General features: G+C 72.5%; 45 protein-coding genes and 3 pseudogenes (1 of these 48 running past the window's edge). 26 read left to right on the top strand and 22 right to left on the bottom strand.

What is annotated here, in order from left to right; all coding sequences use genetic code 11:
• The 3 genes and pseudogenes from C3492_RS32145 to C3492_RS32135 form a co-directional block, all read right to left on the bottom strand.
• Nucleotides 1–486, bottom strand: partial view of a DUF4865 family protein gene (locus C3492_RS32145; protein ID WP_103816160.1) — the 5' portion only. Its footprint begins 93 nt before the window's first position; 486 of the gene's 579 nt are visible here — the first part of the coding sequence; its start codon is at nucleotides 484–486; its stop codon lies beyond the left edge, outside the window.
• A 15-nt stretch (nucleotides 487–501) separates the two neighbouring features.
• A pseudogene (locus C3492_RS32140) lies at nucleotides 502–902 on the bottom strand (cupin domain-containing protein).
• A gap of 5 nt (nucleotides 903–907) precedes the next feature.
• Entirely contained in the window at nucleotides 908–1498 is a 591-nt protein-coding gene (locus C3492_RS32135) for a TetR/AcrR family transcriptional regulator (RefSeq protein ID WP_181140664.1), read from the bottom strand.
• A 166-nt stretch (nucleotides 1499–1664) separates the two neighbouring features.
• On the opposite strand from C3492_RS32135, the gene C3492_RS32130 reads away from it, so the two are divergent.
• Nucleotides 1665–1958, top strand: a complete 294-nt coding sequence (locus C3492_RS32130; RefSeq protein ID WP_103816158.1) for an SHOCT domain-containing protein — start codon at nucleotides 1665–1667, stop codon at nucleotides 1956–1958.
• An 879-nt stretch (nucleotides 1959–2837) separates the two neighbouring features.
• On the opposite strand, the pseudogene C3492_RS46180 reads toward C3492_RS32130, so the two are convergent.
• Both C3492_RS46180 and C3492_RS32120 read right to left on the bottom strand, forming a co-directional pair.
• A pseudogene (locus C3492_RS46180) lies at nucleotides 2838–3269 on the bottom strand (ATP-binding protein); the annotation flags it as partial.
• A 325-nt stretch (nucleotides 3270–3594) separates the two neighbouring features.
• Nucleotides 3595–3918 carry a hypothetical protein gene (locus C3492_RS32120; protein WP_103816157.1) on the bottom strand — a complete coding sequence of 108 codons (324 nt, stop codon included), beginning with the start codon at nucleotides 3916–3918 and terminating at the stop codon, nucleotides 3595–3597.
• A 305-nt stretch (nucleotides 3919–4223) separates the two neighbouring features.
• Here C3492_RS32120 and C3492_RS32115 point away from each other — a divergent pair, with 305 nt between their 5' ends.
• The 8 genes from C3492_RS32115 (at nucleotide 4224) to C3492_RS32080 (ending at nucleotide 11943) form a co-directional block, all read left to right on the top strand.
• Nucleotides 4224–5348 (top strand): PLP-dependent cysteine synthase family protein, encoded by a 1125-nt coding sequence (locus C3492_RS32115; protein WP_103816156.1) that lies wholly within the window; start codon nucleotides 4224–4226, stop codon nucleotides 5346–5348.
• A 232-nt stretch (nucleotides 5349–5580) separates the two neighbouring features.
• On the top strand, nucleotides 5581–6786 hold the full coding sequence (locus C3492_RS32110) for an ATP-binding protein (RefSeq protein ID WP_181140663.1): 1206 nt from the start codon (nucleotides 5581–5583) through the stop codon (nucleotides 6784–6786).
• The gene (locus tag C3492_RS32105) at nucleotides 6783–7184 is read left to right on the top strand and encodes a roadblock/LC7 domain-containing protein (RefSeq protein ID WP_014671109.1); all 402 of its coding nucleotides are present in this window, start codon (nucleotides 6783–6785) and stop codon (nucleotides 7182–7184) included. The genes C3492_RS32110 and C3492_RS32105 overlap by 4 nt, the downstream gene beginning before the upstream one ends.
• The gene (locus C3492_RS32100) at nucleotides 7181–7555 is read left to right on the top strand and encodes a DUF742 domain-containing protein (protein ID WP_030651941.1); all 375 of its coding nucleotides are present in this window, start codon (nucleotides 7181–7183) and stop codon (nucleotides 7553–7555) included. Before C3492_RS32105 ends, C3492_RS32100 begins: the two co-directional genes overlap by 4 nt.
• Nucleotides 7530–8132, top strand: a complete 603-nt coding sequence (locus tag C3492_RS32095; protein WP_103816155.1) for an ATP/GTP-binding protein — start codon at nucleotides 7530–7532, stop codon at nucleotides 8130–8132. The genes C3492_RS32100 and C3492_RS32095 overlap by 26 nt, the downstream gene beginning before the upstream one ends.
• 194 nt (nucleotides 8133–8326) lie before the next feature.
• Complete coding sequence (locus C3492_RS32090) at nucleotides 8327–9685, top strand: cytochrome P450 (RefSeq protein ID WP_374938399.1); 1359 nt, start codon at nucleotides 8327–8329, stop codon at nucleotides 9683–9685.
• A gap of 104 nt (nucleotides 9686–9789) precedes the next feature.
• Nucleotides 9790–11052 carry a cytochrome P450 gene (locus C3492_RS32085; protein ID WP_181140662.1) on the top strand — a complete coding sequence of 421 codons (1263 nt, stop codon included), beginning with the start codon at nucleotides 9790–9792 and terminating at the stop codon, nucleotides 11050–11052.
• 102 nt (nucleotides 11053–11154) lie between these two features.
• On the top strand, nucleotides 11155–11943 hold the full coding sequence (locus tag C3492_RS32080; protein WP_103816154.1) for an enoyl-CoA hydratase/isomerase family protein: 789 nt from the start codon (nucleotides 11155–11157) through the stop codon (nucleotides 11941–11943).
• Here the strand turns inward: C3492_RS32080 and C3492_RS32075 are convergent, their stop codons facing one another.
• Both C3492_RS32075 and C3492_RS32070 read right to left on the bottom strand, forming a co-directional pair.
• Nucleotides 11944–12417: an SRPBCC family protein gene (locus C3492_RS32075; protein ID WP_103816153.1), complete on the bottom strand. Its 474-nt coding sequence runs from the start codon at nucleotides 12415–12417 to the stop codon at nucleotides 11944–11946.
• A gap of 81 nt (nucleotides 12418–12498) precedes the next feature.
• The gene (locus C3492_RS32070; protein ID WP_103816152.1) at nucleotides 12499–13332 is read right to left on the bottom strand and encodes a DeoR/GlpR family DNA-binding transcription regulator; all 834 of its coding nucleotides are present in this window, start codon (nucleotides 13330–13332) and stop codon (nucleotides 12499–12501) included.
• Nucleotides 13333–13592: 260 nt separating this feature from the next.
• Here C3492_RS32070 and C3492_RS32065 point away from each other — a divergent pair, with 260 nt between their 5' ends.
• Nucleotides 13593–16307 carry a hypothetical protein gene (locus C3492_RS32065; protein ID WP_374938398.1) on the top strand — a complete coding sequence of 905 codons (2715 nt, stop codon included), beginning with the start codon at nucleotides 13593–13595 and terminating at the stop codon, nucleotides 16305–16307.
• A 40-nt stretch (nucleotides 16308–16347) separates the two neighbouring features.
• On the opposite strand, the gene C3492_RS32060 is transcribed toward C3492_RS32065, so the two are convergent.
• From C3492_RS32060 to C3492_RS32045, 4 genes are all read right to left on the bottom strand, one after another.
• Entirely contained in the window at nucleotides 16348–18786 is a 2439-nt protein-coding gene (locus tag C3492_RS32060; RefSeq protein WP_181140661.1) for a right-handed parallel beta-helix repeat-containing protein, read from the bottom strand.
• A 229-nt stretch (nucleotides 18787–19015) separates the two neighbouring features.
• Nucleotides 19016–19621 (bottom strand): hypothetical protein, encoded by a 606-nt coding sequence (locus C3492_RS32055; protein WP_103816151.1) that lies wholly within the window; start codon nucleotides 19619–19621, stop codon nucleotides 19016–19018.
• Nucleotides 19622–19821: 200 nt separating this feature from the next.
• The gene (locus C3492_RS32050) at nucleotides 19822–20646 is read right to left on the bottom strand and encodes an MOSC domain-containing protein (protein WP_103816150.1); all 825 of its coding nucleotides are present in this window, start codon (nucleotides 20644–20646) and stop codon (nucleotides 19822–19824) included.
• A 45-nt stretch (nucleotides 20647–20691) separates the two neighbouring features.
• A complete protein-coding gene (locus tag C3492_RS32045; protein ID WP_103816149.1) occupies nucleotides 20692–21132 on the bottom strand; it encodes a DUF6643 family protein in 441 nt (146 codons plus the stop codon).
• A gap of 276 nt (nucleotides 21133–21408) precedes the next feature.
• Here C3492_RS32045 and C3492_RS32040 point away from each other — a divergent pair, with 276 nt between their 5' ends.
• Entirely contained in the window at nucleotides 21409–22659 is a 1251-nt protein-coding gene (locus tag C3492_RS32040) for a TerD family protein (RefSeq protein ID WP_103816148.1), read from the top strand.
• Nucleotides 22660–22665: 6 nt separating this feature from the next.
• Here C3492_RS32040 and C3492_RS32035 read toward each other — a convergent pair whose 3' ends face one another.
• Nucleotides 22666–23859 carry a glycosyltransferase gene (locus C3492_RS32035; RefSeq protein ID WP_103816147.1) on the bottom strand — a complete coding sequence of 398 codons (1194 nt, stop codon included), beginning with the start codon at nucleotides 23857–23859 and terminating at the stop codon, nucleotides 22666–22668.
• A gap of 39 nt (nucleotides 23860–23898) precedes the next feature.
• On the opposite strand from C3492_RS32035, the gene C3492_RS32030 reads away from it, so the two are divergent.
• Together C3492_RS32030 and C3492_RS32025 are read left to right on the top strand one after the other, a co-directional pair.
• A complete protein-coding gene (locus C3492_RS32030) occupies nucleotides 23899–24684 on the top strand; it encodes a glutamate racemase (protein WP_103816146.1) in 786 nt (261 codons plus the stop codon).
• A gap of 105 nt (nucleotides 24685–24789) precedes the next feature.
• A complete protein-coding gene (locus C3492_RS32025) occupies nucleotides 24790–25335 on the top strand; it encodes a hypothetical protein (protein WP_103816145.1) in 546 nt (181 codons plus the stop codon).
• Nucleotides 25336–25395: 60 nt separating this feature from the next.
• On the opposite strand, the gene C3492_RS32020 is transcribed toward C3492_RS32025, so the two are convergent.
• Nucleotides 25396–26367 carry an O-antigen ligase gene (locus C3492_RS32020; RefSeq protein ID WP_103816144.1) on the bottom strand — a complete coding sequence of 324 codons (972 nt, stop codon included), beginning with the start codon at nucleotides 26365–26367 and terminating at the stop codon, nucleotides 25396–25398.
• Nucleotides 26368–26715: 348 nt separating this feature from the next.
• Here C3492_RS32020 and lnt point away from each other — a divergent pair, with 348 nt between their 5' ends.
• From lnt to C3492_RS32000, 4 genes are all read left to right on the top strand, one after another.
• Nucleotides 26716–28326, top strand: coding sequence for an apolipoprotein N-acyltransferase (gene lnt / locus C3492_RS32015; RefSeq protein ID WP_103816224.1), 1611 nt, complete (start codon nucleotides 26716–26718; stop codon nucleotides 28324–28326).
• 101 nt (nucleotides 28327–28427) lie between these two features.
• Nucleotides 28428–28907, top strand: coding sequence for an NUDIX domain-containing protein (locus tag C3492_RS32010; RefSeq protein ID WP_103816223.1), 480 nt, complete (start codon nucleotides 28428–28430; stop codon nucleotides 28905–28907).
• A 54-nt stretch (nucleotides 28908–28961) separates the two neighbouring features.
• Nucleotides 28962–29783: a 3-hydroxybutyrate dehydrogenase gene (locus C3492_RS32005; RefSeq protein ID WP_103816143.1), complete on the top strand. Its 822-nt coding sequence runs from the start codon at nucleotides 28962–28964 to the stop codon at nucleotides 29781–29783.
• Nucleotides 29784–29859: 76 nt separating this feature from the next.
• Nucleotides 29860–31779 carry a GAF domain-containing protein gene (locus C3492_RS32000; RefSeq protein WP_103816142.1) on the top strand — a complete coding sequence of 640 codons (1920 nt, stop codon included), beginning with the start codon at nucleotides 29860–29862 and terminating at the stop codon, nucleotides 31777–31779.
• Nucleotides 31780–31860: 81 nt separating this feature from the next.
• Here the strand turns inward: C3492_RS32000 and C3492_RS31995 are convergent, their stop codons facing one another.
• The gene (locus C3492_RS31995) at nucleotides 31861–33237 is read right to left on the bottom strand and encodes an MFS transporter (protein WP_103816141.1); all 1377 of its coding nucleotides are present in this window, start codon (nucleotides 33235–33237) and stop codon (nucleotides 31861–31863) included.
• A 435-nt stretch (nucleotides 33238–33672) separates the two neighbouring features.
• On the opposite strand from C3492_RS31995, the gene C3492_RS31990 reads away from it, so the two are divergent.
• From C3492_RS31990 to pqqE, 8 genes are all read left to right on the top strand, one after another.
• Nucleotides 33673–35067, top strand: a complete 1395-nt coding sequence (locus tag C3492_RS31990; protein WP_103816140.1) for a DNA-binding protein — start codon at nucleotides 33673–33675, stop codon at nucleotides 35065–35067.
• A 137-nt stretch (nucleotides 35068–35204) separates the two neighbouring features.
• Nucleotides 35205–37349 carry a catalase/peroxidase HPI gene (gene katG, locus C3492_RS31985; protein WP_103816139.1) on the top strand — a complete coding sequence of 715 codons (2145 nt, stop codon included), beginning with the start codon at nucleotides 35205–35207 and terminating at the stop codon, nucleotides 37347–37349.
• 275 nt (nucleotides 37350–37624) lie between these two features.
• The gene (locus C3492_RS31980) at nucleotides 37625–38089 is read left to right on the top strand and encodes an MSMEG_3727 family PQQ-associated protein (protein ID WP_103816138.1); all 465 of its coding nucleotides are present in this window, start codon (nucleotides 37625–37627) and stop codon (nucleotides 38087–38089) included.
• Between the two features lie 22 nt (nucleotides 38090–38111).
• Nucleotides 38112–39821, top strand: a complete 1710-nt coding sequence (locus C3492_RS31975; RefSeq protein WP_103816137.1) for a PQQ-dependent dehydrogenase, methanol/ethanol family — start codon at nucleotides 38112–38114, stop codon at nucleotides 39819–39821.
• A gap of 47 nt (nucleotides 39822–39868) precedes the next feature.
• Entirely contained in the window at nucleotides 39869–39964 is a 96-nt protein-coding gene (pqqA, locus tag C3492_RS31970; RefSeq protein WP_103816136.1) for a pyrroloquinoline quinone precursor peptide PqqA, read from the top strand.
• Between the two features lie 91 nt (nucleotides 39965–40055).
• Nucleotides 40056–40754: a pyrroloquinoline-quinone synthase PqqC gene (gene pqqC, locus C3492_RS31965; protein ID WP_103816135.1), complete on the top strand. Its 699-nt coding sequence runs from the start codon at nucleotides 40056–40058 to the stop codon at nucleotides 40752–40754.
• A 5-nt stretch (nucleotides 40755–40759) separates the two neighbouring features.
• Entirely contained in the window at nucleotides 40760–41089 is a 330-nt protein-coding gene (pqqD, locus tag C3492_RS31960; RefSeq protein ID WP_103816222.1) for a pyrroloquinoline quinone biosynthesis peptide chaperone PqqD, read from the top strand.
• The gene (gene pqqE, locus C3492_RS31955; protein WP_103816134.1) at nucleotides 41082–42185 is read left to right on the top strand and encodes a pyrroloquinoline quinone biosynthesis protein PqqE; all 1104 of its coding nucleotides are present in this window, start codon (nucleotides 41082–41084) and stop codon (nucleotides 42183–42185) included. The genes pqqD and pqqE overlap by 8 nt, the downstream gene beginning before the upstream one ends.
• Nucleotides 42186–42288: 103 nt before the next feature.
• Here the strand turns inward: pqqE and C3492_RS31950 are convergent, their stop codons facing one another.
• From C3492_RS31950 to C3492_RS31935, 4 genes and pseudogenes are all read right to left on the bottom strand, one after another.
• A complete protein-coding gene (locus C3492_RS31950) occupies nucleotides 42289–42828 on the bottom strand; it encodes a manganese efflux pump (RefSeq protein WP_103816133.1) in 540 nt (179 codons plus the stop codon).
• Between the two features lie 190 nt (nucleotides 42829–43018).
• Nucleotides 43019–44269, bottom strand: coding sequence for an Ig-like domain-containing protein (locus tag C3492_RS31945; protein WP_181140660.1), 1251 nt, complete (start codon nucleotides 44267–44269; stop codon nucleotides 43019–43021).
• A 169-nt stretch (nucleotides 44270–44438) separates the two neighbouring features.
• On the bottom strand, nucleotides 44439–44771 hold the full coding sequence (locus tag C3492_RS31940) for a putative quinol monooxygenase (protein WP_103816132.1): 333 nt from the start codon (nucleotides 44769–44771) through the stop codon (nucleotides 44439–44441).
• A gap of 126 nt (nucleotides 44772–44897) precedes the next feature.
• A pseudogene (locus tag C3492_RS31935) lies at nucleotides 44898–47713 on the bottom strand (SpoIIE family protein phosphatase).
• A gap of 155 nt (nucleotides 47714–47868) precedes the next feature.
• Between C3492_RS31935 and C3492_RS31930 the strand changes: the two are divergent.
• Complete coding sequence (locus tag C3492_RS31930) at nucleotides 47869–48915, top strand: PP2C family protein-serine/threonine phosphatase (protein ID WP_258056022.1); 1047 nt, start codon at nucleotides 47869–47871, stop codon at nucleotides 48913–48915.
• Here C3492_RS31930 and C3492_RS31925 read toward each other — a convergent pair.
• From C3492_RS31925 to C3492_RS31910, 4 genes are all read right to left on the bottom strand, one after another.
• The gene (locus tag C3492_RS31925; protein ID WP_103816130.1) at nucleotides 48912–51293 is read right to left on the bottom strand and encodes a SpoIIE family protein phosphatase; all 2382 of its coding nucleotides are present in this window, start codon (nucleotides 51291–51293) and stop codon (nucleotides 48912–48914) included. The two genes, C3492_RS31930 and C3492_RS31925, sit on opposite strands and share 4 nt — an antisense overlap.
• Nucleotides 51294–51450: 157 nt before the next feature.
• On the bottom strand, nucleotides 51451–54264 hold the full coding sequence (locus C3492_RS31920) for a M48 family metalloprotease (RefSeq protein WP_308461170.1): 2814 nt from the start codon (nucleotides 54262–54264) through the stop codon (nucleotides 51451–51453).
• Nucleotides 54261–54782, bottom strand: coding sequence for a hypothetical protein (locus C3492_RS31915; RefSeq protein WP_103816129.1), 522 nt, complete (start codon nucleotides 54780–54782; stop codon nucleotides 54261–54263). The genes C3492_RS31920 and C3492_RS31915 overlap by 4 nt, the downstream gene beginning before the upstream one ends.
• A gap of 168 nt (nucleotides 54783–54950) precedes the next feature.
• A complete protein-coding gene (locus tag C3492_RS31910) occupies nucleotides 54951–56984 on the bottom strand; it encodes a SpoIIE family protein phosphatase (protein WP_103816128.1) in 2034 nt (677 codons plus the stop codon).
• Nucleotides 56985–57671: the final 687 nt, after the last annotated feature.

Here is a 57671-nt window from a genome sequence, read left to right as displayed (position 1 = left end):
CTCCCAGAGGGAGAAGTGCACCAGCTCCCAGGCGTGGGTGTCCACGGCCGCCGCCGCGAGCACCGCGCCGTCCCGCGTCGCCAGCCGCTCGGTCTCGGCCGCCGCGTCCGCCATGAAGGGCGCCAAGCGCACACCGTCCGGCACCGGTTGGCGCCGGCGCACGGCGAACGCCGGCGCGGCGGCGGTGCCCTCCTCGAAGGCCAGACCGGTCCACTGCCGCACCGCGGGCCGTCCGAAGTCGTCGACGGGCCCCTGGAAGGCGCCGCCCCACAGGAAGCTGTTCATGCCCTCCAGGGTGTTCCAGAGGTAGAACGGACCGTACTGGTTCACCGGCGAGCCGTTCACACCGCGTTCGCGCATCACGTACGTCTTGACGCCGAGGCCGTCCCAGTCGTCCAGCAGATGGCCGACGCGGGCGACCCGGGAGCGGATGATGCCCATGTCGTAGTCGGCGGGCAGGGTGAACTCGTACTGCATGGCGTGCATCTCGGAATTCCCTTCTCAGGCGGGGGAGTCGGCCACTGCTCGGGCGGGGTGGTCGGTCACGTGCGCGTGCCCGGTCGTCGTGCCGTCCGCGGCGGCCACCACCGCCAGGTGGGTCATGAAGGTGCGGGGCCCGGCACCGTGCCAGTGCCGTTCGTCCGGCTCGATCCCCACCGTGTCGCCCGGTTCCTGCACCTCGCCGCCCCTGTGCCGCGCCGGCCCCTCGACCTCCAGGACGGCAGCACCTGTCCGTGCGGATGCCGGTGCCAGGCCGGTTGCGCGCCGGGCGGGAAGCGGACGTGGTGCACGCGCAGCCGGGACGGGGCCGGCGGGGCGGCCGTCTCGGCCGGCCAGACCGTGCCGGTGACGTTCTCCGCCGGGCCCCGCCGGGTGTCGGGACGTCGTCCGGTGATGTGCACGTGACTCAGTTCCCCGGTCCGGGAGTCGGAGGTGCCAGCAGGGAGAGCAGACCGCGCACGCCCGCGTCGAAGGCGGCCGGCGAGCCGGACGCGCGGGCGAGGACGTAGCCGCCCTGCACGGTCGCCAGGACGGCCGCGGCGATCTCCCCGCCGTCCAGGCCGGGCGCGAACTGCCCCTGCTGTTTGCCCTCTTCGACGATCCCGGCGATCCGCTCCCGGATGGCGGCGATCGTCGCGTCGACCGGCGCGCGCAGCTCCTCGCTCGCGATCACGTCCGGGTCCATGGTCAGCCGGCCGACCGGACAGCCCCGCAGCACATCACGCTCGCGCAGCAGATACGCCTCGATGCGCTCGTACGGCGTGCCCGGCCCGCCCAGCACGGCCTCGGCGGTGGCCCGCAGTTCGTCGGCGGTGCGGCGGATGGCCGCCAGGGCGAGGTCCGGCTTGCCCTTGAAGTGGTGGTACATGCTGCCCTGGCCGGCCCCGGCGCGCTCCAGGATCGCCTTGGGGCTGGTGCCCACGTACCCGCGCTCCCACAGCAGCTCGCGGGTGGACTCGATCAGTCGTTCCGAGGTGTTCACACGCTCACTGTACATACTAGTAGTTACAGTCCGCCACCCGCTCCGGGAGCAGCGCGGCGCCACGGCCGTACTCCCCGCGAGGTACGCGCACTGCCGTCGGCCGCACGACGACCCCGGCCCCCTGCCGGAGGGAGCCTTCGGACATCACCGAAGACCCGGACCGACGAGGGAGAGACCCGAGATGCAGACCTTGGCGCACTGGGACGGCGGCGGACCCGGCCCGTGGATCCTGTTCGTCCCGCTGATCTGGGCGGCCGTCGTGACCGGCGCCGTCACCGTGCTGCGCCGCACCGCCCGGCGCGGGCGCGGCGGCCCCTGGCGGCCGGTGGACGCGGGACGCCCGGCGGGCGACTCACCGCTCGCGGTCCTCGGCCGCCGCTTCGCCTCCGGCGAGATCGACGAGGACGAGTACTGGCGCCGTCTGTCCGTCCTGGAGGAGCAGTTCGGCGGCACAGGAAAGGGCGGCGCGGTCTGAGCACGGCCACCGCGGCACGGGCCGTGGCCGAGACTGGGTGCCTGGAGGGACCGCGTTCCTCGGCCGGACCCGGCTTTGAGCGGGGTCGCGCTCTTCGGTCGGGCCTGGTTTCCCCGGCGGGCCCGCGTTCGTCGGCCGGGCCCGGTTCCCCCCGGGGGCCGACAGGGCCGGGCTCCTCGACCACGGGCGCGGCGGAGGACGGCGAGGAGGCCCTGGGCTCCCCGTTCCTTGTCGAGGGGCTCTCTGCCAGGGCCGAGGCGCCGCGTTGTCCTCGGGTGCCGGCTCGGCCTGTCCGGCCATGGCGCGGGGGAGGGCATCGCGGTCGCGGGGGCACCGAAGCGGGCCGCCTCTTCAGGGGCGGCCCGCACTGGTGCCGTGTCCCCCGAGGGGTGGGGTGGCGGACTCCTGACGGTCCGGTGCTCCCGGCCGCGGCCGGAGGTGTGGTGGGCCGGGAGGCTACCCGTGGGCTGGGCGACGCAGTGGCCGGAAGGGAACCTCAGCGGGTCAGGAAGGCACGGCTGACCGGGCGGGTGGGGCCGTTTCGGTCGGGGTGGGGGCGGACCCGGCGGCGGGTGGGGGCGCCCCGACCGGCGCCGTGGCCGTGGCGGCGACGGGCGCCGCGCTTCCGGCGGGTGCGGTACGGCGGAGGGGCGGGGGCGCGGGACTTGTCAGGGGCGTGGCGCTCGCCGGTACCGGGGCTGCCGGAGCCACGCACGGCCCCGAGCCGGTCGGCCCCGCCGGGAGAACCGCCCCCGCCGGGACAGGCGCCTCGGTCGGGAGAACCGCCTCCCCCGGGACAGCCGCCTGTGTCGGTGCGACCGCCCTCGTGGGGACAGCCGGTGTCGGCGCGGCCCATACCGCCCTCCGCGGCGACCCCGACGGATGGCTGCGGGCCGTTGCCGGGGCCGGGAGGGTGAACCAGACGACCTTGCCGTCCTCGCCGTCCGGCCGGGCGCCCCAGCTCTCGCTGACCGCGGCCACCATGGCCAGGCCTCGCCCACAGGTGGCCAGCGGAGTGGTGCCCGTCGCCTCCGTGGCGTCGGCCGGCACCGGAAGACGCGGATCGTGGTCGCGCACCGAGACCGTGAGCCGGTCCGGCAGCAGTTCCAGCTCGACGGTGCACGACTTGTCGGGCCGGGCGTGCCGGTGGACGTTGCTCAGCAACTCCGTCACACCGAGTGCGGCCCGGTCTATCAACGGGTCCATATGCCAGTAGCGCAACTGCGCAGATACGATTCTGCGGACCTGGCCGATCCGCGACGGCAGGGCTTGGAGCTCCACCGTGCAGTGCCTGCTTGGGTGACTGATCACGGCTGCGACTCCCCGATGTGAGGTCCGGAGGAACCGGAAGAACACGGAGAACAACGGATCCAGCAGGGTGCTTGCGTCCAAACGTCCGCCTGCTGTCGTGGCCGGCGGGCTGGTTCGCAGCGTTATCGCCGGTAAACCCAGAGTGACGTGAGACCAGCGTGGCGCAGCGGATGCGCTCCCGCAACTCGCCGCGACCGACCGCCGCTCGGCGTGTGTGACCGACCGCCGTTCAGCATGGATGACCGACCGCCGGTCAGCGTGTGCGGCCGACCGCTGCTCAGGGCGCGCCACCGACCGCCGGCCGGCGTCCGCGGCCGGCGCCTCCTCAGCCGCCGCGCCCCGCCGCCCGGCGGACCGCCTCGACGAACCGCCGTGCCGCGGGCGGCCCCGGCCGGCCCGGCGCGGGATCGCGCGCGCCCATCGTCAGCAGGTACCGCGTGCCGTTGACGTCGGCGAGCGCCCGGTCGTCCGGTACGAACCACGGCTTGGACGCGCGCACCGCCTGCACCGGCGCGCTGTCTATCTCGCTGCCGTAACTGGTGAGCAACTGCAGCCTGCCGTCGCTGATCCGGACCTGGCCGGCCCGGGTGAGCGAACGCAGGCGTTTGCCGATGCGCACGCCTGTGGCCGTGAACTCCGGTTCCGCCATGTCTGGCCGCCCCCTCGCGGTGTTCCCGTGGTTCCCTGGTGCGCTTCCGTCCGGGACGGTCGTCCCGTCGCGTGCAGTCTGCCCCGGCTCGGCGTGGAGCACCAGTGCGCGCGGGGCGCGTGCGACAGTCGCCCGAAGCACTGGCGTCCGTGCGCCCCCCATCGGCTCGCACGTCCGTGCCCCAGCGCGCCTTTGGGTGGCTCAAAGATGCGTTTATGCAGGTGGGAAGCGGTGGGAAAGGTGCCTATGCTCGATCTGCCGGCCCGCGCGAGGCGCCGTCGGCGAGCAGCGTAAGGAGCCCCGCCGTGAGCACCCCTCCCCAGATCAGCACCGGCGCCACCCTCGACGTCGACCGCAGTGATCCCGCCTACCGCGGCTGGCTGAAAGAGGCCGTCCGCAAGGTTCAGGCCGACGCGAACCGATCGGCGGACACGCACCTGCTGCGCTTCCCGCTGCCCGAGCGGTGGGGTATCGACCTCTACCTCAAGGACGAATCCACCCATCCCACCGGCAGTCTCAAGCACCGGCTCGCCCGTTCCCTGTTCCTCTACGGCCTCTGCAACGGCTGGATCCGCCCGGACCGCCCGGTGATCGAGGCGTCGAGCGGCTCGACCGCGGTCTCCGAGGCCTACTTCGCGAAGCTGATCGGCGTGCCCTTCATCGCGGTCATGCCGCGCACGACGAGCGCGGAGAAGATCCGCCTGATCGAGTTCCACGGCGGACGGTGCCACTTCGTGGACGACTCCCGGAAGATGTACGAGGAGTCGGCCCGCCTCGCGGTGGAGACCGGCGGCCACTACATGGACCAGTTCACCTACGCCGAACGCGCGACGGACTGGCGCGGCAACAACAACATCGCCGAGTCGATCTTCCGGCAGTTGCAGTGGGAGCGGTTCCCGGAGCCCGCCTGGATCGTCGCCACGGCGGGCACCGGCGGCACCTCCGCGACCCTCGCGCGCTACGTCCACTACATGCAGTACGACACCCGTATCTGCGTCGCCGACCCGGACAACTCCTGCTTCTTCGAGGGCTGGACGGCCGGCGACCCGGACGTCACCTGCGACTGCGGCTCCCGGATCGAGGGCATCGGCCGGCCGCGCATGGAGCCGAGCTTCGTGCCCGGCGCGATCGACCGGATGATGAAGGTCCCGGACGCGGCCAGTGTCGCCGCCGTACGGGCCCTGGAAGCGGCCATCGGCCGGAAGGCGGGCGGCTCCACGGGCACCGGTCTGTGGAGTGCGCTGAAGATCGTCGCCGAGATGGTGGCCGAGGGGCGTACGGGCAGCGTCGTCACGCTGCTGTGCGACCCGGGCGACCGGTACCTGGACAAGTACTACTCGGACGCGTGGCTCGCACAGCAGGGGCTGGACATCACGCCGTACACCGCCGCGGTCGACACGTTCCTGGCCACCGGCGTGTGGCCGGACTGAGCCCGTCCCCCTGCTCGGGCAGCTCCCGCGCGACAGGCGGGTTGCGGGGTTGTGTGGGTTTGGTGACGTCTCAATTGAGGCCCTCAGCAAGCCGGTTGCGCCTAAGCGGCTGATAAGATCATCCCACTTTTCAGTGGACTGACGGCGTGTCATGAACGCGTCTGGGGGACAGTCTCGAAGGCACCGTCGCGCTGTTCACGCTCCCGGCGCGATGCGACTTGAAGAGAGTCTCATGACGTCATTGACTCAGGATCCACTGTTGTGGATCTTGCTGGTGGTGCTCATCGCTGCGGTCGTCGCAGTGATGCGGGCCCGGAGAACCAACATGGCGCTCCGAAGAACGAAGAAGGAACTGGAAGCGGGACTCGGCGAGGCCCGCGGCGATGTCGGAGAGCTCCACGCGCACATCGCCACGCTGACCGCCCAGCACCAGCGCGACCTCGCGGACGTCCGGGCGGACGCGGAGGCGGGGACCAAGGCGGTGCTCAAGTCCGCGATGGGAACGCTCCAGTCGCTCGCCGAGGAGCAGCAGGTACTCCTCGACGGCCTGCTCAAGAAGTACGGCGACACCACCGAGGTCCTGGCCGACCTGATGACGGTCGACCACACCGGCAGCCAGTTCGGCCGCCGCGCCAAGGGCATCTCCGTGCTGTGCGGCGGCTGGCTGGGCCGGCGGGAGGGCGCCGCCACGGTCTACGACGTCGCGCGCAGCGCCCAGGGCCGGATCAAGGACTTCAACCGGGTCAGCGTCCACTCGCAGGTGAACGTCTCCCTCGTCGGCAAGGCGGTCGAGCCGGTGGCCGTCGTGCTGGCCGAGCTGCTGGACAATGCGACGAACTACAGCGCGCCCGGCACTCCGGTCGAGGTCAACATCCAGACCGTGCCGACCGGTGTGTGCTTCATCGTCGACGACGCCGGACTCGGCATGGACCAGGAGACCAAGGACCGGGCGGCGGCCCTGCTGTCGGTCGACGGTCCGGTCGACATCACCGGTCTCGGCGATCCGCCGCGGTTCGGCTTCGCCGTGTGCGGCATGCTCGCCGCCCGCTACGGCTTCGCCGTCTCCGTCGGTTCCGTGTCCCCCTACGGCGGAGTGCGTGCAGTGATTCGTGTGCCCGAAAGTCTCCTCGCGGCCGACGCGCCCGCCCCCGCGGCCGACGCCCAGGACGCCACGGGCCCGGAGGCGGCCCCCCAGCGGCTGGCGCCGGTCCCGGTCGTGGGCCCCACCCACGTGGTGGGGACGACCTCGGGAGGTCTGCCCAAACGCCGGCGACGCGGCGGCCCCGTCACGGTGGTCCCGGCACTCGACGCCACCACCGGTCAGGAGGGCGCGCCCGAACCCGCCAGCGAGGTGACGGCGTCACGGCTCGGGGCGTTCGCGCGCGGAACACAGCTCGGGCGCACCACGAACACCACGGAAGGACCTGACAACAAGTGAACATCGACCTGTCCTGGGTGCTGAACGACGTGCTTGAGGTACGCGGAGCCCGGCACGCGATCCTCGTCTCGGGCGACGGCCTGCTGCTGCAGCGCTCGGACGACATCGGGCGGGACGACGCCGAGACGAACGCCGCCGCGATGAGCTCCATGCAGTCGCTGAGCCGGGCCGTCGCGGGGTTCGTGGGAGCGGGACACGGGATCTGGAAGCAGACGCTGCTGGAGTACGACGGCGGCTGGATCTTCCTGATCGCCGCCGGCCAGGGCTCCTACCTCGCCGTCTCCGCCGCGCTGGACGTCGACATGGAGGCCATGTCGTTCCGCATGCAGAAGACCGTCACGGGCCTGAGCAAGGCGATGAGTGTGGCGCCCCGCTCGGACAACGGTGCCGGCGCATGACGACCCCCGACGAGGAAGCCTCCGTCACCAGCGACTTCGTCCGCTCCTACGTCATCACCGGCGGCCGGACGCTGCCGGACTCGGACGACCTGGCGCTGCACACCCTGGTCACCCTGGCTCCCGACCGGACACCCCCGCTGGGAGCCGGTCCCGAGGTGATGGCGATCTGGAAGCTGTGCGCGGGCGGCTACCTGTCGGTCGCCGAAGTGGCCGGCCACCTGGGACTGCCGGTGGGGGTGGCCCGGCTGCTGCTGACCGATTTATTCGAGCAGGGACACCTCCTGCGCCGCGCCGAGCCGCCCCGGGCTCAGAACGTTGACAGAGCGACCCTGGAAAAGGTTCTGAATGGACTCCAATCCCTCATCGGCTGAGACGGCCCCCGGCTCCATCTATGTCTCCAGCGCGGTGACCAACGCTGCCAAGATCCTGGTCGTCGGGCATTTCGCCGTGGGCAAGACGACCTTCATCGGCTCCCTGTCGGAGATCACCCCGCTGCGCACCGAGGAGAAGATGACGCAGGCGTCGCTGCACGTGGACGACCTCAGGGGCGTGGCCGACAAGACCACCACCACCGTGGCCCTGGACTTCGGCCGGCTCACGCTCAGCGACGACCTCGTGCTGTACCTGTTCGGCACCCCCGGACAGCAGCGCTTCATGCAGCTGTGGGAGGACATGGCCCGCGGCGCGCTGGGGGCGCTGCTCCTGGTCGACCCGGCCCGGCTGGAGGAGACGTTCCCCGTCATCGACCTCGTCGAGCGGTACGGCCTGGAGTACGCCATCGCGGTCAACAGCTTCGAGACGGGCACGGTGTACGAGGAGGCGGAGGTGCGCGAGGCCCTGGATCTGTTGCCCGACACCCCCGTCGTCTACTGCGACGCGCGCGACCGGCAGTCCTCCGCCCACGCGCTGATCGCGCTCGTGCGTCACCTGCTCGCCCGAGCCGCCTGACCCGACCGTCCGCAGCCGCCTGACCCTTCCATCCCCCCGACCCCCGGCCCGGACCCCCCGCCCGGGCCCCGGGCCCGGACCCTGCGCCGGACCCCGGCCCGGCACCGTCCCCCGGCGCCCGGCCCCGACCTCCCCGGCCCCGGCCCGGAACCATCCGCCCGGACCCTCGGCCCGGAGCCAGCAGAAGGAACCTCATGGACCGACAGTCAGCCCCCGCCCCCGCCGGCGCCAGATGCCCCATGCACGACGCCGCGTTCGCCGCCGACCCGCACCAGGTCTACGACCGGCTGCGCGCCCACGGTCCGGCCGGACCGGTCGAACTCGCCCCCGGCGTCGACGCGACCCTGGTCGTCGGCCACGAGATGGCGCTGCGCGTGCTGCAGAACTCCACGCTCTTCGCCCGGGACGCCCGCCGGTGGAAGGCCCTCAACGAAGGGCGTATCGGGCTGGACAGCCCGGTGCTGCCGATGATGGCCTACCGGCCCAACTGCCTGTTCACCGACGGTGCCGTGCACCTGCGGCTGCGCAAGGCCGTCACGGACAGCCTGGCCCGGCTCAACATCACCCGCATCCGCCGTGACGTCGAGCCCATCGCCGACTACCTCATCGACCAGTTCAGCGAGCGGGGCCGGGCCGACCTCCTCAACGACTACGCCAAGCTGCTGCCGCTGCTGCTGTTCAACAAGCTCTTCGGCTGCCCGGCGGACATCGGTGACACCCTCACCAGCGCCATGTCGGCGATCTTCGACGGCAAGGACGCCCTGCGCGCCAACGAGGAACTCACCACCTGCCTGATGGAGCTGATCGCCCTCAAGCGCCGCCGGCCCGGCGACGACGTCACCTCCTGGCTGATCCAGCACCCCGCCGGGCTCACCGACGAGGAACTCAAGGACCAGCTCGTCATGCTGATGGGCGCCGGCGTGGAACCCGAGCGCAACCTCATCGGCAATGCCCTGCTCCTGCTGCTGTCGCCCGACACGAGCGGGCGCGACTCCGGGCTGCTGGTGGAGGAGGCGATCGACGACGTGCTGTGGAACCAGACGCCCATCGCCAACTACGCCACCCACTACCCGGTGCAGGACGTGGACCTCGGGGGAGTGGTGGCCGAGGCCAACACTCCGGTCGTCATCAGCTTCGCCGCGGCCAACAGCGATCCGGCGCTCGCCGAGGCCCGCCACAAGCACAGCAAGGGCGCCCACCTGGCCTGGGGAGCCGGTCCGCACGCGTGCCCGGCCAAGGACCCGGCGCAGGTCATCGCCGTCACCGCGATCGAGAAGATCCTCAACGCCCTGCCCGACCTCACGCTGGCCGTTCCCGAGAAGGAGCTGGAATGGCGCCCGGGGCCGTTCCACCGGGCCCTGGTCGCGCTGCCCGTGGCCTTCAGCCCGACCCCGGCCACCCGCATGGTCTCCGCCCTCCAGAACCGGACCGGCCCCGCCGCGGCGGAGCAGCCGCTGCCCACGGTTGCGGCCTCCGCCGCTTCCGCCGGCCGTCAGGAGCCGGCCAGGAAGAAGGGATTCTGGAGCAGTTTCCTGGACATTTTCCGGGTCTGATGTGCGGCATGTGACAGGAGCAACACTGTCAGGCGCATGACGGAGGAGAGGGGAAGGGTAGGTTCCGGCGGTAACGGTAGCGCCCAGCCACAGAGGAGCTCTGCGTGACCGCCGTTGGCGTCATACGCGGTACCACCCCCGACCGCCGAGTCGTCATCCCTCTCCTTCGCCGCCTGAGGTCCGGCGAGGGACTGGCCGACCCCCTCCCCGTCTGGGAAGAACTGCGCGCACTGGGCGATGTGGTGCCCGCGCCCTGGGGCGGGTACTTCGTGACCGGATTCGACGCGTGCAGCCAGGTCCTGCGCGGCAGGAACTGGCTCGTCCCCGACTTCGACTGGCAGGAGCGCCAGCCCGACCCGACGCGCTGGCGCGAGCCGGCGACGCGGGAGATGACACGGACCCTCTCCCGCCTCAATCCGCCCGTGCACACCTTCCAGCGGCGTGCCCTGGGCAACCTCTTCGACCGCGGCACCCTGGAGACCATGCGACCCCGGATCGCGGGTCACGTCACCCGGCTCCTGGACCGCCTCGACTTACAGCTGCGCGCCCACGGCGAGGCCGACTTCGTCGACACGGTCGGCGACCGGCTCCCGATCCACACCGTCGGCCAGTGGCTCGCCATCCCGGCCGAGCACTACCCGCGGATCCTGGACTTCACCCACCGCCAGGTCCACGCCCAGGAACTCCTGCCCACAAAGAGCGAACTGGCCGTCTCCGCCCAGGCCACCCTGGAGATGCGGGACTTCTTCACCCGCCTGATCGCCCACCGGCGCCGCCGCCTTGGCAACGATGTCCTCTCCGACTGGATCCGCTACTGGGACGCCCAGTACCCCGACGACCGCGCGGCGGCGGACCAGACGCTCTACGACCTGACGATGTTCATCACCATCGCGTCGCTGGAGACCACCGCCACCCTGCTGACCAACGCCGTGTGGTTCCTCACCCGGGACCCGGCCCGGGCCGACTGGCTGCGTCGGCACCCCGAACACCTCGACGACGCGATCGACGAGGTGCTGCGCTACGACCCGCCCATCCATCTCAACTCCCGGTACGCCGCCGACGACACCGTCCTCGCCGGCGTACCCGTCGCCAGGGACACCACCGTCCACGTCCTCTACGGCGCCGCCAACCACGACCCGCGGCGCAACGAGAACCCGCACGTGTTCGACGTCCGCCGCAAGGGCGCCCACCTCACCTTCGGCGGCGGGGCCCACTACTGCCTCGGCATGGCCCTGGCCCGGCTGGAGGCCCGCCTGCTGCTCAGCGAACTGCTGGAACGATTCCCCACCCTGCGGCCGACCGCCGGCCCGACATACGCGAGCCGGATGGTCTTCCGGCGCGTCACCTCCCTCACGGTGACGACGTGACCCCCTGGAGGCGGCCTGTCCGCACCTGACGAGACGACCTGCCCGAAAGCGACCACCCGACTCGCCCCGAAGCGACGACATGACTCCCCCGAAAGCGACGACATGACCGCCCTCCCCCTCACGGCTCTCCCGGCCGGCCCCGTACGGCAGACCCTGCGGACCCACCGGGAGGGCCCGGTCCTCACCATCGAGCTGAACACCCCCGAGCACGGCAACACCGTCACCGACGCCCTGCTGGACGACCTCCTGGCCGTTCTCCAGGACCAGGACCCGGCGGTCCGCGTGCTCGTCCTCACCGGGAGCGGCGCCGACTTCAGCCTCGGCGGGGACCGCGGCGAGTTCGCCCGGCACCTCGCCGCCGACCCCACCGCCGGCGGCATCCGCGTGTCGGGCACCAAGGCGCGGCGCGTCTGCGACGCCCTGACCGGCAACCCGGCCGTCACCATCGCCCGCGTCCACGGCAAGGCCATCGGGGCGGGCATGGCCCTGGCGCTCGCCTGCGACCTGCGGGTCGGCTCCGAGGACGCGAGCTTCCGGCTGCCCGAACTCGCCCTCGGACTCCCCACCGCCTGGGGCGGCCTGCTGCCCCGCCTGATCAACGAGGTCGGCGCCGCCCGCGTCCGCGAACTCGTCCTCACCGGCCGGGCGTTCACCGCGGCGGAAGCCCACTCCCTGTCCATCCTGCAGAAGGTGGTCCCGGCTCACGAGCTGGACGCGGCCGTCGACGCCTGGGCCCGGCCCGTCGTGCGCCGCCCCCCGGCCGCGCTGCGCGTCACCAAGACCCTGCTCAACTCCCTTTCGGCCGCCTCCCGTCTGGCCGACGTATCGGCGCTGGACGCGGAACTGATGGCAGCGGTCGTGTCCGAGGCGCACCACGCCCACGGCGGCTGATCATCGCCGGGACACGTACCCGTCCAGGGACGTCACCGCGTCACGGAAGGCGCGCCCCAGGCCCGCGCGGGCCAGCGTGAGGACGAACCGGAACGGCGCCGTCCCATCGGCGGCGAAGGTCCACTGCACACGCGTCCCGCTGCCCCGAGGCGTGAGGCGCCACTCCTCGGCCAGGGCGCGGGCCCCGGGCGCGTTGGTGCGGTCCACGCGGTAGGCGTACACCTCGGGCGCCTTCGCGACGAGCACCGTCTCCGCGAACCGCCCCCCGCCCCACAGCCGGATCTCCCGCCCGGAGCCGCCGTCGGTGGCCCGGGCGAGCGTCACCGCCGAGAACCACTCGGCCCAGCCGGGCACGTCCTCGGCGAGCGCACGGTAGACCCGCTCGGGCGAGGCGGAGATGTTCCGTGCGAAGACCAGGCGTACGGGCGCGGTCCCGATGAAGCCGGGATCCACCGGGCGCAGACGACGAGCCATGGACGAAACCCCCTCGTGACACTCCCGCAGACGGTTGACGCACATCGTCAACCGAGCATCGTCACCCTAGCTGACGGGCTATCAGATGTCAGTGCCGTCCTCGTCGCCGGGCTCGCCCGCCACCAGCACCCGCAGATGCTCGGAGATCTCCGCGCGCGCCTCGGCGGGCAGACCGGCGTCGGTCACCAGCGTGTCCACCTGCTCCAGCGCGGCGAACGAACTCAGGCCCACCACACCCCACTTGGTGTGGTCGGCGACCACCACGACCCGGCGTGCGGAATGCACCAGCCGCCGGTTGGTCTCGGCCTCCGCGAGGTTCGGCGTGGACAGGCCGGCCTCCACCGATATGCCGTGCACCCCGAGGAAGAGCAGATCGAAGTGGAGCGCGGCGATCGCCTGGTCGGCCACCGGCCCCACCAGCGAGTCCGACGGGGTGCGCACCCCGCCGGTCAGCACCACCGTCGCCGCCCCCTGCCGCTGCCCCGAGGTCCGCTGCGCCGAGTGGAAGACGTCCGCGACCCGCACCGAGTTCGTCACCACGGTCAGGTCGGGCACCTCCAGCAGATGCTGCGCGAGCGCGTACGTCGTCGTACCACCGGACAGCGCGATCGCCGCCCCCGGGCTGACCAGGCGGGCCGCGGCGCGCGCGATGTCCTCCTTGGCGGTCAGCTCCAGCCCCGACTTCGCCTCGAACCCCGGCTCGTGCGTGCTCGCCTCGACCACCGGCACCGCGCCGCCGTGCACCTTCTCCAGCACGCCCTGGCGGGCGAGCGCGTCCAGATCGCGGCGCACGGTCATGTCCGAGACACCGAGCTTGCGGGTCAGTTCGTTGACCCGTACCCCGCCCCGGCGCCGGACCTCGTCCACGATCAGGGCGCGGCGCTGCTCCGCGAGGAGGTTCTGATTCTCGCTCACGTACGCTCCGGTCCTTTCGCCGCCATCCGTCCGACACGCCCGGTGCACCGGCTCCGACCAGGAAGTTCCCTCTGTCCGGCAGTGCGCGGGCGTCCCATCTTTTCACGGGTCGGCACCGGTTGCGCCACCGCGTCGCGACCCGTCCGCCGTCACACGGTTCGGGGAGATTCCGTGACGAGAGGTGTACGCGACCGCCGGACCGGCGATCCTGAAGCGCGCACGACACAGGCGTCAGGCGTCACGGGGGAAGTGTCAGAACAGTGGGAAGCGCGCAGGAGCGCCGGGCGGGACAGCGGGAGCAGCGTCCCGCCGGGACGTACGTGGGCCGGCCCGGGGAGCCACCGGAGACCGAGCTGGAACTGCTGGTGCACGGGGTCGGCGGGACCACGCCGGAGAAGATGCTCGGCGACCCGCGCACGGTCCGGGTCACCGGCGACGACACGGCCGCCGTCTTCCGGCGCGCCGAGGACACCGAGGCCGCCCCGGACGGCGGGGGCGCCGGGGCAGGGGCGGGGAGAGGGCGCGGGCGGGAGCCCCGGAGCGGACCGGTCCGGGAGGCGTACGTCTGGTGCAACCTGACCTCCGGCGACGGCAGCCGCGCCCTGTGGCTGTTGCTGCTGCCGTTCATGGTGGTGAACCTCGCCCACTGGATGCGCCCCGCCGCACCCGGCCGACCACGTGTCGTCCGGCTCTACGGCCTCCTGGTGCGTCTGTCGGCCCTCACCCTGACCGTGCTGCTGGTGGCAGCCGCCTGCGAGGTGGCGCTCGACCTGGTCGCCTGGCAGTGCGCGGGCGTGCAGTCCTGCGTCCGGCGCCACTCCTGGCTGGGCTTCCTGTCACCCGCCGTCGGCGGTTGGTGGAGCGCCCCCGGCCGCCGACTGGCCCTCGCGGCGACACTGCCGGTCATGCTGACCGGCCTGCTGTGGTACCTCTCCCGCCGCACCTGGCGCGCCTACGAGTCCCACCGACCGCTGTCCTCCACCCCGGGCCCGACCGGTGACGACCAGGAGTCGGCCGGCGGCGGGTCTTGGCCGCCCGGCGAGGAACCCGCCTTGGCCAACGGTGGACCGGTGCAGGGAAGCGGCGGAGCCGAGTCGGGCAGTGGTGGGCCGGCCCTGGCCGGCGGGGGATCGCAGCCCGACGGGGGCGGACCGGAGCCGGCCGGCGGCAGTGCGGAGTCCGGCAGTGGTGGGCCGGTCTCGACCGGCGGGGAATCGGAGCCGGGCCGGGGCCGACGGGAGCCGGCCGGCGGTGGGCCCGTGCCGGGCAGGGGCCGGCCGGAGTCGGACAGTGATGGCGTCGAGCCCGCCGCCCACGGCAGTGCGCTGGCCCGGCCCGGGTTCTGGTACGGGCGCCGTCTGGTCGCCCGGCTGCGCGCGGCGCACACCGCGGCCGGTCTGCTCACGGTGGCCGCCGCCGTCACCACCCCGGCGGCCCGCTTCGACCACCGACCCGGCGGCCCCGTGGTCCTGGACGTCCTCGGCCTGGGGCTGGCGGCCGCGCTGGTCGTCTGCGGGGCGGCGGTGGTCGTGGTGGTCTGCCGCCGGGGCCGCAGCGAGAGACGGCTCGACCAGCGGCTCGACCGGCACCTCGTACGCTGCCTGCCGCTCGCCGCGCTTGCCCTGCTGCTGCTCGGGCTGGTGTACGCCGGCTGGTCCCGGCCCGGCTGGCGGTCCACCGGCCGGCTGCCCGGTGACCCCTCCTTCGGCGCCCTCATGCTGGCCCAGGGCCTGCTCGTCGTCGCCCTCGCCGCCGTGGCCGGGTACCTGCACCGGCGCCGCCCCGACCCGCGCGCCGCGATGCGCGGCCTCGGCGGTCCCGCGGTCGCCCTGCTCGCCTGCGCGCTGGGCGGCGTGATCTCCGGCGGGGTCGCCCAGCGCGTCGCCGACTGGCTGGACGGCACCCGCGCCCTGCTCACCGGCCCGCCCGTCCTGCTGACCTGGCAGGCGTCCGTCATCCCGCCGCTCCTCGCGGTCCTGCTGCTCCTGGTCGCCGGGCTCGCCCTGCACACCGCCCGGCTCGCCCGAGCCGAACGGGAGCGGGTCCGCCGCGAGCACCCCGGCGAGCCCGAGGACCCGGCCCGCACCCGCGCCATCGCCCACGCGCGGGCCATGGCCACCCTCACCGACCGGGCGCCGCTCGTCGTCGCCGTACTCACCGCCACCACCCTGGTCCTGGGCTCCGTGGCGCTGGCCGGGGCCCTGGCCACGAGGAAGACGCCCGACGGGGCTGCCCACCGCACCCACCACCTCGTCCAGGCCGTGGCCGAGACCTCGCAGGCGCTGGGTTCCTGGCTGGTCGGCCTCGGCTTCCTGCTGTTCGTGACCTGGGGCAGGCGGGCCTACAAGGACGCCTCGGCCCGGCGCACCATCGGCATCCTCTGGGACGTCGGCACCTTCTGGCCGCGCGCCGCCCACCCCTTCGCACCGCCCTGCTACGCCGAGCGCGCGGTGCCCGACCTGACCTGGCGCATGGCCACCTGGACCCGGCGCAGCGGAGGCCGGCTGGTGCTGTCCGGCCACTCCCAGGGCAGCGTCCTCGCCGCCGCGGCGGCCTGGCAGTCACCGCCCTCCGTACGCGGGCGGGTCGCCCTGCTCACCTACGGCTCACCACTGGAGCGCCTGTACGGCCGCTGGTTCCCGGCCCACTTCGGCCCGCCGTCCCTGGCCGCCCTGCACCACGAGATCGACTGCTGGCGCAACCTCTACCGGCGCACCGATCCCATCGGCGGCCCCGTCCGCGTCCCCGACGACACCTCCCCGGACGTGGACCACGAGCCCCTGCGGGACCCCCTCGCCTACGGCCGCACCCCGGACCACCCGCTGCCGGCCCCGATCCTCGGCCACTCCGACTACCAGACGGACCCCGCCTTCACCCGCGAACGGGCCCGCCTGCTGACCCGTCTGCACCCGGAGCTGCCGGGCCAGCGCCCCGAGCCGGGGCCTCGGACCGGGACCGCCGGACCCTCGGTGTGACGTGGTCGACGGGCCTGCCCCGACCGGCCCACGGGACGGCTCAGGGCAGATCCGGCAGGTCCTCCGCGTAGAGCAGGGTCAGGTCGTCGGTGGTCGGGTCGGGCAGCTGGGCGACGCGGCTCGCGTGGCGCTCCACCATCGCCTCGAAGGTCTGCCGGGCGGTGCGGCCGTTGCCGAACGCCGGGCCCTTCGGGATCGCCGTGAAGTACTTCAGCAGCGCCTCGGACGCGCCCGGCGCCAGCCGGTACTCGTGCTCGTCCGCCTGCTGTTCCACGATCCGCAGCAGTTCCTCGGGACCGTAGTCGCCGAAGGTGATGGTGCGGGAGAAGCGGGAGGCCACGCCCGGGTTGACGGACAGGAAGCGCTCCATCTCCGCGGTGTACCCGGCGACGATCACCACCACCGCGTCCCGGTGGTCCTCCATCAGCTTCACCAGCGTGTCGATGGCCTCCTTGCCGAAGTCCCGCCCGGCGTCCTCCGGGGACAGCGCGTACGCCTCGTCGATGAACAGCACACCACCGCGCGCCCGCTCGAAGGCCTCCTGGGTGCGGATCGCCGTGGAGCCGATGTGCTCACCGACCAGGTCGACCCGGGACACTTCCACCAGATGGCCCTTCTCCAGCACGTCCAGCGAGGCGAGGATCTCGCCGTAGAGCCGGGCGACCGTGGTCTTGCCGGTGCCGGGCGAGCCGGTGAAGACCAGATGCCGCTTGACGGAGGCCGCCTTCAGCCCCGCCCGCTGCCGGCGCCGGCCCACCTCGATCATGTCGGTCAGCGCCCGGACCTCGCGTTTGACGCTCTCCAGGCCGACCAGCGCGTCGAGTTCCCCGAGCACGTCCTTCGACGTGCGCTGGGGCTTCTCCGGCTCCGCCACGGAGACGGGCGGAGCCTGCTCCGCGGCCCGCTGCCCGGGGAGCGCGCCGAGCAGGCCCGCGGACTGTGCCGCCGTCTCCACGGCCGCCTCCCGGACCGCGGGCGCCCGGACACCGCCGCTCTCGTCGCTGGTGCAGTCCTCCACGACCGGTCCGGTCCCGGGACCCGCGTCCGGGCCCGCGTCGGCGAACTCGTAGCCGCCGCGCGCGCACCGCTCCGTCCGGCATCTGCGCAGCGTTGTACGGCAGCCGTCGATCACATGGAAGCCGTAGCCGCCGCTGCCGGTGACCCGGCAGTTCAGGAAGCTGCCCCGGCCGCCCGCGGAGACGTAGAAACCGGCCTCCGAGGGGGAGTCGACCGTGCACCGCTCGATGGTCGGGTCGGCGCCCTTGGTGACGATCACACCGGTCTGGGTGCCGTCCAGGCCGCAGTTGTTGAGCGTGCCGCCGCTGCCGTGGTCGCGGAACCAGGCACCGGTGGCCGCGTCCCTGATCCGGCAGTCGTCCAGCTGCGCGGTCGCCCCGTCGCTCACCGACACGGCCGTGTTGCGCACCTGCGACAGATCGCTGTCGACGACGTCCGCGCGGGAGCCGCGGTCCAGGACGAACAGCGCGTCCGGCACGTCGTGCACCCGGCAGGATTCCAGTACGGCGGTGGCCCCGTCGCTCACCCACACCGCCGGGTAGTCGCCGGTGCTGTCGAAGATCTCGCACTGGTTGGCGTCCACCCGGGTCCCCGGGTCCCACACCGACAGGCCGTTGCGCCCGAACCGGCGGACCGTCGTACGGGTCAGCGTGAGCACCGAGCGCGAGCGCAGGTCGACCGCGTTCTCCGGGATGTCGTGGAGGTGGCAGTCGGCGAGCGTGAGCACCGCGTCGGTGTCCAGGGTGATGCCGTCGGCGGTGGTGCGGTGCACCTCGCAGTCGGTCAGGTGCGCGGTGGCCCGCTGGGTGACCTGCACCCCGGAGCCGCGCACCTCGTAGATCTCGCAGCCCACCGCCTCCACCGAGGTGTTCTCGCCGGTCGCGGTCAGCCCGGTACCGGAGGCGTGGTGCACCCGGCAGCGCTCCAGCCGGGGATGCGCCCCGCCGCGCACCGCCACGCCCGCCTGTCCGGCCGCGACGACCTCGCACTCCTCGAACACCCCGCCCCCGCCGTCGAGTACGGAGATGCCGATGCCGGCCGGGTTGTCGACGGTGCACCGGCGAACGGTCGGGCGGGCGTCGCCGCGCACCTCGATGCCGGCGGCGGACCGCGTGACGATCCGCACGTCCAACAGCTCGGGTGTGCCCTCCTCGACCAGCAGCGCGGGCGCCGCCGCGTCCTGCCCCTCGATGTGCAGGTCCTGCACGACGGCCGAGGCCCGCACGGTGAGCGGAACGCCGTCCACCGGCGCGATCCGCACCGAGCCGGACGAGCCCTCGGGCCCGCGGAGTGTCACCGCCCGCTGGACGACGAGGTTCTCCCGGTAGGTGCCGGGGGCGATGGTGAGGACGTCGCCGTCGGCGGCGGCCTCCAGGGCGGCGGCGAGCGAAGCGTACTCACCCGTGCGGCGCCGCCACCGCGAAGTACCGGTGTGCGTCACCTGGACCGTGCCCTGTGCCATGGCGTTGCTGTGCCCCCACCTCGTCGTACTGATGGCTCGCGGCCCGCGGGGCGCTGCCGCCGGTGCCCGGACCGGGACCGTGCTCGGCCCCCGGGGCGTCAGTGCGTCCGCGCCCCTGGAGACCTGTGCGCCCCGGGGTTCACGCACCCGCGGGTTGTCGCCGAATACGCTTCGGCCGGTCCACCGTAGCGCGTGCGTGGATGCCGAGTTGACCAGAGCCGGAAGGCCGTCAGCTCCCGGTGCCCGCCTTGCCCCAGTCCGGACCCGCCCGGTCCCAGGCCTGGTCCCAGCGCGCGTACCGCCGGCGGACCAGGCGCCAGACGGTCAGACGGCGCCCGCCCTCGATCAGGGCCGCGGCCAGCAGCGCCGCGCCGACTCCCGCGAGCACGGCGTGCGTCGTGGCCGTCGCGGAGTCCAGCGGGCGGGTCGTTATTCGGCCGTGCGGATCGGTCCACAGCCGGAAGTGGTCCCCACGGTGCGGGGACTTGAGGTCCGCCAGGACCGGGCCGTGCTGCGGGGTGCCGTCCGGCGCGGTCCAGTCGGCGAGCACCCGGCTGCCGGTCTCGCGCGCGGAAGTGGTGTCGGGGTCGGCCTCCGGCAGGGCCCCGCCCAGCTCCCGCACCACGGTGGCCTCGACCGGATGGCGCGTGTGCTGCTGCAGCCGTACGGACCGCTGGAGCGAGTCCTGGGCGGCGGCACCGACCAGGCAGCCGGTCACGGGTACGGCCACCACGATGAGCAGCAGCGCCACCAGGGCCACCCACGCCTCGGCCAGATCGGTCGCGCGGCACAGCGGATTGCGCCGCCAGCGCCACAGCCCGCTGAGTGCTCGCATGTCCCCACCCCCTCCGGTCCGCCACGATCCCCGGCGTCCGCGCTCGCCCCCGGACCGGACCCGGTGCGAGCGATGCACGTCCGCCGCGGTACCTGACGCACGCGGCCCCTCACGAATTTCTCACGCTGCTCAACGCCCGGCACCCGCCCCCTGGTTCCCGGTCCGTCGGATCACACCGACGGCAGTGCGGGGGCCGGTCCCTACCCCAGCACCCGCACCGGGTCACCGACCCTGACCGTGCCGGGGGAGAGGGGCACCAGGTTCTGGCCGAACAGCAGCCTGCCGCCGATCCTGCGGTGGCGCGCCAGGGTGCGTAGCGGTTCGCGGCCCCGTACGGCCGTGGCCTGGTCGGTGGTGGTCACCACACACCGTCCACTCGGCTTCGGGGCCCGGAAGACGACCTCGCCGACGGCGATCCGCGTCCAGTGGTCCTCGGCCCACGGCTCGGTGCCCGCGACGACGACGTTCGGCCGGAACCGGTTCATGGGCAGCGGGCCCTCGTGGGCGTTCGGCCCCTGCGCGATCAGGGAGTTCAGGGCGTCCAGCGAGGCCACCGTCGTGACCAGCAGGGGGTAGCCGTCGGCGAAGCTCACCGTCTCGCCGGGCAGGGCGTACTCGGGGTCGACCGGGCGACGGGTGGCCGGGTCGTCCATGTGGACCAGGCGGACCTCGGACCCCAGATAGGCGCTGCACCAGGCGTGTGCGGCCGGGCCGGCCGGGACCCCCTCCACCTTCGTGCCGAACACGTTCACCGGCACGGTCGCCGCCGGCTCCGGCACCTCGACCGTCAGCGGCGGCCGGCCGGGCGCGGACAGACGAAGGCCGCCGCCGGTCAGAGGCTCGGCGGCGGCCAGGGCGAGACGCGGCTGCTCGCGCTGCGTGACGACCTTCCCCCCGTGGTCGATCAGCGCCCAGCGCCGGTCGCCGGCCAGGCCCCAGGGCTCCACGACGGCCTCCCGGGGCGAGACGCCCCGGAACGCCTTGACCGGGTGGACGTGGATCGACTCCACTTCGGCGTGTCCCATGCCGTCCATCGTGCCAGGCGGCACGGACAGCCGGGGCGCGAGCGGTCAGTAACCGCGGTACTGCTGGTTGTTGTACGGGTCCTGGTAGGGAGCCGGCGCGGGCCGCGGCGCGGCCGGGCGCATGGCCTCGTACCCGTTGCCCGGTGCCATCGGCCGCTGCTGCTGCGGGGCCTGCGGACCGGGGTAGCCGCGCGGGGCGCTGGCCTGCTGCGGGATGTACGCCGTGGGCGCCTGCTGCAGCGGTGCGGGCTGCTGCGACTGCGGGTAGCCGTAGGCGGGGGGCTGCTGCTGGACCGGTGCCGCCGGGAGGGCGGGGAGGGCCGACGGCAGGGCGGGCAGGCTGCTGCCCGTGTCGTAGGCGGCGGGGACCCGGATCGGGGCGATCTGCGGGGTGCCCCGCTCGGCGACGAGCGAGTCGTAGATCGGGGTGTCCGGGAAGGAGGCGGAGTAGTAGCCGCCACCATAAGTGGAGCGGGGGGAGGTCATGGCACATAAGTTAAGCCCACGATGTGCTGGTTGGGGAGACCGATAAGAGGGTTGTTTTCCGTGTCGGCAGGAGCCTGGGATCCCCAATACGAGCGAACTTGGCAAAAAGGGACGCCGATCCACGTTTGGATCGTGTAAAGGCCGCGTTCGTCCCGGGTTACCGGCGGTTGACCGGCGATCTTCCTGTGCCGCTCATGGGCGGGCGACGCACCCGGCAATAGGTTGTGCGGGTAGGGATGAGACGGACGCGGGGCGAGACCCCGGAGCCGACACCTGATGGGGGCGGACATGTCAATGCCGAAAGGATCCAACACACCGGTGCCCACCACGGCGCTGCGCGTCGAAGTGGGCTGGCGCTCCGGCCCCGGGATTCCGGACGCCGACGCCTCGGCGCTGCTGCTCGTCGCCGGAAAGGTGCGCTCCGACGGGGACTTCGTCTTCTACAACCAGCCCGCCCACTCCTCCGGCGCGGTGCGCCACGAGGGCAAGCGGACCACCGGCGGACGGGTCACCGACACCCTGTGGGCCGACCTCGCGCGCGTGGAGGGCGCCGTGGAACGGATCGTCCTCGCCGCCTCCGCCGACGGCGGAACCTTCGGGCAGGTCCCGGACCTCTCCATCGAGGTGACCGACGCCGCCTCCGGCCAGGTGGTCGCCCGCTTCGACAGCCCCGGCGCGACCGTCGAGACGGCCTTCGTGCTCGGCGAGTTCTACCGCCGCCAGGGCGCCTGGAAGTTCCGTGCCGTCGGCCAGGGCTACAGCAGCGGACTCGAAGGCCTGGCGACGGACTTCGGTATCACCGTCGACGAACCGCAGCACACCGCACCGCCCACCGCGCCGGCCCCGGTCACCACGCCGCCGCGCCCCGCCACGGCCCCCACCCCGCCGCCCCCGGCGCAGCCCGTCCGCCTCTCCAAGGTCACCCTCACCAAGGCGGCCCCCTCCGTCTCGCTGGCCAAGCAGGGCGGCACCTCCGGGGCGATGCGGGTGAACCTCAACTGGCAGACACGCAAACACCCCACGGGCTGGGGCCGCTGGGGCGGCGGTGGCGACATCGACCTCGACCTGTGCGCGCTGTACGAACTCACCGACGGCCGCAAGGGAGTCGTACAGGCCCTCGGGAACGCCTTCGGCTCGCTTCACCGGCCGCCGTACATCCACCTCGACGGCGACGACCGCACCGGAGCCGTGGCGGCCGGCGAGAACCTCACCGTCAACCTCGACCACAAGCAGGACTTCCGGCGCATCCTCGTCTTCGTCACCATCTACGAGGGCGCCCGTTCCTTCGCCGACCTGCACGCCACCGTCACCCTCCAGCCGCAGCACGGCGCACCCATCGAGTTCTCGCTGGACGAGTGCACCGTCGACTCCCCGGTGTGCGCGCTCGCGCTGATCACCAACACCGGCGGCGACCTGCTCGTCCAGCGCGAGGCGCGGTATCTGGTGCCGGAACGCGGATCGAGCCCGCAGCGGACCATAGACCGCGCCTACGGCTGGGGCATGAACTGGACGCCGGGCCGCAAGTGACCGGGCTCAGCCCTCGTCGGCCACGGCGTCCGGGCGGGCGTAGGTGCGGCCCTTCCACGCCGCCCCGCGCCCGCGGTAGTGCTGCACCGCCGAGTCGACCGTCATCAGCAGATAGAGGAACGCGGTGAACGGCAGCAGCGGGGCGAGCCACAGCGGCTGCCGGTAGTAGCGCAGCATCGGCACGTACGTCCCCGCCATCACCGCCCACGCCGCGGCCCCGGCGAGCGTGACCGCCCCGGTGCCGCCCGCCGCGCCCACGGCCACGGCGGCCGGCGGCACCAGGTACACCAGCGCGAGCCCGGCGACCGTACCGAGGAGCAGCGGCGGACTGTGCCGCAACTGCGCGTAGGCGCTGCGCGACACCATCCGCCACAGGTCGCGCAACCGGGGATAGGGGCGCACGCTGTCCACCCGGTCGGCCAGCCCCAGCCAGACGCGACCGCCCGAGCCCTTCACCGCGCGCGCGAGCGCCACGTCGTCGATGACGGCGTGCCGGATGGCCTCCGGGATGCGCGCCGTCTCGGCCGTGTCCGCGCGCAGCAGGACGCAACCGCCCGCCGCCGCGGCGGTGCGCGAACCCGGCCGGCCGATCCACCGGAAGGGATACAACTGCGCGAAGAAGTACACGAACGCCGGCACCACGAGCCGCTCCCACAGGCTCGCCACCCGCAGCCGCGCCATCTGTGACACGACGTCGAAGCCGCCCGTCTCGGCCGCCGCCACCAGCTCGCGCAGGCTGTCCGGCGCGTGTGCGATGTCGGCGTCCGTCAGCAGCAGGTATTCGGGGTCACGCGCGCGTGCCAGCCCGATGCCGTACCGCACCGCCCACAGCTTGCCCGTCCAGCCCGCCGGCGGCTCCCCCGGCGATCCCACCGTGAGCGGCAGCCCGCCGTGCCGCCGGGACAGCTCGCGGGCCAGGTCCCCGGTACCGTCCGTGCTGCCGTCGTCCACCAGGAAGACCTCCGCCCGCCCCGGATAGTCCTGTGTCAGCAGCGACGGCAGGCCGGCGGGCAGCACGGCGGCCTCGTCACGGGCCGGTACGACCACACAGACCGACGGCCACGCGTCCGGGTCCCGGCGCCCCGGCAGCCGGACGTCCGTACGCCAGAAGAAGCCCTGGCCCAGCAGCAGCCAGCACCAGGCGGCCAGTGATACGACGGTGATCCACAGGAAGGCGCTCACGGCCGCAGTCTGCCCCACCCGACCGGCTCACGAGCACGCATCGTCTATCGTGGCCGGGTGAAGATCGCGCTCATGGACTCCGGAATCGGCCTGCTGCCCGCCGCCGCCGCGGTACGTCGACTGCGACCCGACGCGGATCTCGTACTGTCCTGGGACCCGGACGGCATGCCCTGGGGACCGCGCACCCCGGAGGACATCACGGAACGGGCCATCGCCGTCGCCGCGGCCGCCGCCGCACACGACCCCGATGTCCTGATCGTCGCCTGCAACACGGCGTCGGTGCACTCCCTGCCGGCGATGCGGGCCCGCTTCGAGCCGGACCTGCCGATCATCGGTACCGTACCGGCGATCAAGCCGGCCGCCGCGGGCGGCGGGCCCGTCGCGATCTGGGCGACCCCGGCCACCACGGGAAGCGCCTACCAGCGCGGTCTGATCGAGGAGTTCGCGGCGGGCGTGGCCGTGACCGAGGTGGCCTGCCCCGGCCTCGCGGACGCCGTGCACCACGCGGACGACGCGGCGATCGACGCCGCCATCGCCTCGGCCGCCGCCCGCACCCCCGACGACGTCACCACGCTCGTCCTCGGCTGCACCAACTACGAGCTGGTCGCCGAGCGCATCCGGGCGGCCGTCCAGCGGCCCGGCCGCCCGCCGCTCATCCTGCACGGCACCGCCGGGGCGGTGGCCGCCCAGGCCCTGCGCCGGATCGGAGCGGAGTCGGTCCCGACCGCCGTCGCCGACACCACGCTCACGGTGCTGCTGAGCGGCCGCGAGGCGACCCTCCCGGACACGGCGCTGTCCTACGACGAAGGCCGCTTCCTCCAGGCCGTCAGCCCCGTGCGCTGACCGGCGCGGAACCGGCCCGGCGGCGCGGTCCGCCGTGCCCCGGCCGGGCCAGTCACCCTGTGCCACTCCCTACCCGCGCTGCGAAACCTGAGTAACCTCGTAGACATGAGGGAGCACCCCGACGCCGACGACACCCCGCGCCCGGACGTCTGGACGGGACGCGCCACCAACCGGGTCCAGTGGCTGCTCGCGCTGGTCGGTGCCGCCTGCATGGCGCTCGGCATCGAGCTGGCCGTCGACTCGGCCTGGAGCTCCGGCACCGCCCCGCTCGTGATGTCGGTCGTCGGCTGCATCGCGGCCGGCCTGCTGGTCCTCTTCGGCACGCTCGCCTTCGTGCACGTCGACCTCAAGCTCGACAAGGAGTGCGTCGAAGTGCGCTGCGGGCACATGGGTCTGCCACGCCGCCGCATCCCGCTCTCCCACGTGGCCGGCGCCGACTTCACCGCCCTCGTCACCCCCCGGCACTGGGGCGGCTGGGGCTACCGCTGGCGCCCCGAGAAGGGGACCGCGGTCGTCGTACGCCGCGGCGAGGGCATCGTGCTGCGCCTGTGGGACGGCCACACGTTCACGATCACCGTGGACAACGCGGAAACGGCGGTACGGGTCATCCGGGACCGCCTGCGGACGATCAGACCGGGGACGGCGGCCTGACCCGTCGCGCCGGGACGCCCGCGCCGGCAGTCGGCACCCATGGCGCTCACCGGCCCTCGCTCAGAGTCCCGGTGTCGCCGTCCCGCCCGTCCACGGGCGGGACGTGGCCCAGCCGGCCAGGAGGGCCGCGCCTGACGTCACCGCCGTGAAGCTCAGGGCGTTGCTGACCGAGGCGAGGACGGCCAGCGCCGTCAGGGCCGCGGCAGCGGTGAGGGCGACGGGCGTGGGGCGCGGGGTGCGCCACAGTGCGTAGAGGACCCAGCAGAACACGGCGACCAGCAGGAACACCCCGACCAGGCCCTGCTCGGCCGCCTGTTGCAGGGGAGCCGAGTGCGGTCTGCCGTCGGACAGCAGGGTCCGCGGTGCCCCGGAGTTCAGGTCACCGAACCGGCCGGGGCCGATCCCGAGACCGCTGTTGCGGCCCGCGAGCCCCAGGGCGTCCCGCCACAGCCGGACCCGGTGCGCGCTGAACCGCCCTTCGATCGCCCCGGTGAGGTGGCCGGGCAGCGCTTCCCCCGCGACCGCCCAGATCGTCGCCGCCACCAGGCCCGCAGCCCCGGCCGTCCCCGCCAGCCACGCGCCCCGGCTGCGCGCCGAACCGGCGGCGAGCGAGCACAGCAGGACCACGGCGCTGGCCACACAGCCCGCCGTCGACCCCAGTACCGCCCCGGCCGCCACGACGGCGCAGGCGAGCGCCCGCAGCGCCAGCCGGAGCACCGGTACGGCCGTCGCCCAGGCGGCACAGCACGCGGCCCCGGTGGCCAGCGCCAGCAGGGCGGCCGTGGCACCGGCGTGCCCGAGCGGGGCGGCGTACCAGGGACCGGGGGAGAGCGAGGGCAGCGTCACGGCGAGGGCGAGTCCCGCGCCGGCACCGGCGCAGGGCGCGGCGACCGGCAACAGCGCGCCGGAGACCCGGCCCGCGGCATACCCGGCGGCCACGGCGAGCACCGCGAGGAGCATGCCCTCGGGCCGCCCGTCGTGGGCCGCCGCGGTGATCAGCGACCACCCGGCGCAGGCCGCCAACAGGAGCATGCCCGTCCCGTCGGAAACGTTTCTTCGCGTGCTGTGGGCATCCGCACCGTACGCACCGGTCGCGGACCCCGTCCCCGTCGACCCCACCCCGCCGCCCCTCGTACCCGGTCCCCCGACCTGTGGCAGGCCACGGCCGCGCGCCGGGTCCGGCCGCGCCGCCGAAGCTGGGCACACCGTAACGGCTCATGACCGGTTTGGGGACGTGTGCGGAGCAACACCGCGATTCCGCGGCGTCGCGAGGACCACCCCGCCACCCCGGGAACAGGCGCCGACCAGCGGCGAACACCGGTGTACGGGGGCCCCGACCGCGCTGTCGGCGGTGACGTCACCCGCCGTACACTCACCCGGGTGACCGTCACCGCAACTTCCGTGGACCAGTCGGACCAGCTCCAGCCCCGCCGCACCTCCGGCGCGCGCGGCGGCCGGCTGCTGCGCCTGGTCCCGGCCGCCGCCTCCGCGCTCTGCGGAGTGCTGCTCTACGTCAGCTTCCCGCCACGCACCCTGTGGTGGCTGGCCCTGCCCGCCTTCGCCGGATTCGGCTGGGTGCTGCGCGGCCGGAGCTGGAAGGCCGCACTGGGCCTCGGCTACCTCTTCGGGCTGGGCTTCCTGCTGCCGCTGCTGGTGTGGACCAGTGTGGAGGTCGGCCCCCTGCCCTGGCTGGCGCTCGTCGCCATCGAGGCGGTCTTCATCGCGCTGGTCGGCGTGGGCGTCGCCGCCGTCTCCCGGCTGCCCGCCTGGCCGGTGTGGGCCGCGGCCGTGTGGACGGCGGGCGAGGCGGCACGCGCGCGCGTGCCCTTCCAGGGCTTCCCGTGGGGCAAGGTCGCGTTCGGCCAGGCGGACGGCGTCTTCCTGCCGCTGGCCGCGCTGGGCGGCACCCCCGTGCTCGGCTTCGCGGTCGTCCTGTGCGGCTTCGGCCTGTACGAGGCCGGCCGGCTGATCGCCGAGCGGCGCCGGAGCCGGGTCGTGCGCCGCGCCGCCGCGACCGCCGCGCTGCTGAGCGTGGCGGTACCGGTGGTGGGCGCGGTCGCCGCGCGTGCGCTGGTGAGCGACTCCGCGGAGGACGGCACCGCGACCGTGGCGCTCATCCAGGGCAATGTGCCGCGCGCCGGGCTGGAGTTCAACGCCCAGCGGCGCGCCGTGCTCGACTACCACGCGCGCGAGACGCACAAGCTCGCCGCCGACGTCAGGGCGGGCAAGGCCGCCAAGCCGGACTACGTCCTGTGGCCGGAGAACTCCTCCGACATCGACCCCTTCGCGTACCCGGACGCCGCCGCCGTCATCGACCAGGCGGCCAAGGACATCGGCGTGCCCATCTCCGTCGGCAGCGTGGTCGAGCGGGACGGGAAGCTGCTCAACGAACAGATCCTGTGGGACCCGGTCAAGGGACCGACGCAGACCTACGACAAGCGGCAGATCCAGCCGTTCGGCGAGTACCTTCCGCTGCGCTCGCTGGTCGGCGCGATCAACAAGAGCTGGACCGAGATGGTCCACCAGGACTTCAGCCGGGGCGCGAAGCCGGGCGTGTTCGACATCGACGGCGTCAAGGTGGGCCTGGCCACCTGCTACGAGGCCGCCTTCGACTGGGCCGTGCGGGACACGGTGACGCACGGCGCGGAGATGATCTCCGTGCCGAGCAACAACGCCACCTTCGACCGCAGCGAGATGACCTACCAGCAGCTCGCCATGTCCCGCATCCGCGCCGTCGAGCACAGCCGCACCGTGACCGTGCCGGTGACCAGCGGGGTCAGCGCGGTCATCATGCCGGACGGGCGGATCACCCAGAAGACCGGCATGTTCGTGCCCGCCTATCTCGTCCAGAAGGTGCCGCTGCGCACGTCCACGACCCCCGCCACCGAGCTGGGCATCCTCCCGGAGATCGCCCTGGTGCTGGTCGCCGCGGGCGGGATCGGCTGGGCGATCGCGTCCGGACTGCGCGCCCGGCGCGCCGGTGACGCGTAGCCGTACGCATGTCGTACGCGTGCCGTACGACCGCCGTATGACCGTCATACGACCCCTGAACCGGCCCTGACGTGGTGCACCGGCCCGCTAGGGTCGGGATCATGGCTACTCCCGATTTCATCCGCACGCTCAGGGCAACCGCCGGTCAACAGCTGCTGTGGCTCCCCGGGGTCACCGCGATCGTCTTCGACGACGAGGGCAGGGTGCTGCTCGGCCGGCGGTCCGACACGCGCAAGTGGTCGGTGATCGGCGGTATCCCGGAGCCGGGCGAGCAGCCCGCTGCCTGTGCGGTGCGGGAGGTCTTCGAGGAGACGGCGGTGCACTGCGTCGCCGAGCGGGTCGTCCTGGTGCAGGCGCTGGAGCCGGTGACCTATCCCAACGGCGACACGTGCCAGTACATGGACATCACCATCCGCTGCCGGGCCGTGGGCGGCGAGGCCCGCGTCAACGACGACGAGTCGCTGGAGGTCGGCTGGTTCACGGTCGACGCGCTGCCCGAACTGCATGAGTTCGGGCTCTTCCGGATCAAGCAAGCCATGTCGGATGCACCCACATGGTTTGACCCTATGACTGCGGGCTGAAGTATGGGTGGTCGCCATATGTGGTGACCGTGGGGCTCCGCTTAGGGTCGGCACATGACCTCGCCCACCCCCCTTCCGGGGCCCGGCCCCCGACCCCAGCCCCTCAGCCTCGACCTCGGCGGCCGCACCGCCCTCGTCACCGGTGCCGCCAGCGGCATCGGCCGCGCCTGCGCGCTGCGGCTCGCCGCCGCGGGGGCCGAGGTGCGCGCCGTCGACCGGGACGCGGCCGGCCTGGCCGAGCTGGCCCAGCAGGCGGAGCGGACCGGCGACCTCGCGGGCACCGTCGTACCCGTGGCCGTGGACCTCACCGACCTGGACGCCGCCGAACGCGCCGCCGCCGGCACCGATGTGCTGGTCAACAACGCCGGCCTGCAACTCGTGCGGCCCATCGAGGAGTTCCCGCCCGAGGTGTTCCACACGGTGCTCACGGTGATGCTGGAGGCACCCTTCCGCCTCATCCGCGGCGCCCTCCCGCACATGTACGCACAGGGCTGGGGCCGGATCGTCAATGTGTCCTCCGTCCATGGTCTGCGTGCCTCGGCCTTCAAGTCCGCCTATGTGGCCGCCAAACATGGCCTCGAAGGGCTGTCCAAGACGGCCGCCCTGGAAGGCGCCGCCCATGGAGTGACCTCAAACTGTGTGAACCCGGCCTATGTGCGCACCCCACTGGTCGAGAAGCAGATCGCCGACCAGGCACAGGCGCACGGCATCCCCGAGGACCGCGTGCTCTCCGAGGTCCTGCTGAAGGACAGCGCCGTGCGGCGACTCATCGAACCCGAGGAGGTCGCCGAGGCCGTGGCCTACCTGTGCAGCCCACAGGCGTCCTTCGTCACCGGCACCTCGCTCGTCCTGGACGGCGGGTGGACGGCCCACTGACCGGCCCGGCGGCACCGGCTCCGGGAGTTTTCCACAGGGCTGCCGGGCCGGGTGGCCCATACGGAATCCTGTGACCATGTCCCGCGATCACCTGCAGTCGGCACCCAGCGGCAGCGCCGAGGCCCCGTACCTCGACCTGCTGGCCCGCGACGCCTCCGTCGAGGCCTACGAGCAGCCCCTGCTGCGCGCCCGAGCCGAGGGCGAGCCGGCCGACCGCATCGCCGCGCTGGAAGAGGCCAGACTGCTCGCCCTGCGCGTACGCGCGGAGCTGGAGGGCCGCCGACGGCGCGAGGCGGAGCTGTCGGCGCTCTTCGAGACCGCCCACGACCTGGCCGGACTGCGCGATCTGGACGCCGTCCTCCAGGCGATCGTGCAGCGCGCCCGCTCCCTGCTGGGCACGGACGTCGCCTACCTCAGCCTCAACGACCCGGCCCGCGGCGACACCTACATGCGGGTCACGGAGGGCTCCGTCTCCGCCCGCTTCCAGCAACTGCGCCTCGGCATGGGAGAGGGGCTCGGCGGACTCGTCGCGCAGACCGCGCGGCCGTACGTCACCGACGACTACTTCCAGGACGGCCGCCTCCAGCACACCCTCACCATCGACGCCGGCGTCCGCGACGAAGGGCTGGTCGCCATCCTCGGCGTCCCCCTGATGCTCGGCCCGCACGTGATCGGCGTCCTGTTCGCGGCGGACCGGCGCGCGAGGGTCTTCGAACGCGGGCAGATCGCCCTGCTCGGCTCCTTCGCGGCGCTCGCCGCGGCGGCCATCGACACCGCCAACCTGCTCACCGAGACCCGCGCCGCCCTGGCCGGCCTGGAGCACGCCAACGAGATCATCCGCGACCGCAGCGCCGTCATCGAGCGCGCGTCCGACGTCCACGACCGGCTCGCCGAACTCGTCCTGCGCGGCGGCGGAGTCCACGACGTGGCCGCCGCCGTCTCCCAGGTCCTGGCCGGAACCGTCGAGTTCACGGAGGCCACGTCGGCACCGCCCGAGGCGCTGGAGGCGTCCCGCGCCGAGGGACACGCGGTACGGCACGGCACCGACTGGATCGCCGCGGTCGCCGCCGGCGGCGAACTCCTCGGCGCGCTGGTCCTGCGCGGCCACCCCGGCCTCGACCCGGTCGACCAGCGCACCCTGGAGCGCGCGGCGATGGTCACCTCCCTGCTGCTGCTCGCCCGCCGCTCCGCCGCCGAGGCCGAACAGCGCGTGCGCGGCGAGCTGCTGGACGACCTGCTGGACGCGCGCGACCGGGACCCTCGGCTGGTGCGCGAGCGCGCCAGCCGCCTCCAGGCGGACCTGGACGCCACCCATGTCGTCCTCGCCGCCCGCCTCGACGGCCCGGCGGCCGACGCCGACGAGGAGGCCGCGGCCCGCCGCCGGCTCTGGTCCGCCGCGTCCCACCTCGCGGCCACCCGGCAGGGCCTCGCCGCGGCCCGCGACGGCGGCACGGTCCTGCTGCTGCCGCTCCGCGCCGGCGACACCGCCACGGACGTGGCCCGCCGCACCGCCCGCCATCTGGGCACGGCCGTCCACCAGCCGGTCACGGTCGGCGCCTCCGCGCCCGTCACCGACCTCGCCGCGCATCCCGAGACCGTGGCCGCCGCCTATGCCGAGGGCCGCCGCTGCCTGGACGCGCTGCACCTGCTGGGCCGGGCCGGGGACGGCGCGGCGGCCGAGGACTTCGGCTTCCTCGGCCTGCTCCTCGCGGGCGAACGGGACATCGCCGGGTTCGTCGAGCGGACCATCGGCCCGGTGGTGTCGTACGACGAGCGGCGCGGCACGGAACTGCTGCGGACCCTGGACGCCTACTTCGAGGGCGGGATGAGCCCGGCGCGCACCAAGGACGCGTTGCACGTCCATGTGAACACGGTGGCGCAGCGGCTGGAGCGCGTGGGCCGCCTGCTGGGCGAGGACTGGCAGACGCCCGCGCGGGCCCTGGAGATCCAACTGGCGCTGCGACTGCACCGGCTGGCGGCCCCGGGACGCCACTGACCGGCCCCGCGCGGGGGCCGGTCAGAACGTCGGTACGGTGCCGGCGGGGCCGGTCGGCACGGACGCGGGCGACGGCGCCGCTCAGACGGTGTGCGCCTCGGTGGCCGGACTCACCGCGGAGGACTCCCCGCCCTCATCCTCGATCCGGGCCAGGTCGCGGTGGCGCGTCTCCCGCCCGAGACCCACCGCGATCAAGGTCAGCACGGCGGCGGCGATCACGTACAGCGCGATCGGGGTGGAGCTGTCGTAGTCCGCGAGCAGCGCGGTGGCGATGAGCGGGGCGGGCGCGCCGGCCGCCACGGAGGCGAACTGGGCGCCGATGGACGCGCCCGAGTACCGCATCCGCGTCGCGAACATCTCGGCGAAGAAGGCTGCCTGGGGCGCGTACATGGCGCCGTGCAGCACGAGCCCGACGGTGACGGCGAGGATCAGGTACCCGAACGAGCCCGTGTCCACGAGCGCGAAGAAGGGGAACATCCACAGCCCGATACCGGCCGCGCCGAGCAGGTACACGGGGCGCCGGCCGACCCGGTCGGACAGCGCGCCCCAGGCCGGGATGACGGCGAAGTGCACGGCCGAGCCGATGAGTACGGCGTTGAGGGCGGTCTGCTTGGAGACGCCGGCCGCGGTGGTGGCGTAGACGAGGATGAAGGCGGTGATGACGTAGTAGCTGATGTTCTCCGCCATGCGGGCGCCCATCGCCACGAGGACGTCCCGCCAGTGGTGCCGCAGCACGGAGACGAGCGGCAGCTTCTCCTGCGCGCCGTCCCGCCGCGCCTCGGCCCGCTCCAGCGCCTCCTTGAAGACGGGCGATTCATCGACAGACAGACGAATCCACAAACCGACGAGCACGAGCACCCCGGAGAGCAGGAAGGGGATCCGCCATCCCCAGGTGCCGAAGGCGTCGTCGGACAGTACGGCGGTGAGCAGCGACAGCACACCGGTCGCGAGCAACTGCCCGGCCGGCGCGCCGGTCTGCGGCCAGGAGGCCCAGAAGCCGCGCCGCCGCGCGTCGCCGTGCTCCGACACCAGCAGGACGGCACCGCCCCACTCGCCGCCGAGCGCGAAGCCCTGCACCAGCCGCAGCACGGTGAGCAGCACGGGCGCGGCGGTGCCGACGGTGGCGTGCGTGGGCAGCAGGCCGATGGCGAACGTGGCCCCGCCCATCAGCAGCAGGCTGAGCACCAGCAGCTTCTTCCGTCCCAGCCGGTCACCGTAGTGCCCGAAGACGAGCGCGCCCAGCGGCCGGGCGGCGAAGCCCACGGCGTACGTCAGGAACGACAGCAGCGTGCCGACGAGCGGGTCGGAGCCCGGGAAGAACAGCTTGTTGAACACCAGCGCGGCGGCGGAGCCGTAGAGGAAGAAGTCGTACCACTCGATGGTGGTCCCGATGAGGCTCGCGGCGACGATCCTGGGGAGGCTGGCGGGGGGTGGGGGAGCGGTGGTTCCGGAGGCCATGTGCGCCACTTCCTCGTGTGCGGTGGGGACGGGTACGTGTCGGCACACCGTAGAAACACGCAGGTCAGCCGCACATGTGGCGGGGCAACATAGTTATGGGGTCGGCTATGCGTCCAACCACCATGACGGCTTACGGAAGGGCGGCTGGGAAGGACCGCAGCCGTTGCCACCCGGCACCCGAAAGATCACCGCGCTCACCCCGGCCGCAACAGGAAGCGGCATTTTCGTGCGCCGGCCTGGAGAGGGGAATGCGCAGGCCGACAACGGTATCTAGGGTGGGGAGTGCGGTGACACAGCCTGGAAACGAGTGACGAGGCAGGAAGACGCGCGACGCAGGGTCCGGTCCGCCGCAGGCCCGGACGCGACGAGTGGCGACCGGCGCGCATGGTGCGTATGCCGTCGAGTGTCGGGGATGGACCAGGGTGGTTCTGAACCATGAGCGATGTACATCGGCTTGAGCGCAGCTCGGCCAACCTGGACGAGGGCACCGTGCTCGCGGCGTGGGAACGGTTCGTGCAGGGCCAGGACGAGGTCCCCGGTGTCCGGCCCCTGGTGGCGATCTCCTGGCATCGCTGCCGAGAGCAATACCGGGTCGATCCTCACCTCACGGAGGCTCCGGTGGCCGTCGCGGAGCTCGACCATACGCCGGAGCGCGATGTCGTCTTCGCTGAGCTGGGGTTCCGTGCTGCCTCCCTGGCACACGAAGTGGGCAATCTCGGTGGCGTCGTCACCGTCACCGATGCCACCGGCCGGATCCTGGCCGAGTGGGGTGACCAAGCCACGCTCGCCAGAGCCGGCGACCCGAATCTGGCGCCCTGGTTCTGCTGGTCCGAGTGCGCGGTCGGCACGAACGGCATGGGCACGGCGCTTGAGGCGCACGGCCCGGTGACGATCGGGGGTGCGGAGCACTGGTGCGAGGTGCTCCACGACTGGGTCGGCGCGGGCATCGCGGTGCGCGACGTGGTGACCAGAGAACCGATCGCGGTCCTGAATGTCTGCCGCTGGCGCAGCCGACTCCCCGCGTCGACGGAAAGCTGGCTGGCGAACGCGGCCGCCATGACCCAGTGCCCCCTGAGGAGGCGCGCCCGGGACAGCGGTGCCGAGTTGGTCGCGGCCTACACCCGGACCAGAGCACAGTCCGGTGCGGCACTCGCCGCGGTCGACACCGCGGGCAAGGTGGTGATCGCCGACGACATGGCAAGCGTGCTCCTGGGCGTCCCGGCATGCACCCCGGCGGTCGACCCCACGCTGCGATGGAACCCCGGGGTGCCAGAATTGATCACTGCTGCCCGGTATGCCGCTGGGCAGGCGGTCGACAATCCTGACTGGGTCGGCTCGACGCAGATCTTCGCCCACCTCGCCGACGAACCGACATCGATCAGCATCCGACCCGTCTTCTCATCCGGACGCCTGATCGGGAACCTGGTCTCCTTCGGTGCCACCGACGGGGCGCAGTTGCCCCAGGCGGAGCGGGTCGTGCACCTTCCGACGCAGCCGCGCCGACTCGTCGCGGTGCGGGACAACCGGATGGTGCTGCTGCGGCTGCCGGAAGTCTCCTTCGCCGAATCGCAGGGGAACGACGTCTGGCTCTCCACCGACCAGGGGCGATTGCGCGTCACCTCGCTGAGTCTGGACAAACTCGAAGACGAGCTGGCGGATGCCGGCTTCCTGCGGGTTCACCGCCGGTACGTGGTCAACCTCAGCCGTGTCAGCGAGATAGAGCGCGGGCTCAAGGGCGAGCTGTCTTTGGTCATGGACGACCGGGCGAACGCCATGGTGCCGGTTTCCCGGCGGCACGCGCCGGTCCTGCGTCGCGCGCTGGGCATCTGAGTTTCCCCCTCACGACCTCTGTTCCCGGAAGGAAGAGTCCCGTGTCTGACAGTCCTGATGCCGTTGACGGCGGGATGAACGTCGGGGGCGGGGGCGGCCTCGGCCTCTCCGCTCCTACAGGGCCCCGCAGTCACGCGATGGGGGGCCCGAGCAACCGCGCCAGGTGGCCGGACCGGCTCGACCTGGCGATTCTCCGGAAACACCCCGCACTGGCCGATCCCATGGGCGAGGACTTCGACTATGCCGCGGAGTTCCGGACGCTCGACCTCGACGCTCTGGCGCGGGACGTCGACGAGGTGCTCACGACGTCCCAGGAGTGGTGGCCGGCCGACTTCGGCCACTACGGGCCGCTCATGATCCGGATGGTGTGGCACAGCGCAGGTACGTACCGCACCCATGACGGCCGTGGTGGCGCCGGCGCCGGCCTGCAGCGTTTCGCGCCGGTGAACAGCTGGCCGGACAATCGCAATCTCGACAAGGCGCGCCGGCTGCTCTGGCCGGTGAAGAAGAAGTACGGCCGCAAGATCTCCTGGGCCGACCTGATGATCTTCGCGGGCAACCGTGCCCTGGAGACGATGGGCCTCACGACCTTCGGCTTCGCCGGCGGCCGGGCGGACGTCTTCGCGCCCGGCGAGGACGTCTACTGGGGCCCCGAGCACGCCTGGCTCGGCGACGAACGTCACGACGGTGTCCGGGAGCTGGAGCACCCTCTGGCCGCCGACCAGATGGGCCTCATCTACGTCAACCCGGAGGGCCCGAACACCGTCCCGGACCCGGTCACCGCGGCCCGGGACATTCGCCAGACGTTCCGGCGCATGGGAATGAACGACGAGGAGACCGTCGCGCTCATCGCCGGCGGTCACACGTTCGGCAAAACCCACGGCGCGGCCGACCCGGTCGCCTGCCTCGGCCCCGAACCCGAGGGCGCCCCCCTTGAGGAGCAGGGATTGGGGTGGAGGAGCAGTCACGGCACCGGGAAGGGCAGGGACGCCGTCTCCAGCGGGCTTGAGGGTACGTGGACCCCCACCCCGACGAGATGGGACAACAGCTTCTTCGAGACCCTGTTCGGCTATGAGTGGGACCTGGAGCTGAGCCCCGCCGGTCTGTGGCAGTGGATCCCGAGGGACGGCGGCGGGGCCGGCACCGTGCCGGACGCCCACGATCCGTCGACGACACACGCCCCGACGATCCTGACGACGGACCTCGCGCTTCGGTCGGACCCCGTCTACGAGTCGATCTCTCGACGCTTCCTGGAGAACCCGGACCAGCTCGCGGACGCGTTCGCCCGGGTCTGGTTCAAGCTGACTCACCTCGACATGGGCCCGATCCAGCGCTACCTCGGACCGCTGGTTCCCCGGCAGACGCTGCTCTGGCAGGACCCGGTCCCGGCCGTGGACCACGTGCTCGTCGGGGACGCGGACATCGCCGCGCTCAAGAGCCAGGTCCTCGCATCCGGGCTGTCCGTCTCCCAGCTCGTCTCGACCGCGTGGGCGTCGGCCTCGACGTTCCGCGTCAGCGACAAGCGGGGTGGAGCCAACGGCGCGCGCATCCGCCTTGAGCCACAGCGGGGCTGGGAGGTCAACGACCCCGAAACCCTGGCACGAGTGCTGCGCACACTGGAGGCGATCCAGGAGTCCTTCAACAGTCTCCAGACCGAGAACAAGAAGATCTCGCTGGCCGACCTCATCGTGCTCGGCGGAGCCGCCGCCGTCGAGCAGGCCGCCAAGACCGCCGGCCACGACGTCCAGGTCCCCTTCAGCCCGGGACGCACGGACGCGACGCGGGAGTGGACCGATGTGGAGTCCTTCTCCGCGCTCGAACCGGCCGCGGACGGGTTCCGCAACTACCGAGGCAAGGGCAGCCGGCTGCCGTCGGAGCACCTGCTGGTCGACCGCGCGAACCTGCTGGACCTGAGCGTGCCCGAGATGACCGTCCTCGTGGGTGGCCTGCGGGTGCTGGGCGCCAACCACCAGCAGTCGCCACTGGGTGTCCTCACCTCGGCGCCCGGGTCGCTGACCAACGACTTCTTCGTGAATCTGCTCGACACGGGCACGGAATGGACGCCGACATCCGCGGATGCGGAAACCTTCGAGGGGCGCGACCGCGCCACCGGCGAGGTCAGGTGGACCGGTAGCCGCGTCGACCTCGTCTTCGGCTCGAACCCCGAGCTGCGCGCCGTCGCGGAGGTCTACGCCGGCGACGACGCACGGGAGAAGTTCGTGCAGGACTTCGTCGCCGCATGGACCAAGGTCATGAACCTCGATCGGTACGACCTCGCTTGATCGACGCGTCGCCGTGCGGCCCGGCTGCTCCGAACGGGGGCAGATCGGTGACGAACGGCAGATGGTCGCGGACGAACGGCACGAGTCGGCCCGAACCAGGACGCACCTTGTCGGTGTGATCCGTCCGGCGTAGCGTCTTTCCTGAGTACAGACTTCACATCCTTTCCGCTGTTATTCATTCAGCGTTGCGCGCTCCTTGCGTACCGATTCCCGCCGGGCAGCACGCGACGCTAAGAGGGAAATACAGGGAATCGGATGAGGGGAGAGAAGCCCCGATGACGACGACCGCGCACGAGCGAGCCGACCTGCTCGACAAGCTGGGGTTGGCCACACAGAACAAAGCAGCGCTGGGTCAAGTGCTGGGAACCGGGACCATCGGGCAAGCCACCGAGGAACCGGACGGCCGCATGAAGGCCACAATTCGCATCCACCCGGACGAGCTGAGCTGGGATCCTTCTATTCTTGTCATGCCCCACGGAGGCGATATCGAGCTGGAGCTCGTCAATGACGACAAGAACACGCACTGCGCACTTCTGCCGAGCAATGGCGACAGGAAGTTCATCTGGCTGGTGAACCATTCGCACGGGCATGCGCACCTCAACCTCGACGGTCCGGGCTACTACTGGTTCGGCTCGCCCACGGGCAATGACGAGGGCCGGGGGCTGACCGGATCCATAGTGGTCCTGGGAGACGCTCCGCCGGAGGCTCGCCTCGACCGTCCCGAACAGCCGCGGCCGTAGGCAGAAGCAGGAGGTGGAGGAAATGACCGTCGACTACGCCGACTACGTCGACGCGGGTGAGGCTGTCGACCAGGGAACCCTGAACTACAAGACCCCCGGTGGAGACGTCGCGCCGCCGGTAGTGGCCGGTGTCGACTACGAGCGCATACTCAACGCCCGCCAGGAGCCCCAGAACTGGCTGACCTACTACGGCGCCTACAACGGGCAACGCTACAGCCCGCTGGACCAGATCAACACGGACAACGTCAAGCGCATGGTCCCCGCCTGGGTCTTCCAGGCCGGCACGACCGGACTGATCGCGGGCGCGTCGACCTACTCGTTCGAGGCCGCCCCGATCGTCGTCGACGGGGTCATGTTCCTCTCCGGCTGGGACGGCTGGGTCTGGGCCCTCGACGCCAAGACGGGTGTGGAGATCTGGCGGTACAAGCACGCGGTCCCCTTCGACGTGTCCCTGTGCTGCGGGAACGTGAACCGCGGGGTCGCCGTGGCCCAGGGGAAGGTCTTCTTCGTCACGGCGAACGCCCGTGTGCTCGCGCTCGACGCCACCACCGGCAAGCGGGTCTGGGACAAGACCTACGGGGACGTCCGGGCCGGGGAGAGCGCCACGCTCGCCCCTCTGGTCGTGAAGAACATGGTCATCGTCGGAAGTTCCGGTGGCGAGTTCGGCGTACGAGGCCACCTCGACGCGTTCGCTCTCGAAACCGGCGAGCACCAGTGGCGCTGCTACACGGTGCCCAAGCCCGGGGAGCCCGGCTCGGAGACCTGGCCCGCCGACGGCGAGGCCTGGGCACGGGGCGGGGCGAACTGCTGGATCACCGGCACCTTCGACCCGGAGACGAACCTGCTGTACGTGGGCACCGGCAACCCGGCGCCCGACTTCGACGGCGAGGTCCGCGAGGGCGACAACCTGTTCACCGACAGCATCATCGCCGTGGACGTGGACAGCGGTCAGATCCGCTGGCACTACCAGTGCACCCCGCACGACGTGTGGGACTACGACAGCATCGGCGAGTGCATTCTGTTCGAGGAGGACGGACGCAAACTGCTGGGGCACTTCGACAAGAACGGCTACTTCTTCGTCCTCGACCGCACGAACGGCGAGAAGGTCGGGATCACTCCCTTCGTCGACCGCATCACATGGGGGGCGATCACGAGGGACGGCCAGGTGACGGCCAAGGTGTACCCGGACAAGGAGGGAGAACCGGTCCACTTCTACCCGGGTCCGGCCGGTGCCAAGGAATGGACCCACGCGTCCTACAGTCCGAGGACCGGGCTCTTCTACGTCCCGGTCCAGGACACCGGTGCCACGGCCACCCGGCGGCGGCGGGAGTTCAAGGAGAGCATTCCGTACTGGGGTGCGGGCGTCCAGGTGGACATCGAGGACATGGCGGGGTCCATCAGCGCCTTCGACAGCGCCGGCGAGGAGAAGTGGCGCTGGCGCAACGACCTCCCGATGTGCGCCTCGACGCTGGCCACCGGCGGTGACCTGGTGTTCGCCGGTGAACCCTCCGGGGAGTTCAACGCACTCGACGCCCGCACCGGGGAGTTGCTGTGGCAGTTCCAGTGCGGAAGCGGCCACCACAGCAGCCCGACCACCTACATGGTCGACGGCAGGCAGTACGTGGCCGTGCCCGTCGGATGGGGCGGATGGGCCGAGGGATTCCTCCCCGGCATGCTCGGCGCGGGGCACGGAAGCGCCCTGATCGTGTTCGCCCTTCCGGAACCGTCGTAGCGCGGAACCGGAGCCTGACGTGGGTCCGGCAGAGAGGAGGTGAATCCATGGAGTCTCAGCTCGCTGTGTGGGAGACGCCCGACTTCGACGAGATCACAGTCGCGGCAGAGGTGACCATGTACCTCGCTCGGTTGGAGGACTAGCGGATGTGGGGAGGCGCCGGACTGGCCCGGTGCCTCCCGACGGCTCGTTCACGGGTGGCCATGGACGGCGTTGAGGTCCAGGGGTAGAGGCGTGACGACAACAACCATCACAACCGGCGCCGACGGCTTCGTCGAGACGTTGCGGGCCCACTCGCGGCGATACCACGACCAGCACCCGTTCCACGTCCGGATGAACGCCGGCCGGCTGAGCCGCCGGCAGATCCAGGGCTGGGTGGCCAACCGCTTCTACTACCAGGAGAACATCCCCCGCAAGGACGCCGCGATCCTTTCCAACTGCCCCGACGTGGAGGTCCGTCGTCGCTGGATCCGACGGATCGTCGAGCACGACGGCACTGCCGCGGGCGAGGGCGGCATCGAGGCGTGGCTGCGCCTCGCCGAGGCCGCCGGGCTGACCCGTGAGGAGGTCCGGGACCACCGGCACCTGGTACCGGGGGTGCGGTTCGCCGTCGACGCCTACGTGACCTTCGCCCGGACCAGCCCGTGGGTGGAGGCGGTGGCGTCCTCGCTCACCGAACTGTTCGCGCCCGACCTGATGGCGGCGCGGCTCGCCGCGTTCGAGCGGTGGTACCCGTGGATCGCCCCCGAGGGCCTTGCCTACTTCCGCGCCCGCCTGGAGCAGGCCCCCCGCGACTGTGAGCACGCCCTGGAGGTGGTCACCGCGCACTGCCTCTCCGCCGAGGCCCAGGCGCGCGCCGTCGACGCGCTGTCGTTCAAGTGCGATGTCCTGTGGAGCCTCATGGACGCCATCGACCAGGCCTACGTGGAGTGACCACCATGGACCCGACCCATACCGGCACGACCCGGAGCATCAGCACGACCCGGCCCGGCGTCGGGGTGTCCGGCTCGGACCGGCCCCGGTTGGCGGCCCATGTCCGGCTCACCTTCTGCCGGACCAGGCAGTGCAAGGTCCTGCTGCACCCCGAGACGGTGGTGGTTCTGAACGGCAGCGGCGCGGCCATCCTCGAACTGTGCGACGGGCGGCACACCGTGGCCGAGATCGTGGGCGAACTGGGCGCGCGCTACGAGACCGTCCCCGACGACGACGTCAGGCAGTTCCTGGGCCGGCTCGTCGCCCGGCGCTGGGTGGAGCTCACCGATGGATAGCCCCCTCGGGCTGCTCGCCGAGCTGACCTACCGCTGCCCGCTGGCCTGCCCCTACTGCTCCAACCCGCTGAACCTGGCCGACTACCAGGACGAGCTGACCACTGACGAGTGGCTCCGGGTGCTGACCGAGGCCGAGGACCTGGGAGTCCTGCAGTGCCACCTGTCCGGCGGGGAGCCTCTGCTGCGGCGCGACCTGGTGCGGCTCGTCGCGCACGCCCATGCCCTGGGCCTCTACACCAACCTCATCACCAGCGCCCTCGGGTTCTCGCGTCCGAGGGCCGAGCAGTTGCGGGCCGCCGGTCTGGATCACGTACAGATCAGCATCCAGGCCGACGAACCGACCGTGTCCGACCGGATCGCCGGGATCCCGTCCTTCCGGCGCAAGATCGAGGCGATGGGTGTGGTCAAGGAGCTGGGCTGGCCGCTCACGGTGAACGTGGTCCTGCACCGGCACAACATCGACCGCGTCGCCGACGTGCTCGCCCTGGCCGAGGAGGTGGGCGCGGACCGGGTGGAGCTCGCCAACACCCAGTACTACGGCTGGGCCTGGCGGAACCGTGCCGCGCTGCTGCCGAGCCGGGCCCAGCTAGAAGCGGCCGAGGCCGTCGTACGGGCCGCCGACGAGCGGTTGCGGGGCCGTATGGACATCGTCTACGTCATCCCCGACTACTACAGCCGCTACCCGAAGCCCTGCATGGGCGGCTGGGCCTCCCGGCAGCTGACCGTGACGCCGAACGGTGACGTCCTGCCCTGCCCGGCCGCCCAGTCCCTGCCGTTGCCGCGGGCGAGTGTGCGGGAGGACCCGCTGGAGCGCATCTGGGCCGAGGCCCCCGTGATGACCGCGTTCCGCGGGACCGACTGGATGCCGGAACCCTGCCGGAGCTGCCCCCGGCGGGAGGTGGACTTCGGCGGGTGTCGCTGCCAGGCGTTCCTGCTCACCGGCGACGCCGCCCGCACCGACCCGGTCTGTTACCTGTCGCCGGACCACGACCTGGTGGCCAGGGCGGTCGAGGCCGCCAACGCCGGCTCGCGGGACGACGACCTTCCGCTGGTGCCCCGCCCGCACCGACCGGGTCTGCCACCTGTCGCCCGGTGACGACCCGGCGGCCAGAGCGGTCGAGGCCCCCTGCCGGCTCGCGGGTCTGCGATCTTCCGCCGCTCCTCTGTTCGCAGGCCGGCCTGCCTCCCGGTGGAGCGGGTCAGTCGCCGAACCAGAACGGCAGCGTCCCGGCGGCGATGATCAAGGTGACCCCGCTCATCAGGTCCGAGCGGATCCGGATCAGGCGCGCCGCGGCCCGCCCGAGTTGCAGCCCGACCAGCGACAACACGGCCGTCATGCCGCCGAAGACGGCGGCCGAGAACCACGGCGAGAGCCCGAGAACCCCCAGGCTCGCCCCGGCGAGCAAGTTGTCCAGGCTCAGTGTCAACGGGATGCCGAACAACGCCCACGGGTGGTCCAGCTCGTCCGGCTCGGGGTTCCGGAGGGACGAGATGACGAGGTAGAGGCCGTACCCGCCGAGCGCGGCCGCGCCCACCACATCGGCGACGTCCCCGACGGACTCCCCGATCTGGTGACCGATCAGCATCCCGACCAGGGGCATGATCGCGTCCCATAGCCCGAAGGTCAGCGCGACCTGCACCGCGCGCTTCAAACCGAATGGGAGCGTGCCGAGCGCGATCGATACTCGGAGATTGTCGAGACTGAGTACAAAACCCAGGACCACTATTTCCCAGATCATGGCGACACGGCTGCCCGATGACGACCGGCGTCGACGGAAACGACTCCGCCTTCATCAGCATGCACCACAATTCAAAAGAATATCCCAGGCGGTTCACGAAATAAACCTGGCGAACCGATTTCCGGAGAATCTTTGCGGGGGCGCCGGCTTGTTGAACCTGTGCACCTCATTGTTGATACATGTCGTGGTGTCAGGCGGTCGGGCTGCCCGCGACCCACTGCTTCCACGGCATGTTCCAGTCGCTGAGGCCGTTGTCCGGGGCCAGGCTGGTCTTGTCGTCGGAGTTCTTGACGACCACGACGTCACCGATCATCGACTGGTCGAAGAACCACGCGGCGGGCTCCCTGCCGTCGCCGCCGCCCCTGACGTCCTTCAGGCCCACGCAGCCGTGGCTGGTGTTCACCTTGCCGAAGATCGAGTCGGCGGCCCAGTAGTTGCCGTGGATGAACGTGCCCGAGTCGGTCAGGCGCATGGCGTGCGGTACGGCCTTGATGTCGTACGAGGGCTTGCCGTCCTTCTCCGTCAGGCCGACGCTCGCACCGTTCATGTGGACGTGCCCGAACTTCTCGGAGATCACCATCTGGCCGTTGTACGTCGGGTGCTCGGAGCTGCCGGACGAGATCGGGATGGTCTTGATCGTCTTGCCGTCCCGTACGACGGTCATCTGCTTGGTCCTGGCGTCGACGGTGCTGATCTGGCTCCGGCCGATCTTGAACCTGACCGTCTTCCGGACGCCGTCTCGGTTGAGCGTGACGGTGACGGTGGAGCCGGACTTCCAGTACTTCTCGGGGCGGAAGTCCAGGCGGTGGTCGTTCATCCAGTGACCGACGACCTGCTGGCCGCTGCTGGAGCTGACCTGGATCTCCGACTCCACGGCGGCCTTGTCGCCGATCGCCTTGCCGAAGGTGAACGTCACGGGCATGCCCACGCCGACGGTCGAGCCGTCCTGGGGGGAGAGGTGCCCGATGAAGTCGTTCGGGGAGACGGTGGTGATCGTGGCGTTGCCGGTGGCGGAGCGGCCCTTGGCGTCCTCGGCCTCGGCGGCGATCTGATACCTGGTGGCACGCTCCAGCCGTCCGTCCGGCTTCCAGGAAGTGCCGTCCGCGGACAGGGTGCCCGGGACCTCGGCACCGGTCGCGACGGCGGTCATGGTCACCTTGGTGAGCTTGCCCTTGCTGACGGTCACACTGACCGGGCCGTCGATCCCGACGCCGTAGGTGCCTTCCCCGGGCGTGATCTTTATTCGGGCGTCGGAGGCTTCCTGGGTGGCCGCCTGGCTTGCCTGCGCCTGCGGTTTCGGCTGGTTCCCGGCGTCGTTGTCGCCGGTGGCGGCGTTGCTCGTACCACCTAGGGCCGTGAGGGCGAGTACGCCGCCGAGTACGCCGGTCGTAGCCACCAGCCCGGTGCGACGTGTGAACAGCGTGATCAAGCGCTTCTCCATGCCACTGGTCTTTGCATTCCTCCGCTGATCGCCGAAGGAGCGCAACCAGCTATGCCATCACTTATAGGCATACCCAGCTCCAAAAATGGGCAATTTGTGGTGAAGGCCACGCATCTGTCGGAGTGGCGGTCCGCACACGATCTTGGCGACGATGCGGCACCCTGCCAGGTCAGTCCCCGTCCTGTCCCGCCATCTCCGCGAGCAGGGACCAGTCCTCCTGCGGAATCGTCATGTTGACGATGCGCGGCGTCTCGGCGAGGTGTGGCGGCAGCGTCCGCTGCGCGTCGCGGAAGTGCTGCGATCGGACGTGCGCGGCGCCCGCCTCGTCGTCGCGGAACGCCTCGACGAGCACGTACTCGGTCGGATCGTCGACGCTGCGGGACCAGTCGAACCACAGGCACCCCGGTTCGGCGCGTGTCGCCTCGGTGAACGCGGCCGAGATCTCCGGCCATCGGTCGGCGTGCTCCGGCCGCACCCGGAATTTCGCGGTGATGAAGATCATTCCAAGCTCCTCGGTCGACGGGCTCCGTGTCGCGTGCGTCCATGGTCGGTGCGGTCCGCCGCTGACGCCGCCGCCGACGCGCCGGGTGATGTCCGGGCAGGGCGGCGCCCGGGGTGTCACCTCGGCTCACAGGCCGGGATCGTCGAACTGGTCGAGGTCGAACTGGTCGAGGAGGAAGTCGACCGGTGCGAGGCGCGGGGCGGCCGACGTGCCGTCGTGAAGAACCTGTTCGGCCCAGATGACCTTGCCGCGGGTGGTGTACCGCGTCCCCCATCGCTGAGCGAACTGTGCCACCAGGAACAGACCCCGCCCGCCTTCGTCCGTGGTAGCCGCCCGCCGCAGGCGGGGCGAGGTGCCGCTGCCGTCCGAGACCTCGCAGATCAGACAGCGCCCGTGCAGCAGCCGCACGCCCACCGGCGGTGAGCCGTACCGGATCGCGTTCGTGACCAGCTCGCTGACGATCAGCTCCGTGGCGAATCCGGTCTCCTCCAGCCCCCACGTGCGCAACGTCTCCCTGCAACGTGCCCGCACCGAGGGAACCAGCGCCGGATCCGACGGCACGTCCCACTCGGCCACGCGGGAGGGCGGGAACGTCCGGGTGCGTGCCGTGAGCAGCGCGATGTCGTCGGAGGAGTGCGACGGCTTGAGCGCGTCGATCACGGTCTGGCACGTCTCGTCCGGGGTGCGGCTCCCGGACCCGTCCAACGCCCGGCGCAGCCTCTCCAGCCCGACGTCGATGTCCTGGTCGCGGTCCTCCACCAGACCGTCGGTGTACAACACCAGCTGGGAACCCTCCGGCAGGGACAGCTCGGTGGTCTCGAAGGGGTAGCCGCCCAGACCGAGGGGCGCCGAGGCCGGCACCCCGGCACAGGTGACCGTCCCGTCCGGGCGGACCACCACCGGTTCCGGATGCCCCGCGCGGGCCATGGTGCAGGCCCCCGCCACCGGGTCGTAGACCGCGTAGAGGCAGGTCGCCCCGGTCACGCCCACGCCCTCGTGGTCTCCCGCGGCATCACCCGCGCGCTCCTCGTCGTCCATGCGGACGACCAGGTCGTCCAGGTTCCCGAGCACCTCGTCCACGGGCAGGTCCAGGACGGCGAAGTTGTGCACCGCGGTACGCAGCCGGCCCATCGTCGCCGCCGCGTGCAGGCCGCGCCCGACGACGTCGCCCATCACCAGGGCCACACGGGTACCCGGGAGCGGTATGACGTCGAACCAGTCCCCGCCACCCCCGCCTCCGCCGGCAGATACCGCCAGGCCACCTCCAGGGCGTCCTGGTCCGGCTGCCCGCGCGGCAGCAGGCTGCGCTGGAGCGCCACCGCCGTGGCGTGCTCCCGGGTGAACCTCCGCGCGTTGTCGATGGCCACCGCCGCCCGCACGGCCAGTTCCTCCGCGAAGGCGAGATCCTCCGGCTCGAACGCCGGGGACTCCACCGTCCGGTAGAAGTTCACCACACCCAGCGCCACGTTCCGCGCCCGCAGCGGCACGGTCACCAGCGACCGCAACCCGCACTCCAGGGCCCTTCGGGAGCGCTCCGGATCCTGTTCCCGCCAGCCGTGGGCCTGCCGCAGGTCCGCCTCCAGCACGCCCCGTCCCTCCTGCAGCGTCCGCATCTGCGGGCTCCGGGCCGAGAAGGTGATCACTTCGCCCAGCGGATACACCGGGACCCTCCGCCGGGCGCCGCCGATCGCCGCCCGGCGCAGCTGCCGCCAGCCCTCGGCGGTCGGCTCCCACCCCCGCAGCACCGCGTCGAGCAGATCCACCGTCACCAGGTCGGCGAACTGCGGCGCCGCCACCTCGGCCAGCTCCTGGGCCGTACGCTCCACGTCCAGCGTCGTGCCGATCCCCACGCCCGCCTCGTACAGCAGGTCCAGCCGCTCCCGTGCGACCTCCGCCCGCCCCGAGACCGCCGCCAGTTCCGTGGTGTCCCGCAGGGTCACCACGCTGCCTCCCCGGGCGGCCCGCGGGTACGTGGGCCGCTTGTTCACCGCCAGCAACCGGTTCCCCGCGCGATACACCTCATCGTCGACCGCCTCCGGCGACGACAGCAGGCGCATGACCGGCTCCGGCAGTCCCAGCTCCCGCACCGGTAGCCCCTGTAGGTCCTCCGGCAGTCCGAGCAGCCGCGTCGCCTCGTCGTTCGCCAGCAGCAGTCGCCCGTCGGCATCGATGATCAGCACACCCTCCCGCACCGCGTGCAGGACCGCGTCGTGGTGCTCGTACAACTGCGCCAGCTCCACCGGGGACAGGCCGTGCGTCTGCCGCCGCAGCCGCCGGGACACCAGCGTGGTGCCCGCCGTGGCCAGCGCCAGCGCGGTCGCGCCACTGCCCAGGATGATCGGCAGCTGCGGCAGCCACAGGGCCGCGACGTTCCTGACCGTGAGTCCGGCGGAGACCAGCCCTACCACCTTGCCCCGCGGGTCGGTCACCGGGACCACGGCCTGCACGTCGGTCCCCCTGCCCGCGGGCAGGGGCGGCCCGCCGGCCTGCTCGACGACGGTGTGGCCCTTCAGCGCCGGTTCGATGGTGCCGACGAACTGCTTCCCGATCTCGCGCGGGTAGGGGTACGTGTACCGGATCCCGGTCGTGCTCAGGACGACGATGAAATCCATGCCTGTGCGTTTGCGCGCCGCCTCGGCCCGTGGCTGGAGCACCGCTGACGGATCCCGGCTCCGCAGGGCCGCGGCCGTGCCCGGGGCGCTCGCGAAGGACTGGGCCGCGATGACCGACGCGCGTCGCCCCTGCTGCAGAGCGTCCCGCGCCGCCTGGAGGATCATGCCCACCACCGTGGCCAGGACGAGCAGGACCACGATGGCGACCTGGAGAAGGAACACCTGACCGGCCGCACTGCGCAGGTCCAGCAGGGAAGCGCGACGTTCACGCTGGCGTCCCACGGGCGGATGACGTTCCGGGCCCCGAGGATGCCCGGAAAATACCTCCATACACCCTTGATAGCACCACCGGGGACCGGCCGACGCCGATCGAGCGGATGCCTTGTCCCGGAACGAAGCCCGTTTTGCCCCGATAAGATGCTTCAGTGATCAGGAAAGGACGGCCCCGGCGTCACCGCTCTCCCCACGGTGGGCGACGCGGAGCCGTGGTGCTGCCGCCCGTCGTTCTGACCGTCCTGATCTCCGCCCTGGCCTTCGCCACCCCCAGGGAGGTCGCCTTCAGCCGTCTCCTGCCCGCCGCCCCCGCCCTCGCCGCCGCGATGTGGCCCGTGGTCCCGACCATCCTGCTCGGGGCGTTCTGTCTGCTGGTCATGTCCGGACTCGGCCTCGTCTACTCCGATCTCGGAACGCCCTACACGGCGGCCGCGATCGTCGCGGTCACTGCGGCGGCCGCCTACACGAGCCATCTGCGGCTCCAGCGCGAGGAGGCACTCTTCCAGATCCGGCTCGTCGCCGACGCGGCGCAGCAGGTGCTGCTGCGCCCGCTGCCGAGACGGGTCCAGGACGTCGAGATCGAGTCGCTGTACCTGGCGGCCCAGGAGCAGGCCCGGATCGGAGGCGACTTCTACGAGGTGGCCGACACCCCGTACGGAGTCCGGCTGCTCATCGGTGACGTGCGCGGCAAGGGACTGTCGGCGGTGGGGGCCGCCTCGGCGGTGATCAACTGCTTCCGGGAGAACGCCTACGACCAGCCCGACCTGAGGAGCATCGTCCATCGCCTGGAGACCAGCATCGGCCGCTACAGTGTCGCGATCCTCGACCCCGATCAGCCCGAGCACTTCGCCACGGCTCTGATCGCCGAGATCCAGTACGGCGGCGGGCAGGTGAGGATCCTCAACTGTGGGCACCCCCCGCCCCTGCTGATGCGGAGCGGAGAAATCCGCGTCCTTGAGCCCACCGCTCCCTCGCCGCCCCTCAACCTCGCGACGCTCCTCGGAGACGACTACAACATCGACACCATCACCTTCACCTCGGGCGACCAGATGCTGCTCTACACCGACGGCGTGACGGAGACCCGGGACCGTGCAGGCACGTTCTTCGCGCTACCGGAGTGGATGCGGCAACTCGGTCCGGCGGCACCCCGGGAACTGCTGGACCGGCTCCACCGGGACCTGCTCCACTACAGCGGCGGAAGGCTGGACGACGACATCGCCGCCGTCGCCGTCCGCTGCGCCGCGGCACGGCGCTCCTAGGGAATGGCCAGCTCGGCCCAGATGGTCTTCCCGGACGCGGTGTAGCGCGTCCCCCAGCGCTGGGACATCTGGGCGACGAGGAAGAGGCCGCGGCCACCCTCGTCGTCCCGGCGCGCCCGCCGCAGATGGGGCGCGGTGTGCGCGTTGTCGGACACCTCGCACAGCAGGCAGCGGTCCCTGATCAGCCTCAGCATGACGGGCCCGGTGGCGTACCGGATGCTGTTGGTGACCAGCTCGCTCACCACGAGAGCCGCACTGAACGACAGTTCGGACAGGCCCCAGTCCGTCAACTGCCGCTCGGTGTCCGTGCGGGCGTGCGCCACCATGGCCGGGTCCGGCGGCAGCTCCAGGTCCGCCACGCGGTCGGTGCCGAGCCGCCGGGTGCGGACGAGCAGCAGCGTGGCATCGTCCGTCTGCGGGCCGGGCGGCCGGGCCGACAGCGCGCGGTCACACAGTTCCTCCAGGGGGCACCGCTGCCAGGTGAGGACATGGGCCAGGCGGTCGATTCCGCTGTCGATGTCGGTGTGCCGGTCCTCCACCACCCCGTCGGTGAACAGCGCCACGACGCTGCCGCTGGACAGACTCAGCTCGACGTTCTCGTAGGGCAGGCCGCCCAGCCCCAGAGGTGGCCCCGGCGCCAGCGCGGACAAGGCCACCGAGCCGTTCGCATCGGCCACGACCGGCGGGGGATGGCCCGCGCTCGCCCAGACGCACCGGCCGCTGACCGGATCGTAGATCGCGTACAGGCAGGTCACCCCGAGCGTCTCGTCACCCAGCCCGTCATCGGAATCGGGCTCCGAGTCCTGCGCGACCAGCCCGTCCAGCCGGGTGAGCAGCTCGGCCGGATCCAGGTCCAGCAGGGCCAGGGTCCGTACGGTGGCGCGCAGCCGGCCCATGGTCGCGGCCGCGTGCACCCCGTGGCCCACCACGTCGCCGACGGTCAGCCCCACCCTGGCACCGGACAGCGGGATCAGGTCGAACCAGTCGCCGCCCACCCCCACGCGGCTGTCGGCGGGCAGGTAGCGGTACGCCACGTCGACCGCGCTCTGCTCGGGCAGGTGCTGGGGCAGCAGGCTCCGCTGGAGTACCAGGGCCGCCGCGTGCTGGCTGGTGTAGCGGCGGGCGTTGTCGATGCCCACGGCGGCCCGCTCGGCCAGTTCCACCGCGAGCGTCTGCTCCTCGGGCCCGAAGCGGTCGGGGTTGCTGCTGCGCCGGAAGGTGGCGAGGCCCAGGACCGCGTTGCGGGTGAGCAGCGGGACGAAGAGGCAGGAGTGCGAGGCGGCCGGTCCCGTCCCGCCCGGGGCCACGGACGGGGAGGCGTCGACGACGGGGCGGCTGGTGGCCAGGCTCTGCGCCTGCGGTGACGAGGGCGGGTAGGAGACCGGACTGGTCCGGAACTCCTCCGGAGTCCGGCCGTGCATCCGCAGCAGGCTGTGCCCCGGCGCCGAGCCCGTGGGCGGCTGGCGCCCCTCGATGACCGCCGGCGGCAGGTCCACCAGCACCTCGTCAGCCAGCTGGGGTACCGCCACGTCCGCGAGCTCCGCGGCCGTGCGACGCACGTCCAGCGAGGCACCGATGCGCTTGCCCGCCCGTACGAGCAGGGACAGTCGTTCCTGGGCGCGGTAGCGGTCGGTGATGTCCAGGGACTCCTCGAAGAGCCCCAGCAGTTCGCCCCGGGCGTCCACCAGCCGGTGGTAGGAGCAGGACCAGACGTGCTCGCGCACCGGGTCGGCGGGGGCACGCCCGCGGTAGTGCATGCCCATGATCGGTTCCCCCGTCGTCAGCACGTGCTCCATGATCTGGTCTTCGTCCGGAGGGTGGTGGCGGGAGATGAACTCGCCCTCCGGGAAGAGATCCGCGGCCGGGCGGCCGATGTACTGGTCGATCCCCGCCAGCTCCAGATCGGTGGAGACGTTCCCCCAGACGACCCGCATGTCGGTGTCGAAGATCGTCAGGCCCACGGCGGACTCGGTCGTCAGCCCCTGCAACATCGCCAGCTGCGCCTCCCAGCCGCGCAGCGTGTCCAGGTCGGCCGCGACCACGACGGTCGCGGCGGCGCCGCGGTGCGCGAGCGGGCTGAAGGTCACTGCCGCGCGCAGGGTCCGTCCGTCCCGGCAGCACAGGTCCAGGACGGTGCTGCGGGGCCTGTGCCCCTGGCAGAGCTTGCAGAGGGTGGGCAGCCGCTGCCCCGGGGTCGCCGCGAGCAGCCGGGCAGCCGGCTTCCCGAGCACGTCCTCGGGGGAATGCCCGAGCAGGCGCTCGGCCGAGGATCCCCATCCGGAAACGCGGCCTTCGGCGTCCAGTACCGCGGCGGCGGCCTTGGTGAGGTCCAGCGGACTGTGGAAATCGACGTTGGCGGCATGCGGAAAACGATCCATGGCACCGCTTCCCTCCGTGCTCACTCAGCATCCCGTGCCGGCCGACGGACGACAACCGCACGCGCGGGAGCCGCGTCGCACCGCGGCGGGGGAAACCTCCCGTGCAACGAGTTGCATCGGCCGCCGTGGTCGGAGGGCCGGCGTCATGCCGGGCCGATCAGCCGGTCTTCTTCCACTGCGGCCACTGCTCCAGCGCGGTCGTGACGCGTTGCGTCAGGGGCGGGACGGTCCGGGTCGCCTGTTCGTAGGCGGCGACGAGATCCTCCAGCATCTTGGTGTTGCGCCGCACGTCGTCGGTGTCCGAGTCGAGCACGGACGTGCACGCGCGGGCCGCGTCCCGGCTCCTGGCCAGCAGCCTGGACCACGCGCGGCCCAGTTCCGGGTCGGGGACGCCCAGATGGCGCCGGGCCGTGGCCGTGTCGCGGGCGAGGCCGACGCAGATGGGGCGCAGGGTGTCACCGTCGACGGCACCGGTCTCGGCGTCCGTCGACTCCTTGAACCACTGCGCGAACGCGGTGTAGCGAGACGCCACGGCGGTGATGTCGGCCTGGCCGCTCGTCTTGAACCAGGCCAGCAACTGGAAGCTGCGCACCCGTTCGTCGGTGCCGGCGGCCGGTGGACTGTCGGGTACGGCCAGGGCCGTACCACCGCCGCCCGTCACCGAACGCACAGCCACCACGGACGACGCCACGGCCAGGACCGCCACGGCGCCCACGGCGACGCGGGTCGGCCAGGACCGCCGTAGCGCCCCCGCGGGCACCGGGGGCCGTTGGGCGCGGGGCAGCCGGGCCAGGGGCGCGGCGACCAGAGCGGCGCCGAACATCGCCGGCACGGCCGTCGGCACCAGGATCTCGGTCAGCGACCAGGACGCGTCGGGCAGCCAGTGGCAGGTGTCGCCCATGACCCGCAGTGGGCCCAGGCAGCCGTCGGCGGACTGGAGCGGGAACTGCCCCGCCAGCGCCAGGATCTGGGCGATGCCGGCGGCGGCCAGGGCGCGGGGCAGCCGGTGGGTGCGGGTGGTCACGGCGACGACGGCCGCCGTCACGGCCACGCCGGTCCACAGGGCGACGGTCCGCCACCACATGTAGACGACGCCGAAGGCCGTGCCCCGCTCGCCGAGCGGAGGGCGCCAGGTGTGGGCGTACGCCATCGCCGCCGCCAGGGCGGCCGCAGCGAGCAGACCCCCGGCCAGGCCGGCCAGGAGCGTGGAGCGCAGCCCCGTCGCCCGTGGCCGTCCGAGCAGCAGGACGGCCGGGTACACCCACAGCACCACCGCGGCCGCCGCGATCACGGGGGTCGAGCCCGCGACGCTCACGCTCGTGAGCACCGAGGCGATCCAGGGCAGCACCGCCGCGTACTGTTCCTGCGTCCCCCACGGGCCGGGGAACATCCGGCGGATGTCCTGTTCCAGTCCGCCCGCCTGGTACGGGTTCCCGGCCAGCCACAGCTTGCCCGTTTCCATCCACCAGCTCAGACCGGCCGCCGCCACGACGCAGCCCGCGACGGCCGCGACCAGCACCGCCGCGCGCAGGGCGCGCGGCGTGCCCGAGGTGTCCCGCACGCTCAGCCGGGCGCACCCGGCCAGCCAGCAGACGTAGGCCACGCCCCCGAGGAACGGGAAGAGCAGGGGCTCCAGGTGTGCGGGCCACCAGTCCGGGCCGATGCTCGATCCGGACAGCAACTCCCCGCAGACCAGGCCGAGTCCGAGCGCCGAGCCGGCCCGCACGCCCGACGGGCCGGGGGCGCCCCGGTGCGCGGCGTACAGGGCCGCGCGCCAGACCGAGACCGCCAGGAGGGCAGCCGCCAAGCCCCCGACGAGCCAGGCGGCCGGGCGTGCGTCCCACTGGTCGCTCAGCGCGTTGCCGGTGACCAGGGTCACCGCCCCGAGCAGGAACAACGGCACGTCCGTCAGCGCGAACAGGGCCGCCGGGTCCTCCAGCGCCCGGCGCCGCTCCGCCCAGGACGGGTGACTGCGCCACAACGCCGACACGCTCCGGGCCGGGCGGCCCCGTGCCCCGGCTCGCTCGGCCCGCGCCCGCCAGACAGCGGGATCGGCGCCCAGGGCCACGGCTCCCCGGTCGGCGTACAGCTCGCGGTGGCGCAGGGTGTCGGCGCGCGCCAGGACGACCAGCAGGAACAGGAACGCGGCGGTCGCGATCTCCCGGACCATGTACGGCCGGGAGGCGGGCCAGAAGACGGCGTCGGCGCCCATGAACCAGCCGAATTCCGCCGCGACGAGGCTCCCGCCGAGCACGAGAGTGAACGGGACGGCGGCCAGGATGAGGAAGGCCCGCCAGAGTGCCGTCACGGCGTACGCGATGTCCACGTCCCGGTGGCGCAGATGGGCCAGTTCGTGCAGCACCACGGCCTGGAAGCGGGCCGGGTCGGAGCGGCGGACGTGCAGCAGGCCGTTGCCGAGGCGGAGGGTGCGCCTGCCCGCCCGGCCGAAGACGCTCGCGCCGGCGTCGAAGGCGGTCAGGTCGACCACCAGGTCGGGCAGGGCGCGCACTCCGGCGAGCCCGGCCAACCGGGCGACCTCGGCCCGGATCTCGCCCCGCGGGTCCCGGCCGTGCAGGGGCACCAGGCCGTGCCGCCGCCGTCTCCGGCGCGGCAGCAGCAGGTACACGGCCGTGGCCACGAGCAGGACGACGACACTGCCGGCCAGGCCGTACCACTCCGGAGTCACGGGTGCGCCTTTGGCGCACTCCTTGATCGCCTCCGCGTGCGCGTTGCTCCGTGTCACGTTGTCGATGACGTTGCCGCCCGGGTCGTAGCCCGCCGCGAACTCGCAGACGAACTCGACGTTCTGGACGGGGTACGTCCGCAGGAGGCCGGTCAGCATCTCGATCGTGGCCGCCGCCATCGCGACGACGAGGACGAGGAAGCGTAAGGACGTACCGGCGGGCAGCACGCCCGGGTCGGGCGCCGGCGGCGCCGGGCGGGGCACGGCCGCCTCCGTGGCTCCGCTCACCGGGCCGCCCCGTCCTCCTGACGCCCCCCGCCCTCACCGGGCTGGTCGTCGCGCGGGTCTTCCGTGCCGGCCAGGGCCAGCCGTGCGACCACGCTGTCCGCGAGGCCGTCGGCGTCGGCGAAGCCGCGCCGGACCGCCTCCTCGTGCACCCGCCGCCGTACGGACGCCAGTTGCTCCCGGTCGAGGCGGGGCACCTCGGGCGGGGTGACCGGGCGGCGGGCGGACGGGCGCAGCCGTCCCAGGGCGGTCGCGGCCCGGCTCATCAGCCGCCCGGTGCCGTCCGCGACGGCGGCGCGGCACGCCTCGTCGACCACCAGCAGGACCAGGGGTGTGACCATGGCCGCGACGGTGTCGAGACCGAAGCCCAGCGGGTCGGACCGTCCGCCGGAGGACGCCCGCCGGATCCGCCGTACCACCACGCCGTAGTCCAGGCCGGCCAGGTCATCCACCAACTGCCGTTCGCCCGGGGCGTGTCGGTCGACGACGTCCCGCACCACATCCAGCACGGTCGCACGCATGCGCCCGCTCCTTCCCCCGTCCGCTCCCCGTGCGCACCCGTACCCGGGCGCGCTGTTCGGGTCTTTCCCGCTGGGGCATGCCGTACGCCTGCCGGAACCCCCGGTTCACCGGACCGCCGGGCCGGTACGGCACCGACCGGCCGCGGTGGCTCGGAACGGCCCCCGCGTTCAGCCGGCGTCCAGCTCCTGCTCGCACCAGATCGTCTTGCCCCGGCGTCCGAACCGGGTGCCCCAGCGGGCGGCGAGCTGGGCGACGAGCGCCAGGCCTCGGCCGCCCTCGTCGATGGCGCGGGCGTTGCGCAGGTGGGGTGAGGTGCTGCTGCCGTCGGACACCTCGCACATGAGGCTCCGGTCGCGGATCATGCGCAGCCGGATCGGTGGACTGCCGTACCGGATGGCGTTGGTGACCAGTTCGCTGACGATCAGTTCGGTCGTGAAGGCGAGGTCCCCCAGTCCCCAGGCCGCGAGCTGGTGTTCGGCGAGCCGGCGGGCGGTGCCGACGACGGCCGGATCCTTGGGCAGCGTCCACTCGGCGAGCTGGTCCTCCGCCAGGCCGCGGGTGCGGGCGAGCAGCAGAACGGCGTCGTCCTCGCCCTGGCTGGGCAGGAGGGCGTACACCGCGTCGTCGGCGAGCCGGCGCAAGGGGCGGTCGGGATGGCTCAGGACGCGCAGCAGGGTCTGCCGGGCGCCCGGCGCCGCGCGGACGAGCCCGTTGGTGTACAGCGCCAGCAGGCTTCCGTCCGGCAGCTCGACGCGCACCGCCTCGTACCCGCCGCGCCCCGCGCCGAGCAGCGGGCCGGCGGGCGGTTCGAGGACCAGGGGATCGCCGAGCGCGCCGAGGGCCACCGGGGGCGCGTGCCCCGCGCTGGCGGCCGTACAGGAGCGGGTCACCGGGTCGAACACCGCGTACAGGCAGGACGCCGTGACCGGCTCGCCCGTGTCCCGCGTCAACGAGACGGTGATGTCGTCGAGGCAGGTGAGCAGCTCCTCCGGCGCCAGGTCCCGGACCGCGAGGGTCGTCAGTGCGGTGCGTAACTGCCCCATGGCGGCCGCCACTTCGATGCCGCTGCCGGCGACGTCGCCGACGGTCAGGGCCACCCGGCTGCCGGAGAGGGGGATGACGTCGTACCAGTCCCCGCCGCCGCCCGTGGTGCCGGGCAGGTGGAGGGCGGCGGTGTCGACCGCGGTCAGCCGCGGCGGGGTGCGGGGCAGCAGATGGCGTTGCAGGCCGGTCGCGATGGTGCGCTCGCGGGCGTAGCTGCGGGCGTTGTCGATGCTGAGCGCCGTACGCTGGGCCAGCTGCTCGGCCAGGGAGAGATCGTCCTCGTCGTACGGCCGAGGGTCACGGTGCCGGTAGAAGCAGACGACCCCGAGGACGGTGTGGCGCACCACCAGCGGGGTGATCAGGAGCGAGTGCACACCCGCGTCGGTCAGCAGCCTGGCCCGCTCGGGATCGGTGGCCAGCCACGGTTCGTCCGGCGTCAGGTGGGTGACGAGCCGGGGCGAGGCGTCCTGGAGGCTCCGGCTGAAGGGCGTGGGGAAGGGGAAGGTGTCCAGAGTGCCCGAGGGCCCCTGCCGCCCGGGGTCCCTCACCGAACGGAAGGCGACCCGGCGCAGGGGTACGTCCGCGTCGACCGGACCTCCCGACAGCGCGGCGCCGCGCACCGCCTCGTCCAGCACGTCCACCGACACCGCGTCCGCGAACCGGCCCACCACCACCGCGGCCAGCGCGTCCGCCGTGTCCCGCACGTCCAGGCTGGTGCCGATGGCCTGGTGGGCGTCGTGCAGGATGTCCAGCCGGTCGGCCGTGTGCTGGCGTGCGGAGACGTCCTCCACGACGGCGACGCCCAGGACCTGTCCGCCACCGGGACGGACCCGGAAGGCCGACACCGAGAGCACCGTCTCCTGCTCCGGGCCACCCGGCGGCCGGCCGCGGATCAGACGGCCTCGGACCCGCGCCTCCCCCGTGAGCACCTGACGGGCGAGCGAGAGCAGTTCCGGATCGTGGAAGCCCTCCGCCACCTCGTCGAGCCGCCGCCCGAGCACCGCGTCGCCGGGCAGTCCGCGCACTCCGCGCCGCGCGGTGTTGTAGCGCACGATCCGCAGCTGTTCGTCGAACACGTACAGCCCCATGGGCGCCTGGGTGAACAGCGCCTCCAGCACGGTGGCCGACAGGTCCTCGCTGTCGTGCGGCGACGACATCGCCGGGCCTAGCCTCGTGCGCCCGGGGCATCGGGGGTGGGGACCACGGCAGCCGGTCCGCTCGCGCGGCGGGGGACCGTGCGGTGGGCGGCGAAGACGCTCGGCGAGCCGGAACGGGGAGAGCACGGGCGGTCGGGCACAACCCCGGAGGGGACCGGCGCGCGGGTCTGCGGGTCTGCGGTGAGACCATGATCGGCGATGGGCGGATAGCGGCGCATCACAGGCCCCTTCGGCGTCGACACCGGGCTCTCTCTTGCGACCCTGGCGGGTGGGCCGGACGGCAGCCATCGGGGTGAGCCGAGCGGGTGAACGGTGCGGGCCGGGGCCAGGGGGGGGCAGGGGGCCAGCGGAACGCGGACGTGAGCGGGCGTGACCGGTGGGCGGACCGTGCGACCGGTGGCCGCCCGGGACCGTGGTGCGTGCGCCGAGCACCGGCCGGCCGCGTTCGGGTCCGCCGGGGGCGCCCGCGGGCCGGGCCGCGTCCTCCGGGCCGTTGGCGCCCCCGCGGTTGAACCCCTTGACCATCCGCGCTCCGGCGGAAACGGGACGACCGCCGCGCGGAGCGCCGCCGACCCCTGTTGAGCAGCGGAATACGGGTGGGAGCGACCGTGTTGGACGGGCATAGTTGAAACGTCAACGTTCTGGAAGGCGGGAGGACGGATGCAGTTCGGTATCTTCACCGTCGGT

This window comes from Streptomyces sp. Ru62 (assembly GCF_002920615.1).
In the GTDB taxonomy this organism is placed as follows: domain Bacteria; phylum Actinomycetota; class Actinomycetes; order Streptomycetales; family Streptomycetaceae; genus Streptomyces.
The sequence above is the reverse complement of the archived record's forward strand: the minus strand, read 5'-3'. Positions and strand labels throughout refer to the sequence as shown.

What these genes read in the sequence shown, in the direction of transcription:
- C3492_RS32135 (WP_181140664.1), bottom strand. Translation starts at nt 1,498, where the DNA reads ATGTACAGTGAGCGTGTGAACACCTCGGAACGACTGATCGAGTCCACC.
- katG (WP_103816139.1), top strand. Translation starts at nt 35,205, where the DNA reads ATGGGGGGCCCGAGCAACCGCGCCAGGTGGCCGGACCGGCTCGACCTG.
- C3492_RS32080 (WP_103816154.1), top strand. Translation starts at nt 11,155, where the DNA reads ATGACCGCCCTCCCCCTCACGGCTCTCCCGGCCGGCCCCGTACGGCAG.
- C3492_RS32120 (WP_103816157.1), bottom strand. Translation starts at nt 3,918, where the DNA reads ATGGCGGAACCGGAGTTCACGGCCACAGGCGTGCGCATCGGCAAACGC.
- C3492_RS32045 (WP_103816149.1), bottom strand. Translation starts at nt 21,132, where the DNA reads ATGACCTCCCCCCGCTCCACTTATGGTGGCGGCTACTACTCCGCCTCC.
- C3492_RS32100 (WP_030651941.1), top strand. Translation starts at nt 7,181, where the DNA reads ATGACGACCCCCGACGAGGAAGCCTCCGTCACCAGCGACTTCGTCCGC.
- C3492_RS31975 (WP_103816137.1), top strand. Translation starts at nt 38,112, where the DNA reads ATGACCGTCGACTACGCCGACTACGTCGACGCGGGTGAGGCTGTCGAC.
- C3492_RS32055 (WP_103816151.1), bottom strand. Translation starts at nt 19,621, where the DNA reads ATGCGAGCACTCAGCGGGCTGTGGCGCTGGCGGCGCAATCCGCTGTGC.
- C3492_RS31915 (WP_103816129.1), bottom strand. Translation starts at nt 54,782, where the DNA reads ATGCGTGCGACCGTGCTGGATGTGGTGCGGGACGTCGTCGACCGACAC.
- C3492_RS32010 (WP_103816223.1), top strand. Translation starts at nt 28,428, where the DNA reads ATGGCTACTCCCGATTTCATCCGCACGCTCAGGGCAACCGCCGGTCAA.
- C3492_RS31950 (WP_103816133.1), bottom strand. Translation starts at nt 42,828, where the DNA reads ATGATCTGGGAAATAGTGGTCCTGGGTTTTGTACTCAGTCTCGACAAT.
- C3492_RS32020 (WP_103816144.1), bottom strand. Translation starts at nt 26,367, where the DNA reads ATGCTCCTGTTGGCGGCCTGCGCCGGGTGGTCGCTGATCACCGCGGCG.
- C3492_RS32000 (WP_103816142.1), top strand. Translation starts at nt 29,860, where the DNA reads ATGTCCCGCGATCACCTGCAGTCGGCACCCAGCGGCAGCGCCGAGGCC.
- C3492_RS32095 (WP_103816155.1), top strand. Translation starts at nt 7,530, where the DNA reads ATGGACTCCAATCCCTCATCGGCTGAGACGGCCCCCGGCTCCATCTAT.
- pqqD (WP_103816222.1), top strand. Translation starts at nt 40,760, where the DNA reads ATGGACCCGACCCATACCGGCACGACCCGGAGCATCAGCACGACCCGG.
- C3492_RS32040 (WP_103816148.1), top strand. Translation starts at nt 21,409, where the DNA reads ATGGGGGCGGACATGTCAATGCCGAAAGGATCCAACACACCGGTGCCC.
- C3492_RS32025 (WP_103816145.1), top strand. Translation starts at nt 24,790, where the DNA reads ATGAGGGAGCACCCCGACGCCGACGACACCCCGCGCCCGGACGTCTGG.
- C3492_RS31925 (WP_103816130.1), bottom strand. Translation starts at nt 51,293, where the DNA reads ATGGATCGTTTTCCGCATGCCGCCAACGTCGATTTCCACAGTCCGCTG.
- C3492_RS32005 (WP_103816143.1), top strand. Translation starts at nt 28,962, where the DNA reads ATGACCTCGCCCACCCCCCTTCCGGGGCCCGGCCCCCGACCCCAGCCC.
- C3492_RS31910 (WP_103816128.1), bottom strand. Translation starts at nt 56,984, where the DNA reads ATGTCGTCGCCGCACGACAGCGAGGACCTGTCGGCCACCGTGCTGGAG.
- pqqA (WP_103816136.1), top strand. Translation starts at nt 39,869, where the DNA reads ATGGAGTCTCAGCTCGCTGTGTGGGAGACGCCCGACTTCGACGAGATC.
- C3492_RS31945 (WP_181140660.1), bottom strand. Translation starts at nt 44,269, where the DNA reads ATGGAGAAGCGCTTGATCACGCTGTTCACACGTCGCACCGGGCTGGTG.
- C3492_RS32110 (WP_181140663.1), top strand. Translation starts at nt 5,581, where the DNA reads ATGACGTCATTGACTCAGGATCCACTGTTGTGGATCTTGCTGGTGGTG.
- C3492_RS31980 (WP_103816138.1), top strand. Translation starts at nt 37,625, where the DNA reads ATGACGACGACCGCGCACGAGCGAGCCGACCTGCTCGACAAGCTGGGG.
- C3492_RS31940 (WP_103816132.1), bottom strand. Translation starts at nt 44,771, where the DNA reads ATGATCTTCATCACCGCGAAATTCCGGGTGCGGCCGGAGCACGCCGAC.
- C3492_RS31990 (WP_103816140.1), top strand. Translation starts at nt 33,673, where the DNA reads ATGAGCGATGTACATCGGCTTGAGCGCAGCTCGGCCAACCTGGACGAG.
- C3492_RS32130 (WP_103816158.1), top strand. Translation starts at nt 1,665, where the DNA reads ATGCAGACCTTGGCGCACTGGGACGGCGGCGGACCCGGCCCGTGGATC.
- C3492_RS32075 (WP_103816153.1), bottom strand. Translation starts at nt 12,417, where the DNA reads ATGGCTCGTCGTCTGCGCCCGGTGGATCCCGGCTTCATCGGGACCGCG.
- pqqE (WP_103816134.1), top strand. Translation starts at nt 41,082, where the DNA reads ATGGATAGCCCCCTCGGGCTGCTCGCCGAGCTGACCTACCGCTGCCCG.
- C3492_RS32090 (WP_374938399.1), top strand. Translation starts at nt 8,327, where the DNA reads ATGGACCGACAGTCAGCCCCCGCCCCCGCCGGCGCCAGATGCCCCATG.
- C3492_RS32060 (WP_181140661.1), bottom strand. Translation starts at nt 18,786, where the DNA reads ATGGCACAGGGCACGGTCCAGGTGACGCACACCGGTACTTCGCGGTGG.
- C3492_RS31995 (WP_103816141.1), bottom strand. Translation starts at nt 33,237, where the DNA reads ATGGCCTCCGGAACCACCGCTCCCCCACCCCCCGCCAGCCTCCCCAGG.
- C3492_RS32050 (WP_103816150.1), bottom strand. Translation starts at nt 20,646, where the DNA reads ATGGGACACGCCGAAGTGGAGTCGATCCACGTCCACCCGGTCAAGGCG.